Below are 55,447 nucleotides of genomic sequence, written 5' to 3' on the forward strand. Positions count from 1 at the left end.
CGTAGCTGCCTTCCCAGATTGGCTTGGTCGAGGTGGCGTTGAGCGGCTCACCGTTCGGCTTCTCGATGCGCTGCAACAGGGTTCCGGTGTTATCGTAGACCAGCCACTTGTGCGGGCGCATATACGTGTTGAGCCCGGTGGGATCGCCGAACGGGCTGGATGCGACATCCTGCGAATATACGAACTGGAACATCACATAGTTGCCCTGCCGAATGCCTTCGCAACCATAGCGGATGCCGTCGATCACAGGCACTTCGCCCTGCGGGAGAACCTCTGTCCAAGCGCCCTGAGCGCCGAAGAGCGTCGAATCTTCAAAGCGACAGTTCTGAGCCGCTGGCCTTGTCATGATGAGTTCCCCCACATCGACGCCTGAGCCCGTGCTCCAATCCTGCAACACCGCCTTGTAGGGTCGGCCCGCTGGCAGCACCATTTCGCCCACGACAATCGTGAGATCGAACCGCTGCGATCCGTTCGCAATATAGGAGAGGACATATTCGGGCTGCTGCGTGTTCACACCCGTCGCATCCACGACCAGATTGCGGAGGTCATCAACGGTGATCACACCGTCTGCGATCTCAGAGTATGACGTGCTCACGCCGTCCCGCCCGAGCGATAGGCCGATATATTCGACCTCCATGCCTTCGACGGAGTCCGAGGTGTTTCCGACCGTCGCATTCACCTGATAATCCGCCGCAGGCGAAATCCGAGGCTTGTATTCCGTGGCCTTTGGCGCGCCGAACTGCTCGCCGTCCACGAAGAAAGTGACGGTGCCACCGGGGCCGTTCGGATCGTTGACCCACTCGCTTTCGATAAGATGGGGCGCGTCATTGAGGTCGAACAAGTCGTCACTCAAGATGGTTGCGGAGCCGCCACCTTCACGGTCGATTTTGAACTGGATGATCGAGTTCGACCAGTGGACCTGATGTCCGACATAGCCGGTATCCCAATCTTGGACTCGACCGATCAGTGCACCACCACGGGGTACAGTGCCCTTAAACGACATCCGGATCGAAGCCGGTGTCTGCGTCGTTGTCACATCGCTCGAACTCGCAAATTCCAGTCCAAGCGCGGGGCTTTTGAGATAGCTGTTCTTGCCAAGTACGAGATGACCGTTTTGGTATCCGGTAGTGCCCTCGCCCGCTTTCGAAAGCGTCATCGTGCTCGCTACGGCATCGCCGGTCACCGCATAGGGCGAGCCCGACGATCCGGTGACCCATTGCGCTGTTGCTGGCGTAGTGATCCCGGTTTCGGTTTTCCGGCGTATCTTCAACTGGCTGTCGGTGAAGGCGCGGCTCAACGTCAGCGAGGTCGGCGTTCCGATCAGTTCGATGCCGAGCGGGGTGATGGCGTTGAATTCGGAATAGAATGTTGCAGAACCAGAGAGATCGATGTCGTCACCGCCACCGGGCTGCGGCACCGGAACATTGGTCAGGCCGAGGACGAGAGCGAGGCCGCTAGCGGTCGTCCGCGCCCACAGGCCGATACCGGCATTCGTCGAACCAGTCGGAATCACGACTTCCGCGCTCTGCGTGAGGGTGACGCCCGGATCGCCCGCCCCCACAGGCACGATCATGAAGATACCGGTAGACCCTGCGGTCTGCCCCGCGAACTGGGTGAGATCGACCACGGATTGCATCTGCACCTGAGCATCGGTGCCATCCGAGCCTGCCAGCGAGGCCAGCCACTCGGCTTCCGTTCCGACGAAACCGCCTTCAACGGCGAGATCGTAGGCCGACTTGCCGACCTGCACGCCGCCGTTCTGGAGTAGGTAATTTACATCCTTCGCGAGCCCATAATTGTCGGGCTGGAGCGGCATGAACGTATAAGCGAGGCCGCTGGCAGTCGCACCGGGATAGGGTTTCGCCAGCGTGAGCGTCGTTTGACTTGTAATCGCGGCGACCGGGTATGAAAGGCCATCAATGTTGAGGGCAACGCCCGGATAATCGGTGAGCCATGCGGTCCCGCTGCCGTTTACGAAAAGGGAGCCGTTCTCGACTGCGACGGTGCCCGTCTGTTCAAATTTAAATGCCATGCGGTATTTATGCTGATACCGCTGGCACGAGACGGACCAATCACTCGCCCTTCGGGAAACGATCCTTCGTCTGCTTGATGCGCTCCATCCACGCATCGAGCCCATCGTGATAGATCATATCGAGTTGCTCTTCGACGCTGGGGTAATCGGCCTTTCGCTGCACGGCATAACCTTTTTTGATATCGATTTTCATTCCGCCTCCGGGCCGGTTTCGACCTCAAAATATCGTGCGATGAAATGGGGGTGATCGAGGTAAACCGAGATGGCTTCGGAGACATCCGCCTCGAAATGCAATTCGCCGTCCTCGACCACGAATTGTCCGGCCTCCAGTGTGGCCGTCGTGCCCACCGGAATCGCGCTCAGGCGGTTGAAAGCAACCTCCACCGCGAACGGCTGACGCTCCATAACCTCTAGCGATACCGGATCGAGATAGATCGAATTGGGATCGGTGCCCCGCGCGACGCCTCGCTCGATCACGCCGGTTTCAAGCGAGGCCGATGGCCGCGACGCGATGTAGAGCAACCTGCCTTCGGCGGAAAAATAGGCATAGTTCATCGTTTTGCTCCCATCAGAGTCATGACGATGTTGCGCACGGTCATGGGCCGCGCGACGGCCTTCGTCATAAAAACACCCGAGCGGATGCGGGCCCGGACACGGACCTGAGCGCCATCGACCACGTGCATAAGCGACCCGGCCTGCCTCCAATATGAGTTGCCGCTGTCGGTGGTGACGCCCTGCACCATCGAAATTTGCGGGTTGGCTGGATAACCCGCCCCAGTATCGACAAAGAGTTCGAGGGTGGCCGAAGCGTCGTAAGCGCTCGTTGCATCGACCGTATAGGCAACGCTGATGATCCCCGATCCATCCACGCCGTCACCGATTGTGAGCCACCCGGTAGAAAGAAAATCTGCCGTGCCACCTGCCGCAACGGCTGTGTCCGCCCCGGTCAAAACCTGATTAGCGGTGATCGCATTGCCTGCGATCTGGAGGGTATCGACGGCAGCCACTCCAATGGCCGCATTGTCGATCCGCACGCCGTTTGCGTCTGCGTAAAACACCTGTCTGGGCGTCTGGCCCGCCGCCATGATCCTGAAGCTGTCAGCGAGCCATGCGATATCGCTGACCCCGTTTTCCAACACGAGCCCGCCGCCCGCAACATAGCGCTGCCCGTTGACATCTTGCTGGACCTTGAGCGTCCACGCCGATTGCAAACCGCCCTCCAAGGTGGCGAGCGTACTCATCTTGTTCTCAATCGACGCACCCGCCTCGCCGTTGACGTTGTTCAAGCGTGATTGAAGCGTCGTGATTTCGCTGGCCCGCGCTGCGTTCTGATCGCTCTGGGTCTGCTGCACCGTCTGGATGACCGCTTTCAACCCGGTTCCCGAGGCGTTAATATCCGAGGAGATGGTGTCGATCCGGCCTGACAACGCGCCGTCACCATCGACACGCGCTTGTGTTTCCGTCGAGATCGCAGCTTCGCGGGCCGAGGTTTCGTCGGTGATCCGCACACCCAACTGAGCAAGCTGATTAGCCGTCGCAGTCGAGCCGTCATTCACGCTAGACTGGAGGTTCGAAATCAGCGTTTCCGCGCCGCCGACGCGGGTTTCCAGCCCATCGAAACGCGTAGCGGTCGCGCTGGTTAGGTCCGAGATTGCGCTGGCACTCGACTGAATCGCAGCCTCATTATCGCCGGTCCGCGCCGAAATCTGGTCAAGGCTAGTGGCGAGGCTCCCCGTTGCATCGGTCCGGACCGCGATTTCCTCCACGATCTGGGCTTCGTTCGCACCCGTGCGGGCAATGAGGTCGGTCAACTGGCTGGCAGTCGCAGCGGTCTCGCTCGCATAGGTCTGGTTCAGCACGAGCAACCCGGCTTCGTTCTGCCCGACGCGCGAAGTCAGGTTGAGGAAGTCCTGAGAAACAATCGCGTTGTGGTCATCGACGTAGGTCTTAAGGTCACGCACCGCCACGGCATTTTCGTCCGCGAGTGCAATCGACTTTCGCAGGCTGATCGCAGAGTAGGAGAGGTGCAGCGCCGCGAGTTCATCAATCGGCTGCTGGACCAGCGACGACACAAGATCGGGCAACTGGCGGATCACGACGGTCGCGTTGTCGAGGTCTTCGATCACCTCCTCTGCTGGACGGTCGCCCACCGGAGTTCCGTTCGGTGCGCCGACCGTGGCATTGTCCTGCGGCTTGCCCTCGCCGTTGACCGCTGTCCACGAATAGGTTTCGTCGCCCGCGATGACCGGACCGAACTCCGCCCGATCAGAAACCGCGCCCACCGCCGACCGATAGGAAATCGCAATTTCGTACGCCGTTTGTGAGGTGACGTTGGTGATCTCGACGAGCGTGGTATCCCGACTGAAAACGCCAGCCTGCGCCCACACGGGCGATCCAACGTGTCGGTATTCGACGATGATCGCCGACGTATATGGGTTATCGTTCGCACCCGCGATGCGGATCACAGGCTTCACGCCCGTTTCCGATGTCAGTGTGCCGCCCTGCGCGGTCCAGCTTGTCGGCTCGGGTTCGGCCATGTCGGTCGGGTCATAGCCCGTAAGCGCAATCGTCGGAGGTGCAACCTGCGATTGACCGAGCGCGAAAGCGTGCTTGGCATCGTTTTCGGATTTCAGCGTAAGCGTGACGACCTGATCCGAGGGGTTGTACTCCCGGTTGATGACAAGGCACTTTACCGACCCGGCAGCGATCTCGGGAACCGCGACCATCACCGCATCGCCCACACGGAACGACAGGCTGCGGAGTTTCAACCCGAGCGTGAAGGTCAGCATCTCCCGGCTGTTGACGAGATTATAGGTCGCTAGCTGGTGGGCCTGAGCGGCCTGCTGGACCATGGTGAACTCGACTTCCTTCGAAGCCTGAAAGCCACCGTCCTCCTCGACGTAGACCGAGGAGGTGACCTGTTCGCCCGAGATGATTTCCCAGAACTGACTGGGCTCGCGATAGGTCGGAATGACGGTGTTGTATCGGCTGCGGAGAGACGACGAATTTTGGATTTCGATATCGCGCACGATGTCGGCGGCAGTGATCGTCGCCGTTGTCGTGAGCGGGGTGTTGACGTGACACGAGATTTGCGCGCCGCGCGCAATCGGCACACCGCCGCCTGCCGCAAGGATAGTCGAGAGGACCGCGAACTTATCGTCAGAGGTTGCCGCTACACCGCCGCACTTCCAACCGTTCGCATCTGCGACGTTCGCGCCGCGTACGAACGCGGGGAAATCGACTTCAGACGACTTCGCGCCGATGCCGACGACCTTGCGTCCGTTCTCGAACTTCCCGAGCGTCCAGTGAAGGGCGCAAAGGAAGGGGTTTTCAGAGAACTCCCATGTCGCCGCGTTTTCTAGGCGATGTGAGCCCGAACCGCCCGGATAGGTCGAGTCCTTGCGGGGGTCGTAGACTTTGACGCCCCGCACCGTCCAAAGCATTTTGGGCAGGCCTTGGGGAAACTGGTCCGAATCGTAGTCGGCATAGACCAGCGCGAGCGCATGACCCGACGCGAGACCGGGGTTTTTCGGGGCTGGCCCATAGCCGCCGAACCCCTGCGAGATCGTGGTGGTCGATGGCGTCTCACCCGGCAGCCAGCGTTGTGCTAACTTGTTCCGGTAGAGCTTTTTCGAGGACGGCGTCGTCGCCGTCACCATCGAGATCGTCGATGATGGGTTGCCGTAAAAGTTCAGGCCGACATCGTTAGCGTAGGCGTATTCGACGCCCGCGATTGGCCCTGCCGCCGAAAGGGCCATGGCCATGAAGAGCTTGCCGTTCTTTTTACCACTGAGTTCCCGATAGATCAGGGTGCCACCGGTTGCGGTGTGGCCATACAAGACCGGCACCGGGGCTTTCGCGGATAGCTTTGTATCAAGCTGTTGCCCGGTCGAATCCGGCTTGGGCACTTGCATGGTCAGCATTGAGACGGCCATGAGCGCCACGCCCGCAACGGTCGCAATCGTGGCGAGCGAGATTCCCGCGATTGCGGCAGTCACGCCGACAGCGGTCATAATGCTGCCCGCTGCCATGAAGGCGGCACCCAAGAGAGGGATAGCCATCGGCATCAGGCAACCCTCCACGCAACGGTGCAAACACGAGCGGGGCCGCGCATGACTTCGCCGTTGGCAAATCCGATGAGGTGTTCACCAGCGTCGATCATAACGCCGAGCCCGGTCCACGGGCGCTCATCCGATCCGCCCGGAAAACCGACGATATCACCGGGTAGCGCCATCGCAGGCGGGATGCGCTGGAACCCATAAGCGTCGATGAAATCTTCCATCGACGCGCAGCCCAACGCTGTCATCGCGCGTTTTGCGCCGAGTTCGGTCGAGTACCGGCGCGCCTCCGCGAGCCGGGTTTCGAAGCCCATGTTTTCGAGGTGACGGCCTGCGAGGATGCCGCAGTCAGCTTCTCCCCATTTAAACGGTTGGCCGAAGAATTCGTCGATTGATTTCTGTGTGCGCTCAACGCGCTCAAGCAAGTTCATGCTGGTATTTATTCGGCCAGCTACTGGAACAGGCCCTTCCCCGGCTTGGGTCCGGCTGCTGGAATAGGCGTTGTGGACGGCTTGCCCGCCTCACCGCCCCAGTAGATTTCGACGGTGGAATCGACATTGAAGTCGAAGCCCGTTTCACCCGGCCAGATGGCTTGATGCCACGCAGAATTCAGCGCCTCGCCTTCATTCTCCGCGAACATTCGGTCATAGGCAGACACAGTGACGAGTTCGCAAGATTGCGCGTTTGACTGGATGTTCGTGACGACCGTATCGAGCCGACCGCTCCACAAAAGCTCGGGATCACCGATCACCGCCCCGGTCAGGTCGTCGATCAGGCCAAACCAGATGCGCACCGGGCTGCCCTGATTTTCCGGAGCGGAGATTTCACCGATGGAATTGGCTGAGATCGGCAAGATGGAAACGCTGACAGAAGGGGCTTCAGAAGCGATCTGCTCCGAGATCGTGTCGATGCCGCCCAATGTACCGAACACAGGATCGCGCCCGCTGAAGGTTGCCAAGACACCATCGATGGAAAACGAAATCGTCGCGCTCGCATCGAGGAGATGGATGGACGTGCCCGTCGATTGAAGATCGATCTTGACCGCCTGAAAAGTCCGCAGCGACGGCGCGGACAAACCGGCGAGAAGCGCCGCGTCCATCAAAACGCCTCGCTGATTTCGAATGACAGGCCGACATTTTCAGCGAGGCCAACTGTCCAGCTTGCCGAATTGCCTGACACGAACCCCATGATTTTCGGGGCTGCAAAGTCCACGGCCTCACCGCCCGCGAGGGGAGCTTTGAGCGCCGGTTGTATGGTCAGCTTATTGCCATCGACCGCCGTGATCTGATGGAGGTAATGGATCGCATTCTTTTCGATGGAGATTAGCTGGCCGACGATTTTGTCCGCCCCTCCGCCCGAAATGGTGATCTGGCGTCCAGATGAGACGGCTGCGGCAATCGATCCGGTGGACCACTTCGAAGTATCCACTCCCGGTTGAGGCACCCGCATGATCACGTGCTCGGCTAGGCCAGCAATGCAAGCCGCGATGACCGGACCGGCTTGCCGTGCGAACATCTTGCGGCACTCGATAGATATCGACCACTTATCGCCGAGACGCGACACTCTCTGGACCGGCCCCGCCAAAAACGGGGTTTGATCGACAGCCGAAGAAGTGAGTTTTATTTCTGTGCTTGAACCGAATGGAATTGCCGGAAATGTGATCGCCATGACCTATTTATCACGGCGACCACATTCCGATTATCGATAGAGCGTGTTGCGGTTACGCTTGGTCTGATCGCGGTTCGTCATTTTCTGCGCAGCCTGCACGGTCTGCGCCTGACTATCACGAATCCAACCCTTCACCGCTGACGTGAGCACCGCATCGTTGGCGTTTACGGTGGTGTTCATGACGAGGGATTGCCCGCCCGCGCCCAGCGCCTGCGTGTTCTGCTGGAGCGCGGAACTCAGCAAGTTGTTGGGCGCGATCTGACTGCCTCCGGGCAGGTAGAGGAGTTCAGGCCCCTTCTCGCCCACGGTGGTCAAGCCGCCTCGCCAATTATTCGTGCCCGTCGCGTTTTTCCCGAGGGTCACGCTGCTGGATGGCTGCGTGGAAAGGCCCAGCGCCGATTTACCCAGCCCGGACACACCGAAGGCGCGCCCGATAGATTCAAAAATGACAAACCGCACCGCCATTTCGATCAGGTTAGCGATCACGGCCTTTGCCATGTCGGCCATAGCTTCCTTGAACGACTGCGCGCCCATGATGGCCTGCGTGAACCCGCTGGTAATGTCGTCAAGCGCACCGGTTGCAATATCGCCCAGTTGGGCGTTGAGCGTGCCGAAACTGTCCGCATGTTCCTTGACGCGCCCGAGGACACTCGGGTCATCTTTGGCCTGATCCCGCACCGTGTTGTCGGTTTCGCGCTCTTGTGAGGCCTCGAAATTCTTGTCCATCTGCGCAAGCATTGCGTCGATGCGCTGGCGCGAGAGGCCGAGAAGCTGGAGGTCAGCTTCATACTGCTGACGACGCACCGCGAATTCGAGGCGGTCGGCCTCCTGACGCTTTTCCAGCGCTTCGAGTTCGTACTCGTGGCGCTTCGTCGCGGTGCGGGCGTACTTCGCCCGGTCATCGAGGTAATCGGCTTCGGAGCGAAGCGTGTCGGCGGCAAGATCGGCATCTTCCTGCGCGATCTTGTTCTTTCGATCAGCAATTTCGCGGGCGTTCTCGGCTGCGAGGTTGGTCGACTCAATAGCAGCGAGTTCCTGCGTTTTCGCGGTCAGGGCATCGCCTGCCGTCTTAGTCAGTTGCCCGGACGTGACCCGCTGTTTGATCGCGTCGATCTTGTCTGCGGTCTGAAGGTCGAGAATTTCACGCTGGAGACGCAGCTTCGCCTCAAGGTCGGTCGTTTCCGAGAGGAGAAGCTGACGGCGCTCGATTTCCAGTTGCCGGTTTTCATCGGTGCCGTCGCTGGGCGTGGAGCCCTTGCCTTTCGAGCCCTTCTTCTTCGGCGCGTCGGTGGGGGCGTCTAGCTTGGCCGGAGCATCGACGAACTTTTCACGTGATTTCGGGTCAAGCAGGGCGTCCCGGACGGCCTTCGCCTGCGCGAGATCACGGGCCTCCTGACTCCGGTTCGCGGCACTGACGGCCTGCTGTTGCCATGCCCCGCGCCCGTCATTGATGCCGAATTTGCGGTCCATCGGGTCGCGCCCGAAGGTTGAAACAGTCGGAGTGGCCTTTGCCGTTTCTTCGGCAACCTTACGGTTGTACTTCCCCTGCGCATCGACGACCGCAGCATTTGCGATGTCATAGGCCGCCTGACGGGCGGCTTCGGCGAGAAGCTGGTACTTGTCGGTAAGCTTCTCGACCTCAACCCTGAGGCCTCGCGTTTTCGCGCCCGCTATGACGCTCGCCTTGGTGACACCGCCAGTGGCTGCCGCTGCGTTCGTCGCTGCATCGGCTTCCACGTCCAGCTTCGTGGCTAGTTCGCCCACTTGTGTGCGAAGTTCAGCGCTGCGCTGGTTACTTTCGGCGGTCGTATACGCCCAATATGCCATACCTGCTGCGACCGCAGTGAGCGCAATTCCCAATGGCCCACCGAGCGCAGCCGAAAGGCCTGTGGCCGCCATGGTTGCGCCATTCATCGCCGTCGCGCCGAGCGCAATCGAGCGTGAGGCAACACCGTAAACCGCTGCCGAAGATGCAGCGGCAGCGGCATTCGCAACCATGGCTGTAGTGGCGCGGGCGATACCCGGTATCAACGTCGCAGCATAAATGCCGGCGATGACGGCGAGCGCATCGGCGACAAGCGGAAGGTTGTCCGCGAGGGCCTTGATGCCCTCGACCAGAATAGCAGTTGCGCCGCTGGCCTGATTGCTATCGCCGACATATTTCGTGAAGGAATTCGAGAGGATCGTCATCGCCTGCGAGAGCGTGGTCGCGGCCTGCGCGGCCTTGCCCTCCAACATGTCCGAGCCTGCGAGAACCGCATCGAAAAATGCCTTCGATGTGACGTTCCCCGCCTTAACATCCTTGGTCAACTTGGCCACCGACCCGCCCCATTTGTCGGAACCGGCTGCGGCGGCTTCGAGGAGCGGACGAACGCCATCAATGAGCGAATTATACTCCTCCGCCTGTATCTTGCCGCCCGACAGGGCTTGCGAAAGCTGGAGTAGCGCGCCGCTGGCCGATTCAGCCGATCCACCCTGCACGCGAAGCGCGGTTGCGACAGTGCCGCTGAATTTGATCAGGTCGGCTTGCGTTGCGCCGAGTTCCTTGGCCGACCCGGCTGCGCGGCCATAGAGGACACCGAGGCTCTCGATCTCGACGCCATTTCGCTGCGCGATGGAGAAAAGCTGTTCCTGAATGCCCGCAAGTTGCAGAGACGAAACACCCGCTACCTTCAGGCTGTTCGTGAATCTGGTCCATGTGTCCGCAGCCCGCAGGACTTCCGATGTTCCGAACATCCCGGCGAGAATGGGCGCGAAGCGCTTGATCTCGTCGCGCATCGAAGAAATCTGTCTGCGAAGATACTTCGATGGATCGTTGTCATTCCACGCCCGCGCCGCGCGCTGTGCCGCCCTCGCCTGATCAGCGGCTAGTTGTGCGGCGGCACGTGCATTGAGATTCTGGAGGCGGCGAAGTTCACGCTCAAATTGCGTGATATCTGCGGAGAAACGGGTGGTAAGTGCATTTGATGAAGCCATGCACTATTTATTTTTTATTGACGGATCGACTGACTCGGTTCGCCGAACTGCGACATCCATTTCTCAAATTCGTCTTCGCTCGGTGCCGAACTCTGGCGCTCGCCCGATGAATGGAATTTGCGGAACCCGGCCAACGTAAAATTGTACTCCCAGAGCGACATTTCCTTCACGTCGCGCGGGGTGAAACCGGCTGCACCTGCGTTTTCATAAAATCTGCCCCATGGAATCAGTCCACGGGGGTCTGCGGAAAAGGGTCTTCGTCACCCTCCCCGTCGATTGCCTCGGGCTGCTCGTCATCGACGCCCATAATCGCGGCAAAAAGCGCCTCACCCGCCAGACCTGCATAAGTCATCAGGTTGCCGGGAGTGATAGCGCGGGTGACGAGATCGTAAGCCTGTTGCTCACCCATGCCGCCGCCGATCAGGGCAAGCCGCACCGTCTCGGTAATGTCAGTGACCCGCCATTCTCCGTGCACGATGCGGTTTGCGAGAACATATGGACCCACCCCGGTCTTTTCCTGCAACGTGATTAGTTCACCGATGCGCAGCGCGAGACGGAAGTAACCGTCATGAACAAAGACATTTTCGAGGACGGCGGAACGTGACTGGTGGGGATTGGTATGCATGGCAGTATTTATGCTCCATGCAACAAACCCCCGCCGTGTTGAGGATCAGACCTCGGTGACGGTCACCGCACCAGCCTGTTCGAGCGTGATCTGGCAAGTCGAGGACTTGAGGCGCTCGCCCGTCATCTGGAACGAGGTGAGGGTGAACGGGCCTTCGACCATCCATGTGCCATCGGTGACCTGAAGGTTTTTGATCAGGCCGCCCTGCGCCCATGCGAGCCATTCGTGTACGTCGCCCCTATTGACCATGCCTTCGCCGTCGATCTTGCAGTCCGTGGCCGTGACGCGGCGAACCGTCTGGGCCGGTGCTGACTGATTTTCAAGATCGATAAGCTGATCGGTTTCAGTCGAAGTCGAGAACGAAATCGAACGCGAGGTATTGATAAGCGTGGGAGCGGCGAACACTTCCGGCGTTGCGCCGTTCCCGATCTTCACAAAGATAGTTTCGCCCAAAACGGGCACGATGTAGGACATTTTTAAAATTAGCTCCTGTTAGTCTAACCGACTATTTATTCACAGGAGTAGTGGCCACGCGGCCTACAACGGCTGCACAAGGAAACGGAAGGTCATGACGACATGACCAACTTGATTATCCTTTTCATCGACATTGCGCGATTCTTCGAATCCGTATTCAACAATTCCGAAATTCTCGATTACAATGGGAGCATTGAGCGCAGTCATGACCAGCGCGGCCTGTTCTTTGTGCTGCGGTTTCTTGCCGAAAACATGCACGTCAGCAAAACACTCATACATTTCAGCGCTCTCATACGCTGAGAGTATCTGATCATCGCCGATGACCGTCCACGGCAGCGCCGTCCCAGCGGGAACGGTCGCAAACACGTTGACCACGCCTTCGGACCGAAGCGCTGCAAAAATAGCCGCCTGAAGCGGGAGAGAAGGGTCGATCATATTCCAAGCTCCTGCTTCAGGGCCTTACGCACCGCACGGCGCAGGCTGGATTTATGGCGTTTTCGAAAAATACGGGTCAGCGGCACCCAGAAGGGGTTTGCTGCAACGTGAGTCCCGTCCCGACCGATGTGGCCGAATTCCAACGGAACCGCGTAATAGAGGGCATCGCTACCCACGCTGACAGTGTATTCCATCAAACGGGAGTCACCGGACTCCACCTTGATCGAGTCCGCAAGGTGAGGCGCATCCTCGGTGCGCGGGGTTATGACCTTGCCGCGCTTCGCCATAGCCGTGGCGGTCTTGCGGTTAACATCGTCGATGGCCGACCGAACCGCACCAGACATACGCCCCAGTCGGGCCACGAAGGCATCGATATCACGGGTATCGACAGGCCTAGTCATTGAGACCACCGACCTGCGCAAAGAGGTTGATCTGCCGTCCGCGCCCTTCGAGGTCACCGGCCCATAGGATATCGTAGGCCTTGCCGTCCTGATCGATCATGCGGTCACCGATATTGACCTCTGCGACCGGAATGCGGAGCACGATGTCGAAACGGTCGATGCCGCTCGCGCGCATGCTGCGCACTTCCTCCCCGCCGCGCTGCGCTGTGATCGACGCACGTATGGTTTCGAGACCGGGCACGACGGCCCATGCCGAAACCGGAACGCCATAGGCATCGGTGCCGATGGCCATGCGCTCAATGCGGACCTGATGGCGAAACGCACCAGTGGAAGGCGGAACATATGCCATCAGTAGGCTCGATACCGCGAGATGATCGAACTCACCGCGAAGGGTACATCCTTGAGATCGGCAGCCGAGACAGCTTCACGATTTTCGTAGAAATGGCTGATCAGCATCAGGACCGCATGCCGGAGATCGGCGGGAATGGCCGTGAATCCAGCCGTGAATTCCACCTTCACGTTGCCGAGTTCACGGCGAACAGAAGGGAACGCCACTTCTACGCGGGCCGGAGTGCTGTCGAGGTCTACGCGGTAGGCCAGCTTCGACACGATCTCACCGCCGAGCGTGATCCGCTCCACCGACATGACCGGGCACAGGTCGATATCGAAATGACGCGGCAGGCAGTCCATCGTCAGCACCCATTTCGTGGGCTGAAGAGGAATTCCTGCGCCATTCGGACCTTCGATCACGGCGGTCGCGGCAGCGATCAGGCGTTCGATGTAAGCGTCGTCGAGACTGTGCGAAACGCGAAGATGGTCGCGCGCTTCGGAGAGCGAAACGACCGTCGATGTGGGCGCATCGAGGCGCTTGAGGCGCGTCCAGTCCATTATTTCGAGACCTTGGGCTTGGTGGACTTCGCTCGCAGCCGGGTCGCAACTTCCTTCGCATCGGGGAGCGCTGCGGTCTCGATGGTGTTCGGAGTGTCCGGGGCATCGGCAGGTTCGGCGATGCCGAACGCGATCCAGCGCGCGCCCTCATCGGTATCGACGATGTCGCCGGGCTGGTGATTGACGGAAGGGCCGACGAGGCCCGATTTCATACGCACTTTCATCGAGTATTTAGTTGAAATGGAAAAGGGACGGCCCATGAGAGCCGCCCCTTTGCCTTCTTGGTATTTGGCCGGAAAATCAGACCTGAGTGAGCTTCTTGATCGCGCGAGCGTCGGTGACGAGGCCGTCATATCGACCGAAGCCGACAAAACCGATCTGATCCGAGGTGGCATATCGCTCGTCCAGACGGCGAACACCGAAAGCCTTGACGTTGCGGGCGGTGTACTTGCTGAAATCACCAAACAGGACCGGGACGGTCTTCGTGGCAATCGAAGCCATATCCTGATTGATATGGTAGGATTTGCCGAGGATCGTCGATGCCTCGCCTGCGGACATGGCGGGCTGCCACAGCGGCAAACCGTTCGAGTCCTTGAGCAGACGGATCGACTTGAGCGTCGAGTCATTGAACATGAACGATGAAGCACCGCGATAAGCGGGATCGACCGAGTGCAGAAGGTTGACGAGATCGTCATACGAGATCGCGGTCGCCGAGGCCGAAGTAACACCCGCCGATGCGCCCGTGACGATGCCCTGCGGCTGCGAAACGCCAGTGCCGACCGTGAACATCTCATTGAGAATACGACCGAGGCGCTCCGCCATTGCATTGCGCACGACGGCCTCTGGAACGATAGCAGCGTCCTGCATGAGTTCGCTCGACACGCGGATCACGCCCGAGGTGAACTTGAACGCACCAAGGGTCTTCTGACCGAAATTCACGTTAGATTCATCGACCTCAACGCCTTCGGCGATCAGCGCACCCTTGTTATTGGTGTCATCCATGGTCGCAATCGGAAGCGGATTACCGCTTTCGGTCGTCAGGTAGGTGACCGGGCCGCCCTGATTAAGCGGGCCATATGCCTTCATAGCTTCGATCAGCGTCGGGTAGAAACCGCGCGGTACAAGATAGCCACCAGCTTCATTCGAAGCCACACCAGCGGCGCGCAGTTCGCGAACATCGACATCGCCGCGCAGGTACGAACGGAAAGCGTCAGCATGGGCATCGGTCTCGACAGCGCGGTTTTCGACCACGGTGTCTTCAACGGGCAGTCGCTCGGCTGCGGCTTCATAGGCACGTGCGCGCGCTTCGACCTTTTCGAGGGCAACGGCACGAGCTTCGAGTGCATCCGCGTCGTCGAGCATGCGCTGGGCTTCAGCCAGCTTTTCGGCATCGTCGGCATCCTTGATGACAAGGGCAGCCTTATTGGAAATCTCCAGCGCCTTCACGCGAAGTTCAAAGATATTCATTTAATAGTTTCGCTCCAATTGGATTAGCGAAACTATTTATCTTTCGAGTTACACCCGGCGACGCGATCAACTCTTACTTACGAAGTCGATTACTCAGAGCGCGCTTAAACAATTCAACTCTATTCGATTGACAATTATCATCATCATTTGCTGGTTTTTCGGAACGCCACGCATCCAGCGAACGCAAAGCGGCTTCCGTCGATGGATAGGCAGGCGAAATCACGAACGAGATTTCAAAAAGCTCGACATCGATCAGAGTGCGCTCCACCCTTCCCGCGTCATCCTCGCGCCACTGCTGTTCGAGCACACGAAAACCGAACGACATCCGGAGGTCGCCATCGCGCAGCGCATCGAGTTGCGCCGGGGTCATCCGGGTCGTGTCCATCTCGAACGCGAGACCGTGCGCATCCTCGCGCAGGACCAGTTTGCCCGAACCCGTGGAACCCAGCGGGCTATCGTCGCGGTGCGCCCACAGGGCGTAGATGTTCGTTTCACCTGCTCCGGCAGCGCGGATGGAGGCTGCAAAAGCGCCGGGAGCGATGCGCTCGATGAAGCCCCCGAGATCGTGCGAGTCCGAGTTGAATACGGCGGCATATCCGGTGGCACGGCCCTCGATCTCATCGGTCTTTGCACGGACTTCGATGCCCGTGAGCGCAAAATTGCGGGTTTCGGTTGTCATGGTCATTCGGCATCCTCCGGGGCGCTGTTGTCATCGACCGGTTCGTTGGTCGGCTGTTCTGGGGTGGTATCTGGGGTGGTATCTGGGGTGGCCTCCATGCCCTTCGCCTGCTGCGTCAGGGGCACGGTTGCGCCTTGAATCCAAAGTTCATCGCCACCCTCCATCGGGGGCAGATTTTCGAAGGCACGCGCTTCGTTCGGCGTGAGAATCGCGGAATTGACCGCCTTCTGAAGGCCTTCCATGCGGGTCGCGAAATCACCGCGAAGCAGGCCCGCCATCGAGAATTCGACGTATGCGGTGGCACTGTATGCGGTGGCACTGCTAGGACCAAAGAGCTTTGCGTTCATCTCCTGCTCGATGGCCTCGATCAGCGGGGTCAGGGTCTGCTGCGCGAAACTGAGGTTTTGCTGCTCAACATTCGAGTACGTGCCGGTGGTCAGGTCATGCAGAATGGCGGGCGCGATATTGAAAATTCGGCTCGCCTCGCTGATCATGAACCGGCGAAGCTCGACGAGTTGCGATTTCGCGGGATCGAGGCCGACCGGCTTGAGGTCATGGCCGGAAGGTACAACAAGAATGTTGGATTTTGTGCGAGCGGATGCGCGAACGGCCTCCCCTACATCATTGGACGCGCGCCCTGAGCCCGCTGGGCTGATCGGCCCCGGTGTAGTGAGCGCGAGCGGAGGCACACCACCGCTGGCAAACAGCTTCCCAGCGTAGGCCTGCGCGGCAATCATAAGGGCAATGGCATCGCGGTTCGAAGCGATGGGATTGTAATGCTTTATGGCGTCGGCCTGCGGGAACAGGATTACATCGACGACATTCACCGAATCATATTTGATGGCCCCAGTCGTCAGATTGTATGTGTAGGTCCGCTTGATTTTACCGGCGACAAGGCGCTGATCGATGTCCAGCTTTGCCGGATCGAGCGGCAAAATTCCAAGAACCTCACCAGCGCGGTTGCGCGAGATCAGCGCGGTTGCACGGCCATGAAGCAAAAGGCGAGCGACAAACCAGCGGAAGAATGCCGCCGTCGTCTGCGTGTCATTCGGGCGGTCGTGAATTATGTAATATAGCGGGTTCGCAGTGTCCTTAACCGCACCGTCGCTGGTCTTGCGATAGAGGTGGAGTGGGAGAGACGAAATCGCCCCCGCAATGGCGTTGACCGCCTGCCAAATCGCTGTGACACCGAGAGCCTTTTCTTCGGTGACTGTATCCCCCGTTACGGTCGATGACAGACGGAATAACTCGTTCCATGCAGAGGCATCAGAAAGGGGTACTGTCGGATCGTCGAGGGATCGGGACTCTTTTCTCTTGAATAGGTTGAACATCACGAGTATTTATCTGGGCGGGGTGGATGCCCGCGCTTCCCCGCCAGATCACCGGGCCGCCAAAACGAAAATGGCCCGAAGCCATGAAGCCTCGGGCCTAGTCGTTAGGGCTGATAATGCCCTTCGGGTCGCACAACAGGCTTGCAGCAAATGCGAACTACGAACCAATGAAAAATCGGGTTATGGTTTCGCGGTAAGGCTGCGGTTGCAGACGGGAGGCAGACCCTGAATATCGCCGTGCTTCATGACATATTGCTGCTCTTCTCCGGCACATTGATCCTTGTTAGCGCATTGGCACTGGTTGCCTCGCTCTTCCCTTTTCCCGCCCCCGAGAAGAAAATACTTCGGGTGTCGGCGGGCGTCGGTTTCGGCTTTGCAATGCTTTTCCGCCTGATTCACTAGCCGGGCTCACGTGGATCGCCGCCTTATAGTCCCGAGATCGAGAAATCCGGGTCTTCCCACGGACTGACGGGAGGTGCCGCGTTGCCATCGCGAACCTTGAGGCCGAGCGCCATGGCCAGCGCGACCGCTCCATCGATCCGATAGCGCGATTTAGACTTGTCCAGCTTGCGGTTCCCGGCAGGGTCGGTGATCACCATGGCATTCATCGTGCACATCGTGAGTAGCGGGTCACCGTCGTGGACCAGCGTACCAGTCACAATGGCCTCTTCAAAGGCCGTGACCGCAGGCGACATCGAAGCATACCCCTGCCCCCAATCGATCACGCGCAGCGCACCATAATCGTTATCCCCGCTCGTGGCCGAAAGCCCGAGTTCATCGAAGTGGCCGAGAAGCTCGCGGGTATAGTACCGATCATAGGCCAGACCGCGCACATCGTACGTATAGACGAGTTCCGCAATCTTGTCCGCGATCGTAGCCATCCGGTGAAAGCCGCGGCGTAGCGCGGATCAGGTGGTGATCGAGCGCTGGGTTGGCTGCCAGTTCCATGGCAGCAGCTCGTCGAGTTGGCGAACCGGATGCTCAGCGATGCGAGCGAGCACGTCCGCGAGCCAAGCCTGGGGATCGATGTCGTTCAGGCGGGCGGTCTGGATCAAGGTGTAGAGGACAGCCGCGCGCTGACCGCCACGATCGGATCCGCAGAATAGCCAGGCTTTCCGGCCGAGCGGCACGCAACGCAGAGCGCGTTCTGCGGCGTTGTTGGTCAGGCAGACCCGGCCGTCGTCGAGGAAGCGGGTGAAGGCGTCCCAGCGCCGGAGCATGTAGTTGATGGCCTTGGCGAGATCGTGGTTGCGCGACAGCCTGGCGAGTTGGGTGGTGAGCCAGGCGTGAAGCTCGGCCATGAGTGGCCCACTCAGTTCCTGGCGCACAGCGAACCGCTCTGCCGCGTCATTACCGTTGATGCCGCGCTCGATATCAAACAAGGCATCGATCCGCTGCACGGCCTCGAGTGCGATCGGGTAGATCATGCCGGCATGCTCGCCACGGCCCTTCTTGCGGGCTGCGCTGGCAACGTCGGCGAGCTCGAAGAACTTGCGCCTCGCGTGGGCAAAGCAGCCGGCCTCAAGCACGGGCGCAGGCATGCGTCCGGGAGCATAGAGCTCGCCGTAACCACCATAGGCATCGGCCTGCAGGATCCCTGACCACGACGATAGATGCGCTCTTGGATGATCTCCGCGCCGATCGCGCGAGTAGTGGAACAGCGCTGCGGGCGGATCGGCGCCAGCGAACGGTCGGTCATCGCGCACGTAGACCCAGAGTCTGGCCGTATCGGTCTTCACCTTGGCCATGACGGGCACGGTCGTATCGTCGCCATGCAATCGCTCGGCAGCGAGGACGTGCGCCTCGATGAGGCGATAGAGCGGCATCAGCGCAAAGGCGGCGGCACCGACCTGGTCGGCAAGCGTCGAGGTGCTCAGCGGCACGCCTTCGCGGGCGAAGCGCTCGGCCTGACGGTTGAGGGGCTGGTGCTGGCCGTACTTCTCGAACAGCAGCATGGCGAGGAAGCTGGGGCCAGCCCAGCCACGCGGCACGACGTGGAAGGGCGCCGGCGGCTGTGTGATCGTCTCGCAATTCCGGCAGGAGAACTTCTCGCGCACGGTCTGGACGACCTTCCATGCGCGCGGGATCACCTCGAGCGTCTCGGTGACGTCCTCGCCCAGCTTCGATAGCCTGCTGCCGCCGCAGGCCGGGCAAGAGCATGGCGCCGGCACGACGACACGCTCGCGCGGCAGGTGTTCTGGAAACGGCTTCCGGGATGGCCGCTTGCGTTCGAAGGCGGTGACGGTCGCGGTCTTCTCGGCCGCAACCTCGGCAGCAAGATCGTCCTCGGCGGCGTCGGCCTCGAGATCTTCGAGCTGCAACTCCATCTGGTCGAGCAGGCGACGGGTGCGCTCGGCGCTGGCGCCGTACTGCTCGCGCCTGAGCTTGGCGATCTGCAGTTTGAGGTGCGCGATCACGGCCTCGGTGGCGCTCTCCCGGGCATGGGCATTGGCGAGCTTGGCCTCGGCCTCATTAGCCCGCTGGGTCGCGCTCGTCAGCAGCGCCTTAAGCGCTTCGATATCGTCAGGAAGGGGCGAAACGACGACTTCCATGACCGCGACGGAATCACAGAAACCCGCCCAAATGAAGCGCAAAATGCTCCGCTGGAGAAGAAAACGACGCCCCTATCCAGCGCTCTGCGGACGCCAGGAATACTGCGGGTTCCGCCAGTCGATCCCATCGAGCAGGCAGGCGAGTTGCGAAGCTGTCAGCGACACCATCCCGTCCTTGGCCGATGGCCAGACGAAGCGACCCTTCTCGAGCCGCTTGGCGTAGAGCGACATGCCGATCCCGTCGTGCCAGATCAGCTTCACCAGAGATCCGGCCCGCCCGCGGAACACGAACAGATCGCCGCCATGGGGATCGCGCTTGAGGCCCTGTTGGACCAGCAAGGCCAGTCCCTGCATCCCCTTCCTCATATCCGTGTGCCCCATCGCGATCCAAACACGGGCGCCTGAGGGGATCATCGCAATGCCTTCAACGCCGAAGCCACCAGCGCCGGCAAAGCCGAGGCAAAAATGCTGATCCGCTTGCCGCGGGCCAGGTCGATGACGATCGCGGGCTGCAGGCCGGAAGGAGCGACGTCGAGATCTTCGATCATCACGGCCGCGGCGAAATCGGGAGCCGCCAAATCGTCCGGTTCGGGCTCGGAGTGAGCATCGCGCAGCTTACGCCGCCACGTGTAGACCAGCGCGGTCGACACATCACGTCGCCGTGCGACCTCGGCGACGCAGGCCCCGGGTGCGAAGGCCTCGCTCAGGATCTCCAGCCGTTCCTCGTCGCTCCAACGGCGACGCCGCTCCGGCCCGGAAAACACTGTCATCTGACCCATCGACCGCTCCTAAGCGCACTCTTAAGAGCGCACTTAAGACCGGTCCCTTACCTCATCGGCAAGGCGGGATCCGCCGGATGGGTACCCGCGATCTGGCGCGGCGTGATGAGCAATCCGGGGCAGGTTTCGAGGCGACCTTGCTGTGCATAAAGATCATACCTGACACCGTCGCGCTTGCTGTGCTCGGCAACGAGGTCGGCGGGTTTCCAGAACCATGCGCGAACGCGCGCGCTATCGTCGGCGCTAACCATCACCAGCGCGGTCAAGTCGGTGCGCCGAGACATGTCGAGAGCCAGATAGACGGGATCGCCCTCCACGAACTCCACCGCGTCGGCGCGACACGCCTTCCACGCAGCCTGACTGATCAGCGTCGTGAAGGGATTGACCCGTTGATTGAGATAACGAAGGCGGAAATTGGCCTCTTTTGAGGCCATTCGGGAAGCTTCCTGCGCTGCGGCGCGGATCGGTTCGAAAGATTTCCAGTGGAGCAGGGCCGGGTTTGCCTTGACCCATTGCGCCTCATCGAGAAGGTCGCAGCCCTCATCGGCGGCATGAAGGTGGACAACGATGGTCTCATCGATCTTGTTACCGTCATCGTCTCGACGAAGGCCGTCATCGATCATCAATGACAGGGGATGCTGCGGATCGTTGGTCTGCGTGCTGATCGCAATCGCTAGCGGACTTTCAATGGCCTGCTGACCATCCAGCATCGTGTTCCAAAGTTCATCGTCTCGGGCTTCGCCGAGTTCGTCGAAGACGAAGAACGCAGGACCAAGACCGTGCTTGGTGGAAGATTCTGCCGACAGCGCCTTGTACGTCGATCCCGCGCCTTTGACATTTGATGCCCGGACGAAAATGGTCTTCGTCGAGGGTACAACCTTGAGAATCCGGTCGAGCGCGGGGGTCGCACGGATCATGTTGGAGCACATGCGGAAAATAACCGATGCCTGTTCACGGTCATTTGCACAGGAATAGATTTGCGCGTTCTCCTGCGCTTCCGGACCGACCAGATGCGCGAGAAGCAGGCCCGCCACTGCGTAGGATTTTGCGTTTTTCCGCGCAACTGAGAGGACAGCACGACGCACGAGACGTGACGGTCGATCACCGTCGCCATGGGGCTCGTAGATGTCACGAATCCACGCCTCCAGCCAAGGATCGACGTGGAAGCGCTGGCCCTTCGCAGGGCCGTCAACGATGGGAAGCAGGTTGAGAAAATTGATGACGCGGTCGGCACGCGCCGTATCCCGCCACATCAGTGGATCAGAGACGCGAACGGGTCTCCCTCATCGGTCTGAGCCGGGGTGCTGTTGATGGCCTGTCGGGCGATAGGGTCGAGTCCAAGTCGCTGCCCGAGGGTGGCAATGAGCCGCACCTGATCGGCCTGAAGCTTGTAAGCGGGGTGGATGACGGATTGACCGGTCGAGCCTGCGCCGATTGCTTCGAAATCCTTAGCGGCGATCAGCTTCGTCGCAGTCTGGTGGGCGGCCACAGCTTCGCAGTAGGCGGCGAGGAGTGCCCCATCACATGCGGTATAGACCTCACGAGGCATGGCATCGATGAGGCGCACCCAAACCTTGCGGGCAGCGGCAGTCATCACCGTGGGGCGAATGGGACCGCCAGAGGGTTGGGGTTCGGATCGGTTGAGAGGACGTTTGCCGGGGTTACCGGCCTTTTCCTTGATGATTGTGGGTGTTGATGTGCGGGGCATGACCCCGGTATTTATGCTCTATACAAATCCCAACGGAGCGCCTTGTCGGAACCACAACATTATGCATAAGCATTCGCATTTAATTTTGAGGAAATTATGACTACTGAATCAAGAATTGAAAGCGTTACTGAATACATTAATGAAATAGCTAAACTGAGCAAGCGATCAACATCTATCCATACATTTCGCGGACAACGAAACTCAAAGTGGTTAGACAATCCCGGATTACTCAGAGAAAATTCAAAACTTCTCACCCATGAATACAGCGCAATTAGAGACCTGCATTCCATCCACCCACAGGAGTTCAGTCAAGATTTAAATATGTTTGATCGACTCGTGCGAATGCAGCACTACGGCCTTCCTACGAGATTAATGGATGTATCTTCAAACCCGCTAGTCGCCCTATTCTTTGCCACGGAGCCATCTCGCTCTAAACATGGAGATATCGACGGGCGAGTGATTATCTACGACGTGCCCAAAAGTCGCCGTAAGTATTTTGATAGCGATAGCGTATCTTGCGCCGCCAACCTTGCAAATCTGACGGATGAAGAAAAATCTGAACTTCTCAGAAATGAAGAAATGGAATTAGATGATTTCAACAAACTAAGATCGTGCGACAGGCTTTTGCAGTTTATCAGAGCGGAAAAACCCCACTTTCGTCCAATAATTAACCCGAAGGATTTAATAAAGGGGTTCTACGTTACGCCAAAAATGCAAAATAGCCGAATAATCGCACAGCATGGTGCATTCATAATTTTTGGCCTCAAAGTCGTTCGAGTTAGAGGGAATAGCAAATCACCGGACACGATCTCTCGCACTATGATCGACATTCCCCAATCAGCGAAAGCACCAATCCGGCGCGAGTTGGACGGACTGGGCATAAACGGCAGCACATTGTTCCCTGAACTATCTCACGCAGCCAGTGAAATCGTGCGCAGATACAGCCAGTAACCCCCTTGCCTGATCCGAAAAATAACTTGCGGAAATGCGGCGTCGCGTGCGTGACTTGGCGGCCGGTTTCCCAGACGCACGTTTTCGTGATCGAACCACCCCCTCCCCGAGGGTCTCGACCACGATCCGCCCCCGATGGGGCATCCTCCGGTCGGTCGGAATGCGCCTCGACCGACCGGGTGAGGTCGAGAGGTGACGACCTGACATTCTATTTAGTCAACGAGATCGGGGGCGCGTCATAACCGAAAATATGTTCGATGAAGATCATAGCCAGCCGCTGGTTAGACCACACGCTTATATTCGCGCGAGTATTTCAGCCTTCTTTTGCGCGAATTCCTCTTCGGTCAGGATTCCCTTTTTCTTCAGGTCGTCCAACTTATGAAGCAATTCGACGAGATCGCCTGCTCCAGCATCAGCCTCATCGTCGTCCTCAAAGCCGTCATCGAGATCGTCATACAGGCCATCATTGATCATACCGACAGCAATTTGCAGATGGCGCGCCACCCGCTCACAGGCAACTTTCTCATTTGAAGTGAGTGAGAGGACATCGTTGCCAGTGAAAAGCTTGAGACTATACCATAGCAAACCCTTGCGGGCCTCAATCGAATTGATCTTACTCAATGGCCATGGCTCAATAGCTTCAGTAAGCAAGCCGCTCCTGTAATAAACAAACCTTCGATCAGTCAGTACCGCAATCCCCTCGAAGACATCATTTTGCCTTAATGCCGGAGACCAGCTTATAATCTGTTCGTCATGAGCGAGATGATATGTTTTGAATGCCTGAGAACGGCGGAGCAATATTCGGCCACGCTAGCGGCGGGATAGTCCCGCTGCGGGCGGCGTAAAAGTCGTCCACCTTGAAGCCTTTCTGCCAAGTCAGGGAGGTGTGGGGATCTACAGCGTGGAACTTTATCTTCAGGTCCGTTTGGCTTGCGCGGATGGCATGAGCCAACGGGCGGCGGCGAAGCGTTTCAATGTGTCGCGCGATACGGTGCGCAAGATGCTGTCATTTTCATCGCCACCGGGTTACCGGCGTCAGTCTGTACCGCAGCGCCCGAAGTTGGACGGGTTTGTGGCGATCATCGATGGATGGCTTGAAGGGGACCGCAGTGTCCCACGCAAGCAGCGCCATACGGCGAAGCGGGTATTTGACCGTTTGCGCACCGAGCATGGTTTCACCGGCGGCTATACGATCATCAAGGATTACATCCGCGAGCGCGAGCAGCGCAGCCGGGAAATGTTCGTGCCACTGGCGCACCCGGCGGGAGATGCGCAGGCCGATTTCGGGGAAGCTCTGGTGGAGATCGGCGGGGTCCTGCAGAAAGCCTACTTCTTCGCGCTCGATCTGCCGCACAGTGATGCCTGCTATGTGCGGGCCTATCCGGCGGCAGTGGCGGAGGCCTGGGTGGACGGTCACGTTCATGCCTTCGCGTTCTTCGGGGCGGTGCCGCGATCGATCGTCTACGACAACGACCGCTGTCTTGTGGCGAAGATCCTGCCAGACGGCACGCGCAAGCGTGCTACGCTGTTCAGCGCTTTCCTGTCGCATTACGTGATCCGCGACCGCTATGCCCGCCCGGGCAAGGGGAACGAGAAAGGCAATGTGGAAGGGCTGGTTGGTTACTGCCGCCGCAATTTCATGGTGCCGATCCCGAAGTTCCCGACCTGGGAGGCCTTCAACATGTGGCTGGAGGAGCAATGCCGCAAGCGCCAGCAGGACAAGGTGCGCGGACAGAGCGAGACGATCGGTGAGCGCTTGCAACGCGATCTCGCGGCCATGCAGCCTCTGCCCGCTACACCCTTCGAAGCCTGCGATCAGGCGGGCGGGCGGGTCTCCTCGCAATCCCTGGTGCGCTACAGGACCAACGATTATTCGGTTCCGGTGGCCTGGGGCCATCAGGAAGTCTGGATCAGGGCCTATGTCGATGAGGTGGTGGTCGGCTGCCGCAGCGAAGTCATCGCCCGTCATCCTCGTTGCTATGCCCGCGAGGAGGTTATCTTCAACCCGCTCCACTATCTCCCGCTGATCGAGCAGAAGATCAACGCATTCGACCAGGCCGCGCCTTTGCAGGGCTGGGATTTGCCCGAAGCGTTCACGACACTGCAGCGGCTGATGGAAGGGCGCATGCACAAACATGGCAGGCGCGAATATGTGCAAGTGCTGCGCCTGCTGGAAACGTTCGCCATCGCCGATCTCCAGGCGGCGGTGGAACAGGCCATCGCCCTTGGCGCCATCGGCTTCGATGCCGTCAAGCACCTCGTCCTGTGCCGGGTCGAACGCGTACCGCCCAGGCTCGACCTGGACGTCTATCCCTTCCTGCCACGCACAACGGTCGAGAAGACTTTTGCCAGAGCCTATCTGAGCCTGCTCTCCGACAGGCAGGAAGCCGCATGAGCGATCAGGCCCCGGAGCTTCTTCTCGCTCATCATCTCAAGGCACTCAAGTTGCCTACGTGCCTGCGAGAGCATCACAAGCTCGCGCGGCAATGTGCCGCCGAAGGCGTCGATCATATCCGCTTCCTCGCCCGTCTCGTCGAGATGGAAATGATCGACAGGGAGCGTCGTATGGTCGAGCGGCGTATCAAGGCCGCGCGCTTCCCCGCCGTCAAAAGCCTCGACAGCTTCGACTTCACCGTCATCCCCAGGCTCAACAAGATGCAGGTGCTTGAGATGGCGCGCTGCGAGTGGATCGAGCGGCGTGAGAACGCCATCGCTCTGGGGCCATCTGGCACCGGAAAGACGCACGTAGCGTTGGGGCTCGGACTGGCAGCATGCCAGAAAGGGCTGTCGGTGGGCTTCACCACTGCGGCGGCGCTGGTCAGCGAAATGATGGAGGCGCGCGACGAGCGGCGTCTCCTGCGCTTCCAGAAGCAGATGGTCGGATACAAACTGCTCATCATCGACGAACTGGGCTTCGTACCGCTCTCCAAGACCGGCTCCGAACTGCTGTTCGAGCTGATTTCCCAGCGTTACGAACGCGGCTCCACCTTGATCACCAGCAACCTGCCCTTCGACGAATGGACCGAAACCTTCGGATCCGAGCGTCTCACAGGCGCGCTCCTCGATCGCCTGACCCATCACGTCAGCATCCTCGAGATGAATGGCGAAAGCTATCGCCTCGCTCACAGCCGGGCCCGCAAGGCCAAAACCAAACCCTGAAAATCAAGCCAATGCCGGGGGGAGTGGCCCTCGGGCTACGCCCTCACGCCACTCCCCCCGGCATGTAACACGATGGTCTGGTTTTACGCCGCCCAATGGCCGACTTTTGCTCCGCCGTTGACATCGAAGATTTCGTCCCTGACATTCATGCGCGAAACGGCCTCCATCTTCTCATGATATTTCTGTTCCTCATTAATTCGATCAAAAATACTGGCATCCATGCCTGACGGCATAAAATAATTAGTTGGCGAAATAGACGAAACGCCAACATTAAGGCCACCGGTTACACCAGACGCATAGACTTCCTTTATCGCAGCTTCCGCCGCAGCCATCGCCTCGGCCTCTCGCTTGCTCCGTACTTCGGACATGAATTCGTTGCCGCGCTTCTTCCACTTGTCCTGCAACCTACGGATTTCCGCGTCATTGAGCGGCCCGCAACCCTTCCTAGCTGCGGCAGCAATGGAGATCGCCGGATCAGACAGCCTAAGAATCGCGATGGCCCTCAGGCGCTCGTCGTCGATACCCCCGTCGCCGAAGGGCCGACCCCGCTTCGCTTTTGCCGGTGCAGTCACTGAAATATCCTTTCAAAGTCACATTACATTGGGCAATCTTGATGATCTATGACCGACATAGCAACGATGAAAAATAATAACGGTGCGAGGATAAAACCGCCACTGCCGGCAGCCGTGCGAGATTAATTCAACAAGGCACCAAGCCCGCGCGAGATTAAATCGAGGCAATAATCTCGCAAGGATATCATTGAGAGCCCGATCCAAAAGTTGTTGAGCAATACCAGCATGTTATGATTCACGCCGTCCTTGCGAGAGATGGAGTGATCAATGGCATGGACTGGCATTGCTCGAGAGGAGCATAGCCGCAAGGGACTGCGTTATCCAAGCGACATGACGGATAAGGAGTGGGCGCTGGTGGCCCCGTTCATTCCCCCGGCAAAGCAAGGCGGTCGGCGGCGCAGCACGAATATGCGCGAAGTGGCCAACGCGCTGCTCTATCTGGCTTCGGCCGGGTGTGCCTGGCGCCTGCTGCCCAAGTGCTTTCCACCGGTCTCGACGGTTCGGCGCTATTTCTACGCCTGGCGTAACGCGGGATTGTTCGAGGTGATGAACACGCTGCTGGTCATGAACCTGCGAGAGATCGAGGGGCGCGAAGCCTCTCCCAGTGCGGGCATCATCGATAGCCAGAGCGTGAAAACGACCGAAAGCGGCGGCCCGAGTGGATATGACGCGGGCAAGAAAGTCAAAGGCCGCAAGCGTCATATCCTGACCGACACCTCCGGTTTTCTGATCTCCATCCTCGTGCACACCGCCGATATTCAGGACCGTGATGGCGCCGTCGACGTGCTCAAAGGCATATGCCAGCGCTTCCCCTGGCTGCGCCATATCTTCGCCGATGGTGGCTACGCCGGAGACAAGCTCAGGAGAGCACTCGCCAAAGTCGGGAATTGGGTAATCGAGATCATCAAGCGTTCCGACAAGGCCGAGGGCTTCGAAGTCCTCCCGCGCCGCTGGGTCGTCGAGCGCACGTTCGCCTGGCTGGGGCGGTGCCGCCGCCTCGCAAAGGACTGGGAGGCGACCATCGCCTCGTCTACCGCCTGGGCCACGATCGCTTCTATCCGCATGCTCATCCGCAGAACCGCAAGATATTGCTACGCTTGAGACACTTTTGAATCGGGCTCTGAGGTCAGGTGCTCGCCATCCTCGACCGCATCCCATGCTTCGACAAGCTGATCGTCGGACATCGTCTTGGGCCCATGGTGATCCTCACTTTACTCCGGGATGGCCCTCGGGATCATGCCGATTTCCTTGAAAATGAGCGACTGGACCCTGAGCGATCTTCTTATGGATGAGATCGATTATGAACGCGCCTCCAGAATCGTGGGCAGCCTTCCCAACGTCACTAGTGGCACCGACCTCGGAAGCTATCGCAGAAGCCTGAAGCCCGATTTCCGCTAGCAACCTGATAGCCTCAGCCCTCGACGGGATCACGGCTTGTTGACGACGCCAATCATCGACGGCGACCAACCATTCGGGCGATGCTCGCATTTCAAAGCGCGAGGACTTTTCGTTTCCGTATATCATGGCATGTACGTACATGGTAGAGGCGTGGCGTACAAGCCAAATTTTAAATTCCGCGCTTGGCCTGTCCGTTTCGCTCATCAGGGCATGGGCGAGCACGCACGGCAATCGATAACTTCAAAGTAAAAAATCTCAAAAACGAATATCATAAAAAGTGGTAGATGCAAAAATGGCACTACAAAAAAGAGGATTATTCGTCCGCTTGACGGCACAGATGGCACTACATAATTTTGTAGAACCATCTGAAGGAACTTAACTTGAGCATCTACAATCTTACACGCATTCCGCGCCGTCGCCGAACCGAATTTAAATCAAAGGACACGAGCACCAGTGCCTACACGTTTCTTGCGTCTCAAGGTCGCACGTCGATTACTCTTGGGGCGCGCGACCGAGTAGTTCGCAGAACACCAAACTCAATTGAGTTGCGCAACAACTTCAAGGTCTATTTCGACCTGATCGGTGACACAGACATCGAAACCTATGTCGAATGGGCCGAACTCGTCGAAGCTGGATCGTCGGACCTCTATCCGCTTGAACGGGTCGAAACCATGCGGTTGCACGTCTATCGCCGGGGCAAGAATGCGCCGTTTGAAACGATCTGGTTCCGGAATATCGCCGACGCAGAACTGTTCGCGGACAACTTCCCGGCTTACCGTGAGCAATACGAGCAAAAGAAGCTGCACGTGGAGGCAGCGGAAAAATGGCGCAAACGTGACCTGAATAGCCGCCTTGCCGATGCTATGGAGGATGAGGGCAACGATCCGCGCCTTGGCGCTCTGAGCGGCTCGGAGAAGCAAATTGCATGGGCCGGGGACATCCGGCGCGGATACCTAGAGCGCGGAGGCAATGACGTAGAGATCATTGGTAACCGATCCGCGAAGTGGTGGATCGATAATCGCCACATGATTTGAAGTGAAATTGAAAACGGGGCCGATTGGCCCCGTTTTTCATTTCCGTTTACCCTTCCCCTTCCCCTTGCCCTCATCAGGCCGTGGAATGAGCCGAACCGTGGCCCACCACTTCGGCAGCCCCAGCGTCACAAGCTTCCCCTGAGAGGCCTCAGAGCGGAAAAAGGCATCATCCGGGCAGCCTGCCGCGACCCAACGGGCGATGAGATCGGCGCGGGTCATGCTGCGGCCTCCAGCGCTTCGAGAACAGCGTTGCACTTCGCCTTGCGGTCTTTGAGCCCGTTCTCGCCACCGTTTATGACCTTGGTGCTGGCCGTGATCTGCCAGCCATCGGCAAGTTCGTTGAGGCGATGGGTCTGCCACCACCATGCCGACGCCATGAATGCGCCAGCCGGGGTTTCGAGATAGGTCACGGTTTCGTCGAGCGTCATGCCCATGGCCTTCGCCACCGCGAGGTAGTTGTTCCGTCCGGTGACCATAATCCACGCGCGGCCACGGAACTTGAATCCTTCCCCGGACACCTCATCACCGTTGCCCATGCGTGAGCCATAGGCACGCGCCCCGATTGCTCCGGGACGGTTGGCATACTGCGCGGCGACGCCTGCGCTGGGGAACCGGCTGGGCCAAACCTCGCGCAACCGCTTGGCCGAATAGTTGAGGTTCTCGATCATGCGCGTGAACCCGGCGCTTTCGTGAGCGAGTTGACCGAGGAACGCGGCGACCCGGCGCGGGGTGTTGATCTGGAATCGCTCCATCGCGGCGGGAGCGTGGTCGAGGACCATCTTGCGGGTCGCGGCGGGCATGGTCGGGAAGGCTTGGAGGAGGACGGAGTCAGTCAGCATCCGATATTTAGGGTCGAATGATCTACGGCATTGCCGTATGATTTGCGGTTGACGACCATACGGCATTGCCGTAGAGCGGCCTACATGTTACACAGTGTCGTTGAAACCAAATCGTTCATCGCAGACGCAGCGGATGCGGGTATGTCAGATGACGAGCGCGCTGCGGTCGTGGACATGCTCGCCGCAGACCCGGAAACTGGTGACATCATGAAGGGCTGCGGCGGAGCCCGGAAAGTTCGAGTTAAGAAACCGGGCGGCGGCAAGTCTGGTGGATACCGGGTCATCACCTACTATGGCGGTGGTGACATTCCGCTCTTTCTCATCACTGTGTTCGGAAAGAACGAAAAAGTGTCACTCACCAAGAGTGAACAAAACGAACTCTCCGACTTATGTAAGATACTGAAATCAAATTACAAAAAATAACAAACCTGCCTGTTCTCGCCACGGAAGCAAAACAATTATGAGCAAGTTCGCATTTAAGAAAATAGCCGCAGGGCTAGAGGACGCCATCGCGTATGCGGGTGGCGATACCTCCCGTGCGCGCGTAGCTGGCGGCCCCGACGTGAAGGCGATCCGCGCCAAGACAAAACTCTCGCAGACGAAATTCGCGGAAACCTTCGACATCCCGGTCTCGACGATCCGCGACTGGGAACAGGATCGACGGGCACCCGAAGGGCCTGCGCGGACCCTCCTGTCGCTGATCGAGGCCGATCCTCCCGCTGTCATGCAAATCATGAGGAAGGTACGCGTCGGAAGTGAAAACGTCGAAGGCAAGGTGCTGCATGGAGCAGTCGCATTGGTCGCAAGGAAAAATAACCTTTCTGGCATCAAGCGCGCAATATCAGTCGCGACGACCGCAGCGATAGAACAACCTCCCGCCAAAACAATTGCAAAATCAAAATAGAAAAAGCCCGGATCACTCCGGGCTTTTTCGTTTTCCTATGATGTGATTTTAAATTAGAAGTTCGAAATCAGTTATCGTCGCGATGGCTGGTATTCGCAAAGGCACCGTCGTGATAACGGATAGTCGAATCGCGGAAGGTGATCGCCTGTTCGAGATCGGCGAAAACCTGCTGGAACGTTTCGCCCTCGCGGACGACCTTGACCCGGTATCGTGGGCCAAATGCCTGCGTGTCATAGGTCGTGACGCACTTGTGACCGGAACTCGCCCAACCCGGTTGGTTTCTGGTGTTCTCGGAAGGTGACGCAGCCCGCAGGTTCGCCCACCGATTGTCGGACCGAAGCCCGTTGATGTGGTCCATTTGAGCCGAAGGCCATTCTCCCGTCATCGTCAGATTAGCGAGGCGGTGAGCATAGTAGTTCACACCACCTATGCGGATTTCGGTATATCCGATATGCTTATGAACCGATCCAGCAATAGTACCCTTTCGATACTTTCCCGAGTCGTTCAAACGGATGAAATATCCATTCTCCGAATCATAGCTATAAATGGCGTCTAGAATTTCTTTCGTAAGTGCGGTTTTCGCGCCGCTCGCGTTTCTTTTATTCATTGCACAGTTATTTAGTCAACGAGTGCAATTCGGTGTCGTAAGTTCAAAAAATTGACTTTTACGATCTTGCCCTTCCCCCTGCCAGCGACCATGAGCACCACTCAAAATGTGAATGGTGCAGCGCTATGATTTTGCTCGATGAATTGGTTCAGGCCCGTCGTGGGAAGGGATTGACCCAATCCGCGCTCGCGAAACGGCTAGTGGATTGACTCCAACGTTTGGAACCCTCGATTTCGAGCCGCGATGATTTCGTCCGGATTGGCCTTCCAGATGAAGGGCTTGGGGTTGTCGGCGTTGTACTCCCGGATGAACCGGTTGATGGCAGCCTGGAGGTCGACGACGGAGTGGAAGACGCCGTGCTTAAGGCGCCGCCTGGTCAGCTTTGCGAAGAAGCCCTCGACGGCATTGAGCCATGAGGAAGATGTCGGCGTGAAGTGGAAAGTCCAGCGCGGATGGCGGGCGAGCCACTCCTGGACCTTGTCCTTCTTGTGTGCGGCATAGTTGTCGAGGATCACGTGGATCGCCTTGCCCTTGGGTACTTCACGCTCGATCCGATTGAGGAAGCGGATGAACTCCTGGTGGCGGTGGCGCTGCATGTTCTGCCCTATCACGGTTCCGTCGAGCACGTTGAGCGCAGCGAACAGCGTGGTCGTGCCGTGGCGCTTGTAGTCATGGGTCAGGGTGCCGGCGCGGCCCTTCTTCATCGGCAGACCGGGCTGGGTGCGGTCGAGCGCCTGTATCTGCGATTTCTCGTCGATCGACAGGACCACCGCATGGGCGGGGGGATCGACATAGAGGCCGACGATCTCGGTGAGCTTTTCGGCGAAAGCCGGATCGTTCGACAGCTTGAAGCTGCGCCAGCGATGCGGAGCAAGCCCATGCGCCTTCCAGATCGACTGCACTGTCGAAACGGCAAGCCCGACCGCTTTGGCCATCGCGCGCGCCGTCCAGTGGGTTGCCTCATGCGGCGGCGGTTCCTGCGTAAGCCGGACAATTTCGGCCACGCGCTTGGGCAATACCGGCGCCTTGCCGGGCGGACGGGACTTGTCGCGGAGCAGGCCATCGACGCCTTCGTGCATGAAACGCTCCTGCCAGCGCCACACGCAGGTCTTCGACTTTCCTGTTGCCGTCATAATCGCCGAGGTGCCCAGGCCGTCGCTGCTCAAAAGAACGATACGGGCGCGCCAGACATGTTTCTGTGGACTCAAGGGCGCCGACACGATGTCGTGCAGGCGTTGACGGTCGGAGGCCGAAACGATGAAGCTGATCCCATCACGCATCCTCCGAGACTGACACGCCAGCAAGCCAGTGGGAATCCCCAACTGGACTCTTTCGTTCCGGTCAATCCACTAGACACCAATGAGCAGGCTATCGCGCGCTTGGAAAAGGGCGTGGGATCGTTCGACCTCATGATCCGGGCCATGGAGGCATTGGATTTCCACATCGTCGGGCTGGCCCGTGGTGCGAACCTCGCCGAACAATTCCGACATCGGCGTGTGAAATTAAAATGGAGCAAGGCCGAAGTCGCGCGCCGCGCCGGGATCATGGTCAATACCGTTGCGGCGGTCGAGGACGGTAGTGGGTCGATTGCGAGCGCGCTCAAGGTTCTGGGGGCGCTCGGTACTTCCAAGATGGCCCGAAAACAGTGTCAACCGGCGCGCAAAACTGACCCCCTATCGGCGCCCAATATTGACCCCACCTTTCGGTAGTCTGGCGGTTATCCCGGTAGTCGATAGGAGGGGCCCACGGACGACGACGCGCACCGTCAGGTGTGCTGGCGGCGGCGTCCGTGGGAGGTCCCTGTTGACCCACCGGGTTAACCGCCGGGGATGGGGGTCCGGGGGAAGGGGTTTTCGGCTCAGTTCCGGTTTTTGAACCGCCAGCTGTCATTGCCCGTCTCGATGATGTCGCAGTGGTGCGTGATGCGATCGAGAAGAGCGGTGGTCATCTTGGGGTCGTGGAAGACGCTCGGCCATTCGCCGAAGGCGAGATTGGTCGTGATAATGACCGAGGTCTTTTCGTAGAGCTTGCTGATCAGGTGGAAGAGCATCTGGCCACCGGACCGGGCGAACGGCAGGTAGCCGAGCTCGTCAAGCACCACGAGATCAAGCCGCGAGAGTTGGGTGGCAAGGCTGCCGGCCTTGCCCAGGCGAGCCTCTTCCTCAAGCCGGTTCACCAGATCGACCGTATTGAAGTATCGGCCTCTGGCACCGGCGCGCACCACTGCGGCGGTGATGGCGAGAGCCAGATGAGTCTTGCCCGTGCCTGTTCCGCCGATCAGCACGATATTGCGCCGTTCCGGCAGGAACGAGCCCGTATGAAGCGAGCGGATCAGTCCTTCGTTGATCGGCGTGCCATCGAACATGAACCCATCCAGGTCCTTGATCGCCGGAAGCTTGGCTGCGGTCATGCGATAACGGATCGATGCCGCATCCCGGTGCGCCGTCTCCGCACGCAACAGGTCGCCCAACATCTCCATGACCGTTCTGTCTCGGCGGATGCCGTTGGTGACGGCATCATCGAAGGCCGCCACCATGCCCTTGAGCCCCAGCCCCTTGAGGGCGGCCATGATCTCATGCCGCTGCATCGAGGTCTCGCACGGTATCGTAGCGGCCGCAGTTCGCCTCTGGCGGATGCTTGAGCTTCAGGTTGACGACGACGTCCATAGCCTGGGCATCATGAGGCTCGCGGCGACGGGACAGGATGTTGAGGATGATCTCGTCGCTGATAGTACCGGCGCTGAGTGCCTCGCGCACTGCGGCCTCGACAGCCTCCAGGCCATCTTCGGGGACAGCGGCGAGGACGCGTACAAAGCGCCGGTCGGCATCGTCGCCCTTGCCCAACTTACGCCGCAATTGGGCCAGTGCAGGTGGGAGAGCCCAGTCCTGGAAGGGAGCACCATTGCGCAACGCACCGGGCTTGCGGGCGAGGATGGGCAGGTAGTGCCATGGATCGAAGATTGTCTGGTTCCGGCCGAAGACCCGTTCGTGTTCGGCCACGACAGCGCCGTCGCAGCGGATCACGATGCGCGTTGCATAGGCCCGCACCTGCACAGCCTGATGGGCCGCCTTTGCCATCACCGAGTACCGATTGCGATCGAAGCTCACGAGGCACGTCGAACTGGCTACGTGTTCGCTCTCGAAGAACCCGTCGAAGGGAACCGGTAGCGGTTGCAGCATCGGCCGCTCCACCTCCAGCGCCTGCGCGATCGTCATGCCTTCCTGGTCAGGATGCTGGTTGCGTTCCGCCCAGCGCCGGCACTCGGCTTCCAGCCAGATGTTCAGTTCCTCGAGGCTGGCAAAGCGCAGGCGCGGCTTGAACAGGCGCTCCCTACTGGTCTGAACCTGGTTCTCGACCTGACCCTTCTCCCACCCTGCGGCAGGACTACAGGCCACCGGCTCAACGCGATAGTGGTCCGTCATGATCAGAAACCGCCGGTTGAACAGGCGTTCCTTGCCGGTGAACACCGTCGTCACCGCCGTCTTCATATTGTCGTAGATGCCGCGCGTCGGAATCCCACCGAAGAAGGCAAAGGCGCGGGCATGTGCGTCGAACACCATCTCTTGCGTCTCGCGAGGATAGGCACGGACAAATGGTGCCCGTGACCAGCAAAACCGCATATGCGCGACCTTCACGCGCATTGGCTTGCCGGCGATCTCGACGTCCTCATGGCTCCAGTCGAACTGGTAAGCCTCGCCGGGCCGGTACATCAACGGGATGAACGCCTTGGTCATATCGCCGGCGTCAACGCGACGCTCACGCTTCCAGCGTGCAGCATAGCGCCGCACAGCGTCATAAGAGCCGCCAAACCCTTCGCGCTGAAGCAGATCATGGATCCGCGTCATGCGAAGCCGGTCACGCCGGGGCAGCCCTTCGTTCTCTTCAAGCAGTTCTTCCAGGCGAGTGCTGAAAGGGCCGGTCTGCGGCCGATGCTGTTCCTTGCGCTCGTAACTGGCATCCGCGTTCGGCGCCCGGATCGCCTTGCGCACCGTGTTGCGCGACAGCCGCAAATCCCGCGCTATCGCCTTGATCGGCTTACCGTCCCGGTGCTCCCGACGGATCCTCGTAATCGTCTCCACAACCAACATCCCTGTACCCGCCGTCCGGAACCGAAACGGCGGCGCTTCTCACAATGAGATGAAGGGGGTCAATTTTAGACGCCGATCACCCCGCTAAGGGGGTCAATTTTGCACGCCGCTCCACAATGACGATCACCGACGCTGAATACTATGAGCTTGTCGAGCGTGATCGCTTCACCCCTGATGATTTCAACCCCCTCGGGTTCGCCGAGCCCCTTACATTCGTGCCCACTCCGGTGGTCATCGACGACGATGGGGAGGAGATGTCGGACGAATCCATGCGCGAGTTGTTCGAGTTTCACGCCTCGATGTTCAACCGAAGCATGGTCTACGATCATTCGACGATGCCCGACGAACCGACCTTCAACTGACCAACGAAAAGCCCGGATCGCTCCGGGCTTTTTCGCTTCAACCTATCACTCAGAGTGAGGCTATCCATTTTTCGACCGCGCTGGATCGCCAAAACCTCCTCTGGCCAACCGCGACAGAATTGGGGAAGCGGCCATCCCGTTCCGCGTGATATAACCAAGTCCTGCTCAGGTTGATCTTCTGACAGACCTCCCGATTTGTCATAAGACGATCTGCATCGGACCGAATTGCGTTAAAGGCTGCATACTCCATATCGTTTGCGTTTGTGCTCAGCATTGTAAGTACTCGTTCATCCTTGTTTAAGATGACGAACGAGTACAGATTCGCTCAAGTTCGATTCAATATAATTCGAACGCCTCTTTCCCGACGATCTCTCGGAGACGGTTCTCCCACGTCGTCAGCACAAACCTCTTATCCGGAAAATAGTCCGAGTGGTCATAGTGGGCCTCAACGCCGCCGATCTTGTGGCTCATGACCCGCTCGATATGATCCTTCTCCAGCACCCGGCGCTCATCCTTGCCACGGATGTTGGCAGCACCGGTCCGGAACGTCCTGCGGAGATCGTGAATCGTCCATCGCTCAATGACCGCCCCGGCCTCCTCAGCCTGTTCCGCCATGAGGCCCCGGAGCTTCGCCATCGCCTTCGACACTCCACCGATGGGCGCGTCCTCATCAATGGAAATCGGCGACTGGAACACGAACCGGGAATTGTGGCGCGCCATCCGTTCCGAGATCAACCGCCACGCCATCGGTCCCGGTGGCAAGAGGTGGCGAAGATTGTTCTTCATCCGCTCAGGTCCGATATTGAGGTGGCGATCCTCGACCTCTTCGCGCGCTAGCAGTCGGATTTCACTCCTGCGCTGACCCGTGAGGAGAAGGGTCAGGAAAAAATCACGCCACACCGGAGTGAGTTCCCCCACCGCCGACCAAAACCAGCAAATTTCCTGATCGGTGAAAAAGCGGGTCCGTTTCGTCACCGCCTCGGGCCGGAGCTTGCGGGCCGGGGTCTCGCTCAATCCCGTGAGGCGTGGGTTCGCCTCCGCCCATGCGAAGAACTTTTTCACATATCGGATACCTGTATCGGCTGCGCCGTCCTTACCTTCATCTCGAAGGTCTTCAACCACGTCCATGAGGTCGTCATACTTGATCTCTGTCACCAGTCGGTCGCCAATGGCGGGCTGCCAGTGCTTTTTCCAAAAGCCCCATTTGTCCCGCTTTGTGCTTTCTTTGTTCGTGGATCGAGCGAGGTGGACTTCCCACGCCTGAGCGCACGTCATGCGCCCACGGACGGGCTTTGCCGGGTCGATCTTCGCAACGCCAGCACCATATTTGACGTAAACGTCAATTCCGGCTGCGAGGTCTTCGTTCATCTCCGCAGCCTTCGCGCGAGCGTCCGCAATTCCCATGGCAGGGTACTGCCCCAGACGAATCGTTCTTGCAGTACCTGCGACCCGCCGTTGCCACTCCCAAACGCACCCGCGAGGCTTGTTCTCGATGGCCAGCCCTTTGGTGCGCGGGCATTTCGCTCGGAACGTCACGCCCCTCCTCAAAAGGCCGTTCAATTCCTGCACAGTCCAAGATTTTAACACGTGTTCAGTCCCTGTTTTCGATGGGACCACCGTAGCGATTCGAATTCACGCGGTTCAATTTTCGCGTGATTCTGTTCGCTCCCGTTCACGCCTGTTCACACGACCGTATGCCAAATCGTATGCCAGAGGGCGCAAAGCAAAGACGGCGACCCCAAGGTCGCCGTCTAAATCATTGGTTTTATGTAGGTTTTTGGTGCGCCCGGCGAGATTCGAACTCACGGCCCCCAGATTAGGAATCTGGTGCTCTATCCGGCTGAGCTACGGGCGCCCCTGCCCGGCCTCCTACCGTGAGGAACCGGAATTGGCAATTCGTTCAGTTCGCGCTTTCGGGGGGAACCACCGGAAACGGAAGGGCCGCGACGGCAATGCCTTCCTCGATCAGTTCCTGAGCCTGCTCGGCACTGGCTTCGCCGTGGATCACTTCGTGCTCGCGCTCGCCGTAATGCATGGCGCGGGCATCCTCTGCAAAATTCCTGCCGACATAGCGGCTGTCCTTGAGCGCCTCGGCCTGCATCGTCGCCAGTTTGTGGATCAGTTCCACCGCCTGCGGCGGCAGCGGCACGCTGGCCACCGGTGCGGCGGGTGCGGCAGGCGGCTGCGGCGCACGGGTCGGAACCGGCTCGCTACGCTGGTTGCCCTTGCGGGTCAGTCGCGGCGCCTGCAACGCCTTCTCCACTTCATCGGTGCCGCATTGCGGGCAGCAGAGCAGGCCGCGTTCCTGCTGGCGTGCGAAGTCGTCCGAGGACTTGAACCAGCCCTCGAAACGGTGGCGCGCCGAGCGGCACTCGAGATCATAGACAATCATGGCGATATTCTTGCGCGAAACCCGTCAGCTTTGGGACTTAATCGGCGATCATGCGCCGATTGGCAAGGCTCGGCAATTGGGCGCGCACTTCGGCGATCCGCGCAGGGTCCAGATCGGCAAAGCCAAGCCCCGCCGTTTCACCACCCATGTCGAGCAGGATCTCGCCCCACGGGTCGATCGCAAGGCTGTGACCGTATGTTTCGCGCCCGTCCTCATGCCTGCCCACTTGTGCCGCGCTGAGCACATAGGCGCTCGCCTCCACCGCGCGGGCCCGCTGCATCAGGTGCCAGTGCGCCTTGCCGGTCGGCACCGTGAAGGCCGCCGGGGTGGCTATCACATCGCACTTGGCCCGACCCAGCGCCTCGAACAGTGCGGGGAAGCGCACGTCGTAGCAGATCGCCAGGCCAAGGCGGCCCAGCGGGGTTTCCACCGTCACCACCGTGTCACCGGGAGCATAGGCATTGGATTCGCGCCAGGATTCGCCCGTCGCCAGATCGACGTCGAACATGTGCATCTTGTCGTAGCGGGCCCGGATCTCGCCCTTGTCGTCGATCACGAACGCGCGGTTGGCATAACGACCGTCACCGCCTTCGGGACGCACCGCCAGCGAGCCGATGTGGACCCACAGCCCCTCGCGCGCGGCCGCTTCGCGCACGGCGGCGAGCACAGGGTCCTCGTCCTCGGAAACGATGTTCGCCGCCGCCCTGTCGCGCTGCCGGTCGAGCAGGCCGGACATCTCCGGCGTGAACAGCATGGCCGCACCGCCCGCCCTGGCGTCGGCCACGGCGGCAACGATTGCCTGGGCGTTGGCCACGGGATCGATACCCGTGGTCATCTGGAACAGCGCGGCGCGGGTCATCTCAGAGCCCCAGCACGGGATCGAGCTCGCCCTTGCGATCGAGCGCATTGATGTCGTCGAACCCGCCGTAGGGCTTTCCGTCGACCAGCACCTGCGGGACCGTGCGCGCACCGGGCACACGCGCTTCCATCTCGGCGCGCTTCTCGCCGCCCATGGTCACGTCGTATTCCTCGTAGGCCACGCCTTTGCCGTCCAGCAGCGACTTGGCCATCACGCAATAGGGGCAGCCCCACTTGGTATAGATCTCGACCTTGGGCTGGCTCATCGAACACTCCTTGAATTCAGACTCTTGGCATTTTTTCGGCGACCGCCTCGCGCCTTGCTGGGCAAGCCTTGAAACGCGGCGCGGCTAACATATCTAGGGTTACAAGTCATGGCCCACGATGGGGATGGCTTGCAAACGAGGCGCCGGCGATCCGGGCCTCCTCACACGAAGATTGCTCAAACGAGGATTTTTGTCATGAACCGTATCGACTTTACCCCCTACCGTCGCACCATGGTCGGCTTCGACCGTCTTTTCGACATGATCGAAAACCAGGGCCGCGCCAATGCGGGCGACAAGTATCCCCCCTTCAACATCGAACGCCGCGGCGCCGATGCCTATCGCATCACCCTGGCGGTCGCCGGCTTCAAGCCTGCCGACATCGACATCACCGCGCAGGCCAACCTGCTGGTGGTCAAGGGCCACAAGCCCGAAGAGGCCCCCGAAGGTGAAATGCTGCACATCGGCATTGCCCAGCGCGGGTTCGAGCGCCGGTTCGAACTGGCCGACTATGTCCGCGTGGACGCCGCCGACCTTGCCGACGGCCTGCTGGTGATCGACCTCGTGCGCGAAGTGCCCGAGGCGATGAAGCCCAAGAAGATCGCGATCGGCGGCAATACGCTGACCGTGGTCGAAGGCGGTCCGGGCGAAACCGCCGCAGCCTGACGGCCCGCAAACGCGTGGAATTGACGGGGCGGTCCGGTTTCCGGGCCGCCCTTTTTGCATTCGCAATTGCACGGCCGGCAACCGCGACATGCTGGAACTGCGGGCTTTCTCCCGATAAGCCCTGGGCTTTGACGCAAGCCCGGGCCGCCATTCCGCAATGCTATCCATTCTCTCCATCGTCCTGCCCATCTTCGCGCTGACCCTCGTGGGATGGCTTGCCCGGCGGGTGGGGATCTTCAGCCCGCATTCGACGACCGAACTCAATCGCTTCGTCGTCTACCTTGCCCTGCCCGCGCTGCTGTTCGACATCGTCGCCAAGGCGAACTTCGCGCAGCTCTGGCAACCCGGCTTTGTCGCCGTCTTCGCGGTCAGCACGTTCCTGTTCTTTGTCCTGACGGTTGCGGTCAGCCGGATCATGGGGCGGCCGATCGGCAATGCCGCGATCCTCGGGCTCAATGCCAGCTATTCGAACACGGCATTCCTTGGCTTTCCGCTACTACTCGCCACCCTCGGCCCGGCCTCGCAGACCCTGACCCTGATCGCCACGATCAACACCGTTTGCGTGCTCTTCGCGCTGGCCATCGTCCTGATCGAGTTCGGCAACCAGAAGGGCGGCAACCCTGCGGTGATCGCGCTGCGGGTGGGGCAGGCGCTGTTTCGCAATCCGCTGGTGCTGGCGCCGCTGGCTGGCGCGGCGGTCATGGCCAGCGGCATCGGCGTGGCAGCCCCGCTCGATGCCTTTCTCAAGCTGCTGGGCTCGGCCGCCAGCCCCTGCGCGCTGGTGTGCCTGGGCATGTTCCTCGCCGAACCGCGCGACAAGGGCGAGGGCGCGGGCGCGGGCGCGGGCGCGGGCGCGGCGGGCGAGACCGTGGCGCTCGTCGCCCTCAAGCTCTTTGTCTATCCCGCGCTGACCCTGGCGCTGGCGCTCTGGGTCATCCCCCTGCCCGCCGCCTTGCGCCATGCCGCCGTGCTGCTGGCGGCATTGCCCACCGGCACCGGGCCGTTCATGCTCGCCGAGTTCCACCGCCGCGAGGGCGCCCTCACCGCCAAAGTCATTCTAGTGGATTGACTCCAACGTTTGGAACCCTCGATTTCGAGCCGCGATGATTTCGTCCGGATTGGCCTTCCAGATGAAGGGCTTGGGGTTGTCGGCGTTGTACTCCCGGATGAACCGGTTGATGGCAGCCTGGAGGTCGACGACGGAGTGGAAGACGCCGTGCTTAAGGCGCCGCCTGGTCAGCTTTGCGAAGAAGCCCTCGACGGCATTGAGCCATGAGGAAGATGTCGGCGTGAAGTGGAAAGTCCAGCGCGGATGGCGGGCGAGCCACTCCTGGACCTTGTCCTTCTTGTGTGCGGCATAGTTGTCGAGGATCACGTGGATCGCCTTGCCCTTGGGTACTTCACGCTCGATCCGATTGAGGAAGCGGATGAACTCCTGGTGGCGGTGGCGCTGCATGTTCTGCCCTATCACGGTTCCGTCGAGCACATTGAGCGCAGCGAACAGCGTGGTCGTGCCGTGGCGCTTGTAGTCATGGGTCAGGGTGCCGGCGCGGCCCTTCTTCATCGGCAGACCGGGCTGGGTGCGGTCGAGCGCCTGTATCTGCGATTTCTCGTCGATCGACAGGACCACCGCATGGGCGGGGGGATCGACATAGAGGCCGACGATCTCGGTGAGCTTTTCGGCGAAAGCCGGATCGTTCGACAGCTTGAAGCTGCGCCAGCGATGCGGAGCAAGCCCATGCGCCTTCCAGATCGACTGCACTGTCGAAACGGCAAGCCCGACCGCTTTGGCCATCGCGCGCGCCGTCCAGTGGGTTGCCTCATGCGGCGGCGGTTCCTGCGTAAGCCGGACAATTTCGGCCACGCGCTTGGGCAATACCGGCGCCTTGCCGGGCGGACGGGACTTGTCGCGGAGCAGGCCATCGACGCCTTCGTGCATGAAACGCTCCTGCCAGCGCCACACGCAGGTCTTCGACTTTCCTGTTGCCGTCATAATCGCCGAGGTGCCCAGGCCGTCGCTGCTCAAAAGAACGATACGGGCGCGCCAGACATGTTTCTGTGGACTCAAGGGCGCCGACACGATGTCGTGCAGGCGTTGACGGTCGGAGGCCGAAACGATGAAGCTGATCCCATCACGCATCCTCCGAGACTGACACGCCAGCAAGCCAGTGGGAATCCCCAACTGGACTCTTTCGTTCCGGTCAATCCACTAGCCTCCACCGTGTTGTCGGTGGGAACGGTCACGGTGCTGCTCTCCCTGCTGGGCTGAAACGAAAAAGGGCCGGTTTCCACGGAGGAAACCGGCCCTTCCCGAATTTCGTATCGCCTGATGGATCAGGCGCCGCCGGATCAGACCAGGCGCGCCTGACGCAGTGCCGCCGAGACGAATCCCTTGAACAGCGGGTGCGGTTCGAAGGGACGCGACTTGAGTTCGGGGTGGAACTGCACGCCGACAAAGAACGGATGATCCGGACGTTCGACGATCTCGGGCAGCAGGCCGTCGGGCGACATGCCGGAGAAGATCAGGCCATTGGATTCCAGCGCATCGCGGTACTTGGCGTTGACCTCGTAGCGGTGACGGTGGCGTTCCGAGATTTCGGTCGCGTCATAGATCGCCGAGACATGGCTGTTGGGCGAGAGCTTGGCGGTATAGGCACCAAGACGCATCGTGCCGCCCAGGTCGCCGCCTTCGGCGCGGGTCTGCAGGCCGTCCTCGGTCATCCATTCGGTGATGATGCCGACCACCGGTTCCTCGGTCGGGCCGAATTCGGTGGAACTGGCCTTCTCGATGCCGGCCGCGCGGGCGCCCTCGATGCAGGCCATCTGCATGCCGAGGCAGATGCCGAAGAACGGCACGCTGCGCTCGCGCGCAAAGCGCACGGCAGCGATCTTGCCTTCCGAACCGCGCTCGCCGAAGCCGCCGGGCACCAGGATGCCGTGCATGGGTTCAAGTGCCGCGGCGATCTCGGAATCTTCCTTCTCGAAGATCTCGGCATCGATCCACTGCACGTTGACCTTCACGCGGCTGGCCATGCCGCCGTGGACCAGCGCCTCGTTCAGCGACTTGTAGGCATCGGGCAGGCCGACATACTTGCCGACGACGCCGATGGTCACTTCGCCTTCGGGATGTTCGAAGCGGTCGGTGATGTCGTCCCAGCGGGTAAGGTCGGGCGCGTCCGAGCTCATGCCGAAGTGGTGCAGCACTTCCGCGTCGAGACCTTCGGCGTGGTACTGCTGGGGCACCGCGTAGATGTTCGGCGCGTCGAGCGCGGGGATCACCGCCTGCGGACGCACGTTGCAGAACAGAGCGATCTTGCGGCGTTCACTCTCGGGCAGCTCGCGGTCGCAGCGGCACAGCAGGATGTCGGGCTGAATGCCGAGACCGGTCAGCTCGCGCACCGAGTGCTGGGTCGGCTTGGTCTTCAGCTCGCCGGCTGCGGCGATGTAGGGGACCAGCGTGACGTGGACAAAGCAGGTCTGCTCACGGCCGAGTTCGTTGCGCATCTGGCGCAGCGCCTCGACGAAGGGCAGGCCCTCGATGTCGCCGACGGTGCCGCCGATCTCGCAAAGCACGAAGTCGAGATCCTCGGTCTCCGCCATGGCGAAGTCCTTGATCGCGTCGGTCACGTGCGGGATCACCTGCACGGTCGCGCCGAGGTAGTCGCCGCGGCGTTCCTTGGCGATGATGTCCTGGTAGATCCGGCCCGAGGTGATGTTGTCGCCCTGATGCGCCGAGACGCCGGTGAAGCGCTCGTAGTGACCAAGGTCGAGGTCGGTCTCGGCACCGTCATCGGTGACAAAAACCTCGCCGTGCTGATACGGGCTCATCGTGCCCGGATCGACGTTCAGATAAGGGTCGAACTTGCGAATGCGGACGCGGTAACCGCGTGCCTGAAGCAGAGCCGCGAGGCTCGCCGCCATGAGACCTTTGCCGAGCGAGGAAACCACGCCGCCGGTGATAAAAATATGCCGCGCCATGGGAGTCGGCCCTTAAATTGCATGGGGGCACAAGGGCAAGAGCCCTGTGCCTCAATCCACAGAACAAAACAGATCAAATGCCGCCTGACAACGCCAGACGGCATTCGCGCTACAGTGATACGCCGGAAGTTACCGGGTCAGATCAATGACCGGCAGCACCCGAAAGCGGATCGTTGGCCGGAGTCGACTGACCCGCGGCCGGGCTCGCAGGAGCCCCAGCGGCCGGATTGGCCGCACCGGCGAGCGGGTCGTTCTGCGCGGGCGCCTGCTGCGCCGGCGCAGCGGGAACCGCAGCGCGCTGAAGGGAAGTGTCGACGTCGTCGCCGGTCTTGCCGACGGCCAGCGCCGCAAGAACGATCGAGAGAATCACGAAGGCGGCAGCAAGGCCGCCGGTGGCGCGGGTCAGGAAGTTCGCCGCACCGCGTGCCGACAGCATGCCCGAGGGGCTGCCACCCACACCGAGGCCGCCGCCTTCCGACTTCTGCACCAGAATCACGACCACCAGAAGGAGGGCGACGATCGCCTGGACTACGGTCAGGAAAGTGAACAGCATCGTGTAAATCTCGATCTTTCGAAGGGGACGGTGACCCGTCCGCGATTCAAGCCGCGCAGATAGGCGCTCGAACGCCCCGGCGCAAGCCGTCTGCCGGAGATGGGCGGCAAGACGCCCGCCCGCCCCCGGAAAGCCTCAGGAATTGTGCGTCAATCGGCGTCCAGCAGCGCGGCAGCGCCGATGATCGCGGTGAAGCTCTCGGCGCTCAGGCTGGCGCCGCCGACCAGCGCCCCGCCCACGTCGGGCACGGAGAGCAGTTCGGCCGCGTTCTCGGCCTTGACCGAACCGCCATAGAGAATGCGCACGTCCGCCCCGCCTTCGCCGTAGAGCGCGACCAGCTTGGCACGGATTGCCGCGTGCATTTCCGCCACGTCCTCGATCGAAGGCACGCGGCCGGTACCGATCGCCCAGACCGGTTCATAAGCGATCGACAGCTTTTCCGGCGCCCCGTCAACCCGCGGGCACGAACCGTCGAGCTGGCCGGTCACGACGGCAAGCGCCTCGCCCGCATCGCGCTGGGCCTCGGTCTCGCCGACGCAGAGAATCACCGCCAGCCCCGCGCCAAGCGCGGCCTGCGCCTTGGCATTTACCTGGGCATCGCTCTCGCCGTGGAGCGTACGGCGCTCCGAGTGGCCGAGAATGGTGAAGTCGGCACCGGCATCCTTCAGCATAGGCGCGGAAATGTCGCCGGTGTAGGCGCCGCTCTCTTCGGCGCGGCAATCCTGCCCGCCGACGCCGATCAGTTCGACGGCATCGCGCATCCGGAAGATCAGCGTGGCTGGCGGCGCCAGACCCACCTGCACCTTGGGAAAGCGTGCGGCTGCCCGATCGACCGCGCGCGCCTCGCTGAGCATCGCGCGCGTGCCGTTCATTTTCCAGTTACCGACGATGTAAGGCAGACCAGCCATTTAACAAAAACCCTGAATCATTTTCTGCGTCCGGCCACCCATCAACCGCTTCTTGATGAGGTCAAAGCGGGAATCGTCCGGATGCTTGCCGGGCCGCTGCTAGGCACGGCAGGCCCAATTGTCAAAATTCGCGCCGTCCCGGATCTGGCAAAACCGCCCGCGCGTGGCGCAACTGGGTCACTTTGACACAGGCAAGGAGACCTCCGACAACGTGAAGCCAAATTCCTCCGCACCGGCTGCCGGGCGGGGCGCCTGTCGGCAATCGGGCGGAGCGCCTGCCGGCAATGCCCGGCAAGACCATGTCAGCCATTGCAGGATCGCACCGCGCCCCCTAAAGCCTGCGCCCGCATCGGCTTTGCCTTTGCGCTGCTTCGCATATTCGTCTCCACGCTGAACGGCACGGTCCATGCTCTCATTCTTCCGTAACTTCCTGAAGTCCAAGATCGGGGCCGGCATCGCCCTGGCGGTGCTCGTGCTGATCACGCTTGCCTTTGCGGGCGGCGACATCAACGGCATGCGCGAGACGGCAGGCCTTTCCAGCACGACCTCGGTCGCCACCGTCGGCGGCAAGAGCGTGGAGGCCAACGACCTCGCCACCGCCGCCAATTCGCAGCTGGAACAGATCAAGCAGCAGAACCCGACCGCGACGATGAAGATGCTGGTCGCCGAGGGCGGGCTCACCCGCATCCTCGACGAGATGATCTCGCGCACCGCGATCGGCGTGTTTGGCAAGGACAACGGCGTTGTCGCCAGCAAGCGCCTGGTGGACAGCGAAATCGCCCGCATCCCGGCTTTCCAGGGTGTCGACGGCAAGTTCAGCCAGGACGCGTTCCGCCAGGCGCTGGCCCAGAAGGGCATTCCCGAGGCTGCGCTGCGCGACGACTTCACGCAGGGCCTGATCGCCCAGCAGCTGATGATCCCGGCCCAGTTCGCAGCCACGATGCCCAGCTCGCTCGCCGCGCGCTATGCCGCGCTGCTCGAAGAAAACCGCAAGGGCCAGGTCGCCACGCTGCCCGCACTCGCCTTCGCGCCGACGCAGCCCGCCACCCCGGCCGAGCTCGAGAGCTTCTACAAGACCCATATCAACCAGTTCGTCCGCCCCGAGCGCCGCACCATCCGCTACGCCACCTTCGGCGAGGAAGCGCTGAAGAACGTCGCCGCGCCGACCGACGCGGAAGTGGCCAAGCGCTACGAGGCCGACAAGGCCGCGCTCTACGCCGCGCGCGACGATCGCAAGCTCACCCAGCTGATCGTGCCGACCGAAGCCGCCGCCAAGGCCGTTGCCGCCGAAGTGGGCGGCGGCAAGTCGCTCGAACTGGCCGCGACCGAACGGCGCCTTTCGGCCGCCAAGCTCGAATCGTTCACGCGTGAACAGCTGGCATCGCAGTTCTCGCCCGCCATCGCCGACGCCGTTTTCGCGGCCCCGGTCGGCAAGCTGGCGGTGCCGCAGAAGAGCGCGCTGGGCTGGCACGTGATCCGCGTGGATTCCGAGCAGAAGACGCCCGAAAAGCCCCTCGCCGCCGTGCGCGCCGAGATCGTCACCAAGCTGGCCGAAGAAAAGCGCCGCGCCGCCTTCACCGACCTGCTCGCCCGTATCGACGACCAGTTCCAGAGCGGCGCCAGCCTCGTGGAAGTGGCCAAGGCGGTCGGCGCCACCGTCGCGACGACGCAGCCGATCATCGCCAATGGCTCGGTCTACGGCAAGGCGGGCGAGACCGCCCCGGCCCAGCTGCAGCCGATCCTGTCGACCGCGTTCGGCATGGAGCAGGAAAAGCCGCAGCTCGCCCAGCTCACCCCTGGCACCGCAAACTCGCCCGGCCAGAGCTACGTGATCTACGACGTGACCGCGATCACCGCCTCGGCCCCCGCTCCCTTCAAGGAAATCGGCAACGACGTCGCCGATGCCTGGAAGCAGGACAAGGGCGCTGCCGCGGCCAAGGCCGCCGCGCTGAAGATCCAGGCAGCCGTCAAGGGCGGCAAGTCGCTGAACGAGGCGATCGCCGCGCTTGGCAAGAGCCTGCCCCCGGTCCAGGACGTCGCCATGTCGCGCCAGATGCTGACCGCCGCGATGCGCCAGGGCCGCCAGGTGCCGCCGCCGGTCTCGCTGCTGTTCCACATGGCCAAGAACACCGTGAAGGTGCAGGCGGTCGGCGGAAACCGCGGCTGGTTCATCGTCGCGCTCAAGGACGTGGTGCCCGGCAAGACCGACAACCCGCTGGTCGTCCAGGGCACCCAGCGCGAACTGTCGAGCCAGCTCGGCAGCGCCTATACCGAGGCTCTCGCCCAGGCGATCCGCAAGCAGGTCGGCGCCACCACGCACCCCGCCGCGATCAAGACGGTCAGCGACCGTCTTGCCGGCACCGGCACCGCTGCCAACTGACCCTCAACTACCCGAAAAAGAAGGACACCCACCGATATGAAGCGCGAATCGGATCGCGAAGAGGCACTGGCACGGCTGCGCGAGGGTAAGCCCGCGCTGCTGTGGCGCAGCCTCGTCGCCGATACCGAAACGCCCGTTGCCGCCGCCCTGAAGCTCTTCACCGAAGGGCGCGGCGACTTCCTGCTCGAATCGGTGGAAGGCGGCGCCGTGCGCGGCCGCTACAGCCTGCTGGGCCTCGACCCGGACCTCGTGTTCCGCGCCGAGGGGCATGCCTGCGCGATCAACCGCAAGTGGCAGCACGACCGCGCGGCCTTCGCGCCGCTGCCGGGTGATGCCCTGGTCGAACTGCGCGGTCTGGTCGAGGCCTGCCGCTTCGATGTTCCGGCGGAGCTCCCCAAGGCCCTCGCCTGCCTCGTCGGCTATTTCGGCTACGAGACGATCGGCCTTGTCGAGAAGCTCCCGCGCGCCCCGCAAAGCGCGCTCGAACTGCCCGACATGCTGTTTGTCCGCCCTTCGCTGATCCTCGTGTTCGACCGGCTGAGCGACGAACTGTTCTGCGTTGCCCCGCTCTGGCCGGAAAACGGCACGCCCGAGAGCCTTGTCGAAGCCGCCGCCGAGCGGATCGACGAAGCGCTGCGCAAGCTCGCCGCGCCGGTCCCCGCCTCGCCCGCCATCGCCGACCTGCCGGAGCCGGTGCGTACGCCGGTCATGGCCGCGGACGACTACAAGGCGATGGTCACCCGCGCGAAGGACTACATCGAGGCGGGCGACATCTTCCAGATCGTGCTGGCCCAGCGCTTCACTTGCGAATTCCCGCTGCCGCCGGTCGCCCTCTATCGCTCGCTGCGCCGCGTGAATCCCTCGCCGTTCCTCTATTTCCTCGACCTGCCCGGCTTCGCGCTGATCGGTTCGAGCCCGGAAATCCTGGTCCGCGTGCGCGAGGGCGAAGTCACCATCCGACCGATCGCGGGCACGCGTCCGCGCGGCAAGACGGTGGCGGAGGACAAGGCCAACGAGATCAGCCTGCTGGCCGATCCCAAGGAGCGCGCCGAACACCTCATGCTGCTCGACCTCGGCCGCAACGACGTCGGCCGCGTCTCGGCTGCCGGCTCCGTGGAAGTGACCGACAGCTACACGATCGAGCGTTACAGCCACGTGATGCACATCGTCTCGAACGTGATCGGCAGGCTCGACACGAACAAGCACGACGCCATCGACGCGGTCTTCGCCGGCTTCCCGGCAGGCACCGTCTCGGGCGCCCCCAAGGTCCGGGCCTGCGAGATCATCGCCAGCCTCGAACCCGAAACCCGCGGTGCCTATGCGGGCGGCGTCGGCTATTTCGGTCCCGACGGCTCGGTCGATTCGTGCATCGTCCTGCGCACCGGGGTGCTGAAGGACGGCGTGCTCCACGTCCAGGCCGGTGCCGGCATCGTCGCTGACAGCGATCCCGACTACGAGCACCACGAGTGCGAGGCCAAGTCCGGCGCCCTGTTCGCCGCCGCCCGCGAAGCGATCCGCGTCGCCGGAGAACCGGGCTTCGGCCAGTGAGGCACGCAGCCCTGGCGGCTGCGTTCACTCTCGCCGCCTGTTCGTCGGGCGCCCAGCAGGATCAGCGGAAAGCGGAAGCCCCGCCTCCGCCGCCCTGTGAAGGCGCTTCGTTCGAAGGCGCGAGTTTCACGCACTGCACCGCCACGCCCGGTCGCCACACGATCCACCTCGTGCTGGGTCCGAAGGACGGCGCCCCCTATCGCAGCCTCTCGCAGCTTGCGGTGAACCGTCCCTCGGGCAGCCACGCCGTCGCCTTCGCGATGAACGGCGGGATGTTCGACGCGGACGGCAAACCCATCGGTTATGCCGTGATCGAGGGCCAGCGCATCCATGCGATCAACACCAACGAGGGCTGGGGGAACTTCCACCTCCTGCCCAACGGCGTGTTCTTCGGCGATGCAGCGGGCCACTGGCAGATCCGCACGAGCGAGGACTTCGCCGCCCATGTCGACAACCGGCCCGACTTCGGCACCCAGTCGGGCCCGATGCTGGTGGTGGACGGCAAACTGCATCCGAAGATCGACGCGGACGGCCAGTCGCTCAAGCTGCGCAACGGCGTCGGTGTCGACCGGCAGGGCCGCGCCCATTTCATCATTTCGGACGAGCCGGTCTCGTTCGGCAAGCTGGCGCGGCTCTTCCGCGACAAGCTCGATTGCCCCAACGCGCTGTTTCTCGACGGCAGCGTGTCCTCGCTATGGGACCCCGAACATGGGCGCGTGGACGGCGGACCGCCGCTCGGCCCCTTGATCGTCGTCGAGAAAAGCGCGAAGGGCTCTAACGGAAAGGACAGGCCATGATCCTCGTCATCGACAATTATGACAGCTTCACCTGGAACCTGGTCCATTACGTGATGGAACTGGGCACCGAAGTCGAAGTGGTGCGCAACGATGCGCTCTCCGCCGGGCAGGCGATCTCCAGCGGCGCGCAGGGTTTCCTGATCTCGCCCGGCCCCTGCACCCCCAACGAGGCGGGCATCAGCCTCGATCTCGTGGGCGCGGCGGCCGATGCCGGGAAACCGCTGCTCGGCGTATGCCTCGGCCACCAGTCGATCGGCCAGTATTTCGGCGGCAAGGTGGTGCGCGGCGGGCTGATGCACGGCAAGACCAGCCCCGTAACCCATGACGGCACGGGCCTGTTCGCGGGCCTGCCCTCGCCCTTCACGGCCACGCGCTATCACTCGCTGATCGTCGAGGACATTCCCGAAGCCCTGGTGGTCAATGCCCGATCGGACGACGGCCACGTCATGGGCTTCCGCCATGCCGAGCTGCCGATCCACGGCGTGCAGTTCCACCCGGAAAGCATCGCCACCCAGCACGGCCATGCGATGCTGGCGAACTTCCTGCGGATCTGCGGCATCGAACCGAAGCTCCCGGCACGCCTCGCCACCGGCCTGGCGGCGGCATGACCACGATGATCCTGCCCGATCCCCTCCACCCCATCGAGGAAGCCGAGGCCGAACAGGCTTTTGGCGCCATCCTCGACGGCCGCGTGGGCGACGATGCCATCGTGCACTTCCTGCTGGCCCTCACCGAACGCGGCGAGACCGCCAGCGAGATCACCGGCGCCGCCCGTGCCATGCGGGCGCGCATGATCCCGATCCAGGCGCCCGCCAACGCCATCGACGTCTGCGGAACCGGCGGCGACGGCCATCACACGCTCAACGTCTCCACCGCAGTATCGCTGGTGGTCGCGGCCTGCGGCGTGCCGGTCGCCAAGCACGGCAACCGTGCCGCCAGCTCCAAGGCGGGCGCGGCCGATACGCTGGAGGCGCTCGGCCTCAATCTCGACCGCGCGGCCGAGACAGCGGAAGAAACGCTGGCCGACCTTGGCATCTGCTTCCTCTTTGCCGCGCGCCATCACCCCTCGATGGGCCGCATCATGCCGATCCGCAAGGCGATCGGCCGCCGCACCATCTTTAACCTGATGGGGCCGCTGGCGAACCCCGCCAACGTGCGCCGCCAGCTCGTCGGCATCGCGCGCCCGGCTTACGTTCCGATCTATGCCGAAGCGCTGATGCACCTCGGCAGCGAGCACTCGCTGGTCATCTCCGGCGACGAGGGGCTCGACGAACTGAGCCTTGCCGGCGGCAACGAAGTGGCTGAAATCCGGCAGGGCGAACTGTCGATGCGCCGCGTCTCGCCCGGCGACGTCGGCCTCCCGGTCTCGCCGGTCGGCGCGATCCGCGGCGGCGATGCCGCCTACAACGCCGATGCCCTGCGACGCCTGCTCATGGGCGAGCACGGTCCTTACCGAGACGCCGTGCTGCTCAACGCCGCTGGCGCGCTGATCGTGGCGGGCGAGGTCGAGACCTGGCGCGACGGCGTCGAGGAAGCGGCCGAAGCCATCGACAAGGGCCTCGCCAACGCCCTGCTCAACTGCTGGATTTCCGCGCTCAAGGCCTGAGCCGCGCGAGAGGGATACGATGTCCGACAAGCTTACCGAGATCTGCGACACCAAGCGCGAGGAAGTTGCCGAGCGCAAGGCCGTCGCCACAATGGCCGACCTCGACGCGCATGCCGCCTATCAGACCGCCCCGCGCGGGTTCGAGACGGCCTTGCGCGCAAAGGCCACGACCGGCTTCGCACTGATCGCCGAAATCAAGAAAGCTTCGCCGTCCAAAGGACTGATTCGGCCTGATTTCCGTCCGGCCGAACATGCCTTGGCCTATGAGCGCGGCGGCGCCGCCTGTCTTTCGGTGCTGACCGATGCGCCCTACTTCCAGGGTCATGAGGATTTCCTGATGGACGCCCGCGCGGCGTGCTCGCTGCCGGTGATCCGCAAGGACTTCATGGTCGATCCCTGGCAGGTGGCCGAGGCCCGCTCGATCGGTGCCGACGCGATCCTCATCATCGTCGCCGCTCTCGATGACGTGCTGATGGCCGAGATCGAAGCCGCTGCCCACGAACGCGGCATGGACTGCCTTGTCGAAGTTCACAACGAATCCGAAATGGAGCGCGCAAGTCGCTTGAAATCAAGGTTGATCGGCGTGAACAACCGCGACCTCAAGCGCTTCGTCACCGATATCGGCACCACCGAACGGCTTGCCCCGCTGGCCCCCGAAGGCACGCTGCTCGTCGCCGAAAGCGGCATCAACACCCACGCCGACCTCGAAAGACTCTCAGGTTGCGGCGCACGGACCTTCCTCGTCGGCGAAAGCCTCATGCGGGAAGCCGATGTCGAGGCGGCAACCCGCGCCTTGCTGGCCGGCGCCTGATCCTCAGGCCAGCGGCAAGATCAATTCGGTAAGCGCCTCTGCCGCGGACACTTGCGGATAGAGGCGCACCCGTTCGCAGAAGAGCGGGAAATCGCGAAGGGTTTCGTCGCTGGCCGGCAACCAGTCCCGGTAGAGCAGCGTCGCCGGTTCCTCCAGATTCATCGCCGGGCCGGTAACGGCCAGAACCGCGCACCGGCCGCCGGGGATCTCCTCCACCCGAACCCGGTCGTCGCCCACAAACCATGACGGCACGGAGGCACAGAGCCATACGCGGTGACCGCCTTCGACTGCGGTGCGAGGATCCGTCGGAAAGACATTGAAAGTACGGCTTTTACCCGGCGAAAAACCAAATTCCCTGCGCCAGTCGATAAAGCGGCGGATGCTATCCCCGATGCCCGCAGGATCGCCGCGATGCTCCATCACCGCCACGCGAACGGCGGCAAATTCACGGATCTCGACTGCTGTCGTCATGACGTCATTCATGGCTTTGCTCCTTGCTGCCTGAAGTGACGCACTCACCGCCTCCCACGCCGACCAGTCCGGCGCCGATCGAAATGCCGATGGTGCCTGGCCAAGCCGCGCGCGGAATGCCCGCGCAAAAGCCTCGGGCGCCTCGTATCCGGCATCCAGCGCCGCGTCGATCACCCGGGTGCCGGGGCGGAATGCAAGTTGCATCGCGGCCCGGTGCAACCGGGAAAGCTGCACGAAACGCTGAAGCGGCATCCCGCACAGCACCCGGAACTGACGATGGAAGTGAAACGGCGAGAACCCCGCCCAAGCTGCGATCGTTTCGAGGTCGGCCGCGGCATCCGGCTCGGCCTCGATCCGCTCCACCACGCGCGCCATCCGCTCGAGATAACGGCGCCTGGAATGCTCAGGTCTTTTCGAGGTTTGCGTCATGGCCACCACATTGCCCGCAATGACCCCGGCCATCCTGACCGATCTTGCGAAAATTGCCCCGGAGCACCTGTCCTACCACGCCGAATTCTGCCATCGCGGTGTCATGACCGATCGCCCGTTCTCCGTTGAAAGCGCGCAAATCCGCCCGTTCGGCAGCCAGTACGCTTTCACTTCAGAACCGTGTCAACCGTGTCAACCGACCTGTCACCTTGTAGCCCGGACGAACCGCCCGAAATGACCAAGAACCTCACCCACATCGATTCGGACGGCACCGCCCGCATGGTGGACGTCGGCGCCAAGGCCGAAACCCAGCGCCTCGCGGTCGCCTCGGGCCGTATCACCATGACAGCCACGGCGCTGGAGGCGATCCGCGCCGGCAATGCCCCAAAGGGTGACGTACTGGGCACCGCCCGCATCGCCGGGATCATGGCAGGCAAGAAGACATCCGACCTGATCCCGATGTGCCACCCGCTGATGCTCGATGCTGTCAATGTCGATTTCACCTTCGAGGACGACGCCATCCGGGCCACGGCGACCGCTTCGCTCACCGGCAAGACCGGAGTCGAAATGGAAGCGATTACAGCAACATCAATGGCACTCCTGACAATCTATGACATGGCCAAGGCGCTCGACAAGGGCATGGTCGTTGGCGAGATTCGCCTGATCGAGAAGCGCGGCGGAAAGTCCGGCCACTGGATCGCGGAGGACCTTGCCTGATGACCCCAGGTCGAATGCTGACGCTCGAGCAGGCACAGGAAAGGCTGCTGGACCTGGTCACCCCGCTGTCGATCGAGCGGGTCGACATGGAAGGCGCACTCGGACGCTATCTCGCCGAACCGCTGTTCGCGCGGCGCACCCAACCAGCCGCCGATGTCTCGGCCATGGACGGTTATGCCGTCGCCTCCAGCGATCTGGCCGGTCCGTGGCACGTCATCGGCGAAAGCGCAGCCGGCCATCCTTATGCCGAGACGGTCACCCCGGGGCAGGCCGTGCGCATTTCCACCGGCGCACTCCTTCCTGCAGGCGCCGATGCGGTGATCGTACAGGAAGACCTTGCCCGCGATGATCATCATATCACGCTGACCGGCGACGGCCCCTCTCCTGCCGGCAAGCACATCCGCTGCCGGGGCATGGACTTTCCGGAGGGCCGCGAAATCCTGCCGGCGGGCATCCGGATTGGTCCCGCGCAAGCGGCCCTGGCAATTGCCGCCGGTCACAAGCACCTCCCCGTCTGCCGCATGCCGCGCATCGCGGTGATCGACAGCGGCGACGAACTCGCGCCCGATCCGGAAACCTGCGAAGCACACCAGGTCCCCGCCAGCAACGGCGTGATGCTCGCAGCCCTCGCGCGGACCCTTCCGGTGGAAATCACGCGGATCGGACCGGTCGCCGACCATCTCGACGCCCTGCTTGCCGCCTTCGAATCCGCCAAAAACGTGGACCTTGTCATCACCAGCGGCGGGGCATCCGTCGGCGATCATGACCTGATCCGTCCCGCCCTCGAAGCGTGGGGCGCCCGGATCGACTTCTGGCGTGTGGCCATCAAGCCGGGCAAGCCGCTGCTGGTTGCCGTCAAGACTGCAGGCGCGCGCCAACAGATCGTGCTCGGCCTGCCCGGCAATCCCGTGTCCAGTCTGGTCACCGCCTATCATTTCCTGCTGCCGGTATTACGCGCGATGCTGGGCGCGCGCAGCCCGCTCCCGCTGTCATTCGAGGCACGCCTTGCCGCACCGCTTCCCGCCAGTTCGGATCGCCGGGAATTCCTGCGGGGGTTCTGGGACGGCGCGACGGTCACCTCTC

The 55,447-nt window shown here is 61.3% G+C and carries 61 protein-coding genes and 1 tRNA gene (2 of these 62 only partly in view); 19 read left to right on the forward strand and 43 right to left on the reverse strand.

The window, feature by feature from the left end; genetic code table 11:
- The 24 genes from DM450_RS07690 to DM450_RS07800 form a co-directional block, all read right to left on the reverse strand.
- A protein-coding gene (locus DM450_RS07690; RefSeq protein ID WP_142633854.1) for a hypothetical protein crosses the window boundary here: on the reverse strand, positions 1–2,032 show its 5' portion. Its footprint begins 1,781 nt before the window's first position; only the first 2,032 of its 3,813 coding nucleotides appear in the window; its start codon is at positions 2,030–2,032; the stop codon falls past the left edge of the window.
- 40 nt (positions 2,033–2,072) lie between these two features.
- Entirely contained in the window at positions 2,073–2,225 is a 153-nt protein-coding gene (locus DM450_RS25775; RefSeq protein ID WP_185928736.1) for a hypothetical protein, read from the reverse strand.
- Entirely contained in the window at positions 2,222–2,587 is a 366-nt protein-coding gene (locus DM450_RS07695; protein ID WP_142633856.1) for a hypothetical protein, read from the reverse strand. The genes DM450_RS25775 and DM450_RS07695 overlap by 4 nt, the downstream gene beginning before the upstream one ends.
- The gene (locus DM450_RS07700; RefSeq protein WP_142633858.1) at positions 2,584–6,099 is read right to left on the reverse strand and encodes a DUF1983 domain-containing protein; all 3,516 of its coding nucleotides are present in this window, start codon (positions 6,097–6,099) and stop codon (positions 2,584–2,586) included. The genes DM450_RS07695 and DM450_RS07700 overlap by 4 nt, the downstream gene beginning before the upstream one ends.
- The gene (locus DM450_RS07705) at positions 6,099–6,521 is read right to left on the reverse strand and encodes a DUF6950 family protein (RefSeq protein WP_142633860.1); all 423 of its coding nucleotides are present in this window, start codon (positions 6,519–6,521) and stop codon (positions 6,099–6,101) included. Before DM450_RS07705 ends, DM450_RS07700 begins: the two co-directional genes overlap by 1 nt.
- A gap of 20 nt (positions 6,522–6,541) precedes the next feature.
- On the reverse strand, positions 6,542–7,189 hold the full coding sequence (locus DM450_RS07710) for a hypothetical protein (protein WP_142633862.1): 648 nt from the start codon (positions 7,187–7,189) through the stop codon (positions 6,542–6,544).
- Positions 7,189–7,758, reverse strand: a complete 570-nt coding sequence (locus DM450_RS07715) for a hypothetical protein (protein WP_142633864.1) — start codon at positions 7,756–7,758, stop codon at positions 7,189–7,191. The genes DM450_RS07710 and DM450_RS07715 overlap by 1 nt, the downstream gene beginning before the upstream one ends.
- A 30-nt stretch (positions 7,759–7,788) precedes the next feature.
- Positions 7,789–10,734, reverse strand: coding sequence for a tape measure protein (locus tag DM450_RS07720; RefSeq protein WP_142633866.1), 2,946 nt, complete (start codon positions 10,732–10,734; stop codon positions 7,789–7,791).
- 226 nt (positions 10,735–10,960) lie between these two features.
- A complete protein-coding gene (locus DM450_RS07725) occupies positions 10,961–11,359 on the reverse strand; it encodes a gene transfer agent family protein (protein ID WP_142633869.1) in 399 nt (132 codons plus the stop codon).
- A gap of 45 nt (positions 11,360–11,404) precedes the next feature.
- A complete protein-coding gene (locus DM450_RS07730; RefSeq protein ID WP_142633871.1) occupies positions 11,405–11,833 on the reverse strand; it encodes a phage tail tube protein in 429 nt (142 codons plus the stop codon).
- A gap of 63 nt (positions 11,834–11,896) precedes the next feature.
- Positions 11,897–12,268, reverse strand: coding sequence for a DUF3168 domain-containing protein (locus tag DM450_RS07735; protein WP_142633873.1), 372 nt, complete (start codon positions 12,266–12,268; stop codon positions 11,897–11,899).
- Positions 12,265–12,669, reverse strand: a complete 405-nt coding sequence (locus DM450_RS07740; RefSeq protein WP_142633875.1) for an HK97 gp10 family phage protein — start codon at positions 12,667–12,669, stop codon at positions 12,265–12,267. Before DM450_RS07740 ends, DM450_RS07735 begins: the two co-directional genes overlap by 4 nt.
- Complete coding sequence (locus tag DM450_RS07745) at positions 12,662–13,018, reverse strand: head-tail adaptor protein (RefSeq protein WP_142633877.1); 357 nt, start codon at positions 13,016–13,018, stop codon at positions 12,662–12,664. Before DM450_RS07745 ends, DM450_RS07740 begins: the two co-directional genes overlap by 8 nt.
- Complete coding sequence (locus DM450_RS07750; protein ID WP_142633879.1) at positions 13,018–13,557, reverse strand: head-tail connector protein; 540 nt, start codon at positions 13,555–13,557, stop codon at positions 13,018–13,020. Before DM450_RS07750 ends, DM450_RS07745 begins: the two co-directional genes overlap by 1 nt.
- Positions 13,557–13,769 (reverse strand): hypothetical protein, encoded by a 213-nt coding sequence (locus DM450_RS07755; protein ID WP_142633881.1) that lies wholly within the window; start codon positions 13,767–13,769, stop codon positions 13,557–13,559. The genes DM450_RS07750 and DM450_RS07755 overlap by 1 nt, the downstream gene beginning before the upstream one ends.
- 88 nt (positions 13,770–13,857) lie before the next feature.
- Positions 13,858–15,024, reverse strand: a complete 1,167-nt coding sequence (locus DM450_RS07760; protein ID WP_142633883.1) for a phage major capsid protein — start codon at positions 15,022–15,024, stop codon at positions 13,858–13,860.
- A 73-nt stretch (positions 15,025–15,097) separates the two neighbouring features.
- Positions 15,098–15,709: an HK97 family phage prohead protease gene (locus tag DM450_RS07765; RefSeq protein WP_142633885.1), complete on the reverse strand. Its 612-nt coding sequence runs from the start codon at positions 15,707–15,709 to the stop codon at positions 15,098–15,100.
- Positions 15,706–17,034, reverse strand: coding sequence for a phage portal protein (locus tag DM450_RS07770; protein WP_142633887.1), 1,329 nt, complete (start codon positions 17,032–17,034; stop codon positions 15,706–15,708). The genes DM450_RS07765 and DM450_RS07770 overlap by 4 nt, the downstream gene beginning before the upstream one ends.
- 425 nt (positions 17,035–17,459) lie before the next feature.
- Complete coding sequence (locus tag DM450_RS07775) at positions 17,460–17,915, reverse strand: terminase TerL endonuclease subunit (protein WP_142633889.1); 456 nt, start codon at positions 17,913–17,915, stop codon at positions 17,460–17,462.
- A 27-nt stretch (positions 17,916–17,942) separates the two neighbouring features.
- The gene (tnpC, locus tag DM450_RS07780) at positions 17,943–19,586 is read right to left on the reverse strand and encodes an IS66 family transposase (RefSeq protein WP_142633891.1); all 1,644 of its coding nucleotides are present in this window, start codon (positions 19,584–19,586) and stop codon (positions 17,943–17,945) included.
- A 72-nt stretch (positions 19,587–19,658) separates the two neighbouring features.
- Complete coding sequence (tnpB, locus tag DM450_RS07785) at positions 19,659–20,000, reverse strand: IS66 family insertion sequence element accessory protein TnpB (RefSeq protein ID WP_036524680.1); 342 nt, start codon at positions 19,998–20,000, stop codon at positions 19,659–19,661.
- Entirely contained in the window at positions 19,997–20,365 is a 369-nt protein-coding gene (gene tnpA, locus DM450_RS07790; protein WP_142633895.1) for an IS66-like element accessory protein TnpA, read from the reverse strand. Before tnpA ends, tnpB begins: the two co-directional genes overlap by 4 nt.
- Before the next feature lie 47 nt (positions 20,366–20,412).
- The gene (locus DM450_RS07795; RefSeq protein WP_142633897.1) at positions 20,413–21,618 is read right to left on the reverse strand and encodes a terminase large subunit domain-containing protein; all 1,206 of its coding nucleotides are present in this window, start codon (positions 21,616–21,618) and stop codon (positions 20,413–20,415) included.
- Positions 21,618–22,073: a phage terminase small subunit P27 family gene (locus DM450_RS07800; RefSeq protein WP_142633899.1), complete on the reverse strand. Its 456-nt coding sequence runs from the start codon at positions 22,071–22,073 to the stop codon at positions 21,618–21,620. Before DM450_RS07800 ends, DM450_RS07795 begins: the two co-directional genes overlap by 1 nt.
- A 96-nt stretch (positions 22,074–22,169) precedes the next feature.
- On the opposite strand from DM450_RS07800, the gene DM450_RS07805 reads away from it, so the two are divergent.
- Complete coding sequence (locus tag DM450_RS07805) at positions 22,170–23,024, forward strand: FRG domain-containing protein (protein WP_142633902.1); 855 nt, start codon at positions 22,170–22,172, stop codon at positions 23,022–23,024.
- A 294-nt stretch (positions 23,025–23,318) separates the two neighbouring features.
- On the opposite strand, the gene DM450_RS25780 is transcribed toward DM450_RS07805, so the two are convergent.
- Positions 23,319–23,822: an SHOCT domain-containing protein gene (locus tag DM450_RS25780; RefSeq protein ID WP_185928737.1), complete on the reverse strand. Its 504-nt coding sequence runs from the start codon at positions 23,820–23,822 to the stop codon at positions 23,319–23,321.
- A gap of 103 nt (positions 23,823–23,925) precedes the next feature.
- On the opposite strand from DM450_RS25780, the gene istA (DM450_RS07815) reads away from it, so the two are divergent.
- The gene (gene istA / locus DM450_RS07815) at positions 23,926–25,419 is read left to right on the forward strand and encodes an IS21 family transposase (RefSeq protein ID WP_142633904.1); all 1,494 of its coding nucleotides are present in this window, start codon (positions 23,926–23,928) and stop codon (positions 25,417–25,419) included.
- On the forward strand, positions 25,416–26,183 hold the full coding sequence (gene istB, locus DM450_RS07820; RefSeq protein ID WP_142633906.1) for an IS21-like element ISSsp5 family helper ATPase IstB: 768 nt from the start codon (positions 25,416–25,418) through the stop codon (positions 26,181–26,183). The genes istA (DM450_RS07815) and istB (DM450_RS07820) overlap by 4 nt, the downstream gene beginning before the upstream one ends.
- A gap of 83 nt (positions 26,184–26,266) precedes the next feature.
- Here istB (DM450_RS07820) and DM450_RS07825 read toward each other — a convergent pair whose 3' ends face one another.
- Positions 26,267–26,755 (reverse strand): hypothetical protein, encoded by a 489-nt coding sequence (locus DM450_RS07825; protein WP_142633908.1) that lies wholly within the window; start codon positions 26,753–26,755, stop codon positions 26,267–26,269.
- 267 nt (positions 26,756–27,022) lie between these two features.
- On the opposite strand from DM450_RS07825, the gene DM450_RS07830 reads away from it, so the two are divergent.
- Positions 27,023–27,856 (forward strand): IS5 family transposase, encoded by an 834-nt coding sequence (locus tag DM450_RS07830; protein ID WP_142632654.1) that lies wholly within the window; start codon positions 27,023–27,025, stop codon positions 27,854–27,856.
- 677 nt (positions 27,857–28,533) lie between these two features.
- Positions 28,534–29,187, forward strand: coding sequence for a hypothetical protein (locus tag DM450_RS07835; RefSeq protein ID WP_142633910.1), 654 nt, complete (start codon positions 28,534–28,536; stop codon positions 29,185–29,187).
- Between the two features lie 36 nt (positions 29,188–29,223).
- On the opposite strand, the gene DM450_RS07840 is transcribed toward DM450_RS07835, so the two are convergent.
- Together DM450_RS07840 and DM450_RS07845 are read right to left on the reverse strand one after the other, a co-directional pair.
- A complete protein-coding gene (locus DM450_RS07840) occupies positions 29,224–29,406 on the reverse strand; it encodes a hypothetical protein (protein WP_142633912.1) in 183 nt (60 codons plus the stop codon).
- On the reverse strand, positions 29,403–30,026 hold the full coding sequence (locus DM450_RS07845; protein ID WP_142633914.1) for a glycoside hydrolase family 19 protein: 624 nt from the start codon (positions 30,024–30,026) through the stop codon (positions 29,403–29,405). The genes DM450_RS07840 and DM450_RS07845 overlap by 4 nt, the downstream gene beginning before the upstream one ends.
- 84 nt (positions 30,027–30,110) lie before the next feature.
- Between DM450_RS07845 and DM450_RS07850 the strand changes: the two genes are divergently transcribed.
- Together DM450_RS07850 and DM450_RS07855 are read left to right on the forward strand one after the other, a co-directional pair.
- A complete protein-coding gene (locus DM450_RS07850; protein WP_142633916.1) occupies positions 30,111–30,449 on the forward strand; it encodes a type II toxin-antitoxin system RelE/ParE family toxin in 339 nt (112 codons plus the stop codon).
- A 37-nt stretch (positions 30,450–30,486) separates the two neighbouring features.
- Complete coding sequence (locus DM450_RS07855; protein ID WP_142633918.1) at positions 30,487–30,930, forward strand: helix-turn-helix domain-containing protein; 444 nt, start codon at positions 30,487–30,489, stop codon at positions 30,928–30,930.
- Positions 30,931–30,997: 67 nt separating this feature from the next.
- Here DM450_RS07855 and DM450_RS07860 read toward each other — a convergent pair whose 3' ends face one another.
- Positions 30,998–31,537, reverse strand: a complete 540-nt coding sequence (locus DM450_RS07860; protein ID WP_142633920.1) for an HNH endonuclease signature motif containing protein — start codon at positions 31,535–31,537, stop codon at positions 30,998–31,000.
- Between the two features lie 197 nt (positions 31,538–31,734).
- Positions 31,735–32,817 carry an IS630 family transposase gene (locus tag DM450_RS07865; protein ID WP_142632508.1) on the reverse strand — a complete coding sequence of 361 codons (1,083 nt, stop codon included), beginning with the start codon at positions 32,815–32,817 and terminating at the stop codon, positions 31,735–31,737.
- A 111-nt stretch (positions 32,818–32,928) separates the two neighbouring features.
- Between DM450_RS07865 and DM450_RS07870 the strand changes: the two genes are divergently transcribed.
- Complete coding sequence (locus DM450_RS07870) at positions 32,929–33,246, forward strand: helix-turn-helix transcriptional regulator (RefSeq protein WP_142633923.1); 318 nt, start codon at positions 32,929–32,931, stop codon at positions 33,244–33,246.
- Between the two features lie 149 nt (positions 33,247–33,395).
- On the opposite strand, the gene istB (DM450_RS07875) is transcribed toward DM450_RS07870, so the two are convergent.
- Both istB (DM450_RS07875) and istA (DM450_RS07880) read right to left on the reverse strand, forming a co-directional pair.
- On the reverse strand, positions 33,396–34,124 hold the full coding sequence (gene istB, locus DM450_RS07875) for an IS21-like element ISSsp4 family helper ATPase IstB (RefSeq protein ID WP_013831348.1): 729 nt from the start codon (positions 34,122–34,124) through the stop codon (positions 33,396–33,398).
- Entirely contained in the window at positions 34,111–35,625 is a 1,515-nt protein-coding gene (istA, locus tag DM450_RS07880; RefSeq protein ID WP_142632652.1) for an IS21 family transposase, read from the reverse strand. The genes istB (DM450_RS07875) and istA (DM450_RS07880) overlap by 14 nt, the downstream gene beginning before the upstream one ends.
- A gap of 116 nt (positions 35,626–35,741) precedes the next feature.
- On the opposite strand from istA (DM450_RS07880), the gene DM450_RS07885 reads away from it, so the two are divergent.
- Positions 35,742–35,987: a hypothetical protein gene (locus DM450_RS07885; RefSeq protein ID WP_142633924.1), complete on the forward strand. Its 246-nt coding sequence runs from the start codon at positions 35,742–35,744 to the stop codon at positions 35,985–35,987.
- 49 nt (positions 35,988–36,036) lie between these two features.
- Here DM450_RS07885 and DM450_RS26535 read toward each other — a convergent pair whose 3' ends face one another.
- The 6 genes from DM450_RS26535 to grxC all read right to left on the reverse strand — a co-directional run bounded on the left by DM450_RS26535 (position 36,037) and on the right by grxC (position 39,503).
- Positions 36,037–36,261, reverse strand: coding sequence for a helix-turn-helix transcriptional regulator (locus DM450_RS26535; protein WP_142633926.1), 225 nt, complete (start codon positions 36,259–36,261; stop codon positions 36,037–36,039).
- A 62-nt stretch (positions 36,262–36,323) separates the two neighbouring features.
- Positions 36,324–37,604, reverse strand: coding sequence for an integrase family protein (locus tag DM450_RS07895; protein ID WP_312846170.1), 1,281 nt, complete (start codon positions 37,602–37,604; stop codon positions 36,324–36,326).
- A gap of 161 nt (positions 37,605–37,765) precedes the next feature.
- Positions 37,766–37,842: transfer RNA gene (locus DM450_RS07900), tRNA-Arg, on the reverse strand.
- A gap of 45 nt (positions 37,843–37,887) precedes the next feature.
- On the reverse strand, positions 37,888–38,379 hold the full coding sequence (locus tag DM450_RS07905) for a DUF1178 family protein (RefSeq protein WP_142633930.1): 492 nt from the start codon (positions 38,377–38,379) through the stop codon (positions 37,888–37,890).
- A gap of 37 nt (positions 38,380–38,416) precedes the next feature.
- Entirely contained in the window at positions 38,417–39,238 is an 822-nt protein-coding gene (locus tag DM450_RS07910; protein ID WP_142633932.1) for a carbon-nitrogen hydrolase family protein, read from the reverse strand.
- A gap of 1 nt (position 39,239) precedes the next feature.
- A complete protein-coding gene (gene grxC / locus DM450_RS07915) occupies positions 39,240–39,503 on the reverse strand; it encodes a glutaredoxin 3 (RefSeq protein ID WP_142633934.1) in 264 nt (87 codons plus the stop codon).
- Positions 39,504–39,698: 195 nt separating this feature from the next.
- Here grxC and DM450_RS07920 point away from each other — a divergent pair, with 195 nt between their 5' ends.
- Together DM450_RS07920 and DM450_RS07925 are read left to right on the forward strand one after the other, a co-directional pair.
- Positions 39,699–40,166 (forward strand): Hsp20 family protein, encoded by a 468-nt coding sequence (locus DM450_RS07920; RefSeq protein WP_142633936.1) that lies wholly within the window; start codon positions 39,699–39,701, stop codon positions 40,164–40,166.
- A gap of 157 nt (positions 40,167–40,323) precedes the next feature.
- Positions 40,324–41,235 (forward strand): AEC family transporter, encoded by a 912-nt coding sequence (locus DM450_RS07925; RefSeq protein WP_142633938.1) that lies wholly within the window; start codon positions 40,324–40,326, stop codon positions 41,233–41,235.
- Here the strand turns inward: DM450_RS07925 and DM450_RS07930 are convergent.
- From DM450_RS07930 to tpiA, 4 genes are all read right to left on the reverse strand, one after another.
- Positions 41,224–42,306: an IS630 family transposase gene (locus DM450_RS07930; RefSeq protein ID WP_142632508.1), complete on the reverse strand. Its 1,083-nt coding sequence runs from the start codon at positions 42,304–42,306 to the stop codon at positions 41,224–41,226. The genes DM450_RS07925 and DM450_RS07930 overlap by 12 nt on opposite strands.
- A 209-nt stretch (positions 42,307–42,515) precedes the next feature.
- The gene (locus tag DM450_RS07935) at positions 42,516–44,144 is read right to left on the reverse strand and encodes a CTP synthase (protein ID WP_142633941.1); all 1,629 of its coding nucleotides are present in this window, start codon (positions 44,142–44,144) and stop codon (positions 42,516–42,518) included.
- A 142-nt stretch (positions 44,145–44,286) separates the two neighbouring features.
- Complete coding sequence (secG, locus tag DM450_RS07940) at positions 44,287–44,694, reverse strand: preprotein translocase subunit SecG (protein WP_142637644.1); 408 nt, start codon at positions 44,692–44,694, stop codon at positions 44,287–44,289.
- Between the two features lie 152 nt (positions 44,695–44,846).
- Positions 44,847–45,605, reverse strand: coding sequence for a triose-phosphate isomerase (tpiA, locus tag DM450_RS07945; protein ID WP_142633943.1), 759 nt, complete (start codon positions 45,603–45,605; stop codon positions 44,847–44,849).
- Positions 45,606–46,011: 406 nt separating this feature from the next.
- Here tpiA and DM450_RS07950 point away from each other — a divergent pair, with 406 nt between their 5' ends.
- The 6 genes from DM450_RS07950 to trpC are packed head-to-tail and all read left to right on the forward strand — an operon-like array spanning position 46,012 to position 52,747.
- Positions 46,012–47,985, forward strand: a complete 1,974-nt coding sequence (locus tag DM450_RS07950; RefSeq protein WP_142633945.1) for a peptidylprolyl isomerase — start codon at positions 46,012–46,014, stop codon at positions 47,983–47,985.
- A 36-nt stretch (positions 47,986–48,021) separates the two neighbouring features.
- Complete coding sequence (locus tag DM450_RS07955) at positions 48,022–49,533, forward strand: anthranilate synthase component I family protein (RefSeq protein ID WP_142633947.1); 1,512 nt, start codon at positions 48,022–48,024, stop codon at positions 49,531–49,533.
- Positions 49,530–50,330, forward strand: coding sequence for a phosphodiester glycosidase family protein (locus DM450_RS07960; protein ID WP_142633950.1), 801 nt, complete (start codon positions 49,530–49,532; stop codon positions 50,328–50,330). Before DM450_RS07955 ends, DM450_RS07960 begins: the two co-directional genes overlap by 4 nt.
- A complete protein-coding gene (locus DM450_RS07965; protein ID WP_142633952.1) occupies positions 50,327–50,938 on the forward strand; it encodes an anthranilate synthase component II in 612 nt (203 codons plus the stop codon). The genes DM450_RS07960 and DM450_RS07965 overlap by 4 nt, the downstream gene beginning before the upstream one ends.
- Positions 50,939–50,943: 5 nt before the next feature.
- Positions 50,944–51,936, forward strand: coding sequence for an anthranilate phosphoribosyltransferase (gene trpD / locus DM450_RS07970; RefSeq protein ID WP_142637646.1), 993 nt, complete (start codon positions 50,944–50,946; stop codon positions 51,934–51,936).
- A gap of 19 nt (positions 51,937–51,955) precedes the next feature.
- Positions 51,956–52,747 carry an indole-3-glycerol phosphate synthase TrpC gene (trpC, locus tag DM450_RS07975; RefSeq protein ID WP_142633954.1) on the forward strand — a complete coding sequence of 264 codons (792 nt, stop codon included), beginning with the start codon at positions 51,956–51,958 and terminating at the stop codon, positions 52,745–52,747.
- 3 nt (positions 52,748–52,750) lie between these two features.
- Here trpC and DM450_RS07980 read toward each other — a convergent pair whose 3' ends face one another.
- Entirely contained in the window at positions 52,751–53,680 is a 930-nt protein-coding gene (locus DM450_RS07980) for a GyrI-like domain-containing protein (protein WP_260610313.1), read from the reverse strand.
- A 201-nt stretch (positions 53,681–53,881) separates the two neighbouring features.
- Here DM450_RS07980 and moaC point away from each other — a divergent pair, with 201 nt between their 5' ends.
- On the forward strand, positions 53,882–54,364 hold the full coding sequence (moaC, locus tag DM450_RS07985) for a cyclic pyranopterin monophosphate synthase MoaC (protein ID WP_142633956.1): 483 nt from the start codon (positions 53,882–53,884) through the stop codon (positions 54,362–54,364).
- Positions 54,364–55,447 carry the 5' portion of a gephyrin-like molybdotransferase Glp gene (glp, locus tag DM450_RS07990; RefSeq protein WP_142633958.1) on the forward strand. 137 nt of this gene lie beyond the right edge of the window, so only the first 1,084 of its 1,221 coding nucleotides appear in the window; the start codon lies at positions 54,364–54,366; its stop codon lies off the right edge, out of view. The genes moaC and glp overlap by 1 nt, the downstream gene beginning before the upstream one ends.

The sequence above is a fragment of the Sphingomonas sp. IC081 genome (assembly GCF_006874585.1).
Classification (GTDB): domain Bacteria; phylum Pseudomonadota; class Alphaproteobacteria; order Sphingomonadales; family Sphingomonadaceae; genus Novosphingobium.

Bases quoted from the DNA above. Each gene is read 5' to 3' on its own strand.
- DM450_RS25775 (WP_185928736.1), bottom strand. From the start codon at position 2,225: ATGAAAATCGATATCAAAAAAGGTTATGCCGTGCAGCGAAAGGCCGAT.
- DM450_RS07695 (WP_142633856.1), bottom strand. From the start codon at position 2,587: ATGAACTATGCCTATTTTTCCGCCGAAGGCAGGTTGCTCTACATCGCG.
- DM450_RS07700 (WP_142633858.1), bottom strand. From the start codon at position 6,099: ATGCCGATGGCTATCCCTCTCTTGGGTGCCGCCTTCATGGCAGCGGGC.
- DM450_RS07705 (WP_142633860.1), bottom strand. From the start codon at position 6,521: ATGAACTTGCTTGAGCGCGTTGAGCGCACACAGAAATCAATCGACGAA.
- DM450_RS07710 (WP_142633862.1), bottom strand. From the start codon at position 7,189: ATGGACGCGGCGCTTCTCGCCGGTTTGTCCGCGCCGTCGCTGCGGACT.
- DM450_RS07715 (WP_142633864.1), bottom strand. From the start codon at position 7,758: ATGGCGATCACATTTCCGGCAATTCCATTCGGTTCAAGCACAGAAATA.
- DM450_RS07720 (WP_142633866.1), bottom strand. From the start codon at position 10,734: ATGGCTTCATCAAATGCACTTACCACCCGTTTCTCCGCAGATATCACG.
- DM450_RS07725 (WP_142633869.1), bottom strand. From the start codon at position 11,359: ATGCATACCAATCCCCACCAGTCACGTTCCGCCGTCCTCGAAAATGTC.
- DM450_RS07730 (WP_142633871.1), bottom strand. From the start codon at position 11,833: ATGTCCTACATCGTGCCCGTTTTGGGCGAAACTATCTTTGTGAAGATC.
- DM450_RS07735 (WP_142633873.1), bottom strand. From the start codon at position 12,268: ATGATCGACCCTTCTCTCCCGCTTCAGGCGGCTATTTTTGCAGCGCTT.
- DM450_RS07740 (WP_142633875.1), bottom strand. From the start codon at position 12,669: ATGACTAGGCCTGTCGATACCCGTGATATCGATGCCTTCGTGGCCCGA.
- DM450_RS07745 (WP_142633877.1), bottom strand. From the start codon at position 13,018: ATGGCATATGTTCCGCCTTCCACTGGTGCGTTTCGCCATCAGGTCCGC.
- DM450_RS07750 (WP_142633879.1), bottom strand. From the start codon at position 13,557: ATGGACTGGACGCGCCTCAAGCGCCTCGATGCGCCCACATCGACGGTC.
- DM450_RS07755 (WP_142633881.1), bottom strand. From the start codon at position 13,769: ATGAAATCGGGCCTCGTCGGCCCTTCCGTCAATCACCAGCCCGGCGAC.
- DM450_RS07760 (WP_142633883.1), bottom strand. From the start codon at position 15,024: ATGAATATCTTTGAACTTCGCGTGAAGGCGCTGGAGATTTCCAATAAG.
- DM450_RS07765 (WP_142633885.1), bottom strand. From the start codon at position 15,709: ATGACCATGACAACCGAAACCCGCAATTTTGCGCTCACGGGCATCGAA.
- DM450_RS07770 (WP_142633887.1), bottom strand. From the start codon at position 17,034: ATGTTCAACCTATTCAAGAGAAAAGAGTCCCGATCCCTCGACGATCCG.
- DM450_RS07775 (WP_142633889.1), bottom strand. From the start codon at position 17,915: ATGGCTACGATCGCGGACAAGATTGCGGAACTCGTCTATACGTACGAT.
- tnpC (WP_142633891.1), bottom strand. From the start codon at position 19,586: ATGGAAGTCGTCGTTTCGCCCCTTCCTGACGATATCGAAGCGCTTAAG.
- tnpB (WP_036524680.1), bottom strand. From the start codon at position 20,000: ATGATCCCCTCAGGCGCCCGTGTTTGGATCGCGATGGGGCACACGGAT.
- tnpA (WP_142633895.1), bottom strand. From the start codon at position 20,365: ATGGGTCAGATGACAGTGTTTTCCGGGCCGGAGCGGCGTCGCCGTTGG.
- DM450_RS07795 (WP_142633897.1), bottom strand. From the start codon at position 21,618: ATGTGGCGGGATACGGCGCGTGCCGACCGCGTCATCAATTTTCTCAAC.
- DM450_RS07800 (WP_142633899.1), bottom strand. From the start codon at position 22,073: ATGCCCCGCACATCAACACCCACAATCATCAAGGAAAAGGCCGGTAAC.
- DM450_RS07805 (WP_142633902.1), top strand. From the start codon at position 22,170: ATGACTACTGAATCAAGAATTGAAAGCGTTACTGAATACATTAATGAA.
- istB (WP_142633906.1), top strand. From the start codon at position 25,416: ATGAGCGATCAGGCCCCGGAGCTTCTTCTCGCTCATCATCTCAAGGCA.
- DM450_RS07830 (WP_142632654.1), top strand. From the start codon at position 27,023: ATGGCATGGACTGGCATTGCTCGAGAGGAGCATAGCCGCAAGGGACTG.
- DM450_RS07840 (WP_142633912.1), bottom strand. From the start codon at position 29,406: ATGACCCGCGCCGATCTCATCGCCCGTTGGGTCGCGGCAGGCTGCCCG.
- DM450_RS07845 (WP_142633914.1), bottom strand. From the start codon at position 30,026: ATGCTGACTGACTCCGTCCTCCTCCAAGCCTTCCCGACCATGCCCGCC.
- DM450_RS07850 (WP_142633916.1), top strand. From the start codon at position 30,111: ATGTTACACAGTGTCGTTGAAACCAAATCGTTCATCGCAGACGCAGCG.
- DM450_RS07855 (WP_142633918.1), top strand. From the start codon at position 30,487: ATGAGCAAGTTCGCATTTAAGAAAATAGCCGCAGGGCTAGAGGACGCC.
- DM450_RS07860 (WP_142633920.1), bottom strand. From the start codon at position 31,537: ATGAATAAAAGAAACGCGAGCGGCGCGAAAACCGCACTTACGAAAGAA.
- DM450_RS07865 (WP_142632508.1), bottom strand. From the start codon at position 32,817: ATGCGTGATGGGATCAGCTTCATCGTTTCGGCCTCCGACCGTCAACGC.
- istB (WP_013831348.1), bottom strand. From the start codon at position 34,124: ATGCAGCGGCATGAGATCATGGCCGCCCTCAAGGGGCTGGGGCTCAAG.
- istA (WP_142632652.1), bottom strand. From the start codon at position 35,625: ATGTTGGTTGTGGAGACGATTACGAGGATCCGTCGGGAGCACCGGGAC.
- DM450_RS07885 (WP_142633924.1), top strand. From the start codon at position 35,742: ATGACGATCACCGACGCTGAATACTATGAGCTTGTCGAGCGTGATCGC.
- DM450_RS26535 (WP_142633926.1), bottom strand. From the start codon at position 36,261: ATGCTGAGCACAAACGCAAACGATATGGAGTATGCAGCCTTTAACGCA.
- DM450_RS07905 (WP_142633930.1), bottom strand. From the start codon at position 38,379: ATGATTGTCTATGATCTCGAGTGCCGCTCGGCGCGCCACCGTTTCGAG.
- DM450_RS07910 (WP_142633932.1), bottom strand. From the start codon at position 39,238: ATGACCCGCGCCGCGCTGTTCCAGATGACCACGGGTATCGATCCCGTG.
- grxC (WP_142633934.1), bottom strand. From the start codon at position 39,503: ATGAGCCAGCCCAAGGTCGAGATCTATACCAAGTGGGGCTGCCCCTAT.
- DM450_RS07920 (WP_142633936.1), top strand. From the start codon at position 39,699: ATGAACCGTATCGACTTTACCCCCTACCGTCGCACCATGGTCGGCTTC.
- DM450_RS07925 (WP_142633938.1), top strand. From the start codon at position 40,324: ATGCTATCCATTCTCTCCATCGTCCTGCCCATCTTCGCGCTGACCCTC.
- DM450_RS07930 (WP_142632508.1), bottom strand. From the start codon at position 42,306: ATGCGTGATGGGATCAGCTTCATCGTTTCGGCCTCCGACCGTCAACGC.
- DM450_RS07935 (WP_142633941.1), bottom strand. From the start codon at position 44,144: ATGGCGCGGCATATTTTTATCACCGGCGGCGTGGTTTCCTCGCTCGGC.
- tpiA (WP_142633943.1), bottom strand. From the start codon at position 45,605: ATGGCTGGTCTGCCTTACATCGTCGGTAACTGGAAAATGAACGGCACG.
- DM450_RS07950 (WP_142633945.1), top strand. From the start codon at position 46,012: ATGCTCTCATTCTTCCGTAACTTCCTGAAGTCCAAGATCGGGGCCGGC.
- DM450_RS07955 (WP_142633947.1), top strand. From the start codon at position 48,022: ATGAAGCGCGAATCGGATCGCGAAGAGGCACTGGCACGGCTGCGCGAG.
- DM450_RS07965 (WP_142633952.1), top strand. From the start codon at position 50,327: ATGATCCTCGTCATCGACAATTATGACAGCTTCACCTGGAACCTGGTC.
- trpD (WP_142637646.1), top strand. From the start codon at position 50,944: ATGATCCTGCCCGATCCCCTCCACCCCATCGAGGAAGCCGAGGCCGAA.
- trpC (WP_142633954.1), top strand. From the start codon at position 51,956: ATGTCCGACAAGCTTACCGAGATCTGCGACACCAAGCGCGAGGAAGTT.
- DM450_RS07980 (WP_260610313.1), bottom strand. From the start codon at position 53,680: ATGGCCGGGGTCATTGCGGGCAATGTGGTGGCCATGACGCAAACCTCG.
- moaC (WP_142633956.1), top strand. From the start codon at position 53,882: ATGACCAAGAACCTCACCCACATCGATTCGGACGGCACCGCCCGCATG.